This window comes from Flavitalea plasmicola, assembly GCF_030546645.1.
GTDB lineage: Bacteria > Bacteroidota > Bacteroidia > Chitinophagales > Chitinophagaceae > Puia.
This window is the reverse complement of the sequence record NZ_JAUOTO010000011.1, coordinates 171,103-211,895: the sequence shown is the minus strand read 5'-3', so window position 1 is coordinate 211,895 and position 40,793 is coordinate 171,103. Positions and strand designations below refer to the sequence as shown.

The 40,793-nt window shown below is 48.7% G+C and carries 23 protein-coding genes (1 of these 23 running past the window's edge); 15 read left to right on the top strand and 8 right to left on the bottom strand.

Going from position 1 to position 40,793, the window contains the following annotated elements; all coding sequences use genetic code 11:
• The 3 genes from Q4E93_RS32880 to Q4E93_RS32870 form a co-directional block, all read right to left on the bottom strand.
• The coding region (locus Q4E93_RS32880) for a non-ribosomal peptide synthetase (protein WP_303592198.1) at nucleotides 1-4,747 on the bottom strand (4,747 nt) is incomplete at its 3' end.
• A 34-nt stretch (nucleotides 4,748-4,781) separates the two neighbouring features.
• Nucleotides 4,782-13,715, bottom strand: coding sequence for a non-ribosomal peptide synthetase (locus tag Q4E93_RS32875; RefSeq protein WP_303592197.1), 8,934 nt, complete (start codon nucleotides 13,713-13,715; stop codon nucleotides 4,782-4,784).
• A 37-nt stretch (nucleotides 13,716-13,752) separates the two neighbouring features.
• Nucleotides 13,753-14,052, bottom strand: coding sequence for a hypothetical protein (locus tag Q4E93_RS32870; RefSeq protein WP_303592196.1), 300 nt, complete (start codon nucleotides 14,050-14,052; stop codon nucleotides 13,753-13,755).
• A gap of 424 nt (nucleotides 14,053-14,476) precedes the next feature.
• Here Q4E93_RS32870 and Q4E93_RS32865 point away from each other — a divergent pair, with 424 nt between their 5' ends.
• Nucleotides 14,477-15,643 carry a serine hydrolase domain-containing protein gene (locus Q4E93_RS32865; protein WP_303592195.1) on the top strand — a complete coding sequence of 389 codons (1,167 nt, stop codon included), beginning with the start codon at nucleotides 14,477-14,479 and terminating at the stop codon, nucleotides 15,641-15,643.
• Nucleotides 15,644-16,100: 457 nt separating this feature from the next.
• On the opposite strand, the gene groL is transcribed toward Q4E93_RS32865, so the two are convergent.
• Both groL and Q4E93_RS32855 read right to left on the bottom strand, forming a co-directional pair.
• On the bottom strand, nucleotides 16,101-17,729 hold the full coding sequence (groL, locus tag Q4E93_RS32860; RefSeq protein WP_303592194.1) for a chaperonin GroEL: 1,629 nt from the start codon (nucleotides 17,727-17,729) through the stop codon (nucleotides 16,101-16,103).
• 59 nt (nucleotides 17,730-17,788) lie between these two features.
• Nucleotides 17,789-18,070 carry a co-chaperone GroES gene (locus tag Q4E93_RS32855; RefSeq protein WP_303592193.1) on the bottom strand — a complete coding sequence of 94 codons (282 nt, stop codon included), beginning with the start codon at nucleotides 18,068-18,070 and terminating at the stop codon, nucleotides 17,789-17,791.
• 260 nt (nucleotides 18,071-18,330) lie between these two features.
• Between Q4E93_RS32855 and Q4E93_RS32850 the strand changes: the two genes are divergently transcribed.
• The gene (locus tag Q4E93_RS32850; protein WP_303592192.1) at nucleotides 18,331-18,627 is read left to right on the top strand and encodes a hypothetical protein; all 297 of its coding nucleotides are present in this window, start codon (nucleotides 18,331-18,333) and stop codon (nucleotides 18,625-18,627) included.
• A 105-nt stretch (nucleotides 18,628-18,732) separates the two neighbouring features.
• Entirely contained in the window at nucleotides 18,733-19,995 is a 1,263-nt protein-coding gene (locus tag Q4E93_RS32845; protein ID WP_303592191.1) for a thioredoxin family protein, read from the top strand.
• 326 nt (nucleotides 19,996-20,321) lie between these two features.
• Here Q4E93_RS32845 and Q4E93_RS32840 read toward each other — a convergent pair whose 3' ends face one another.
• From Q4E93_RS32840 to Q4E93_RS32830, 3 genes are all read right to left on the bottom strand, one after another.
• On the bottom strand, nucleotides 20,322-20,747 hold the full coding sequence (locus Q4E93_RS32840) for a GreA/GreB family elongation factor (RefSeq protein WP_303592190.1): 426 nt from the start codon (nucleotides 20,745-20,747) through the stop codon (nucleotides 20,322-20,324).
• A gap of 258 nt (nucleotides 20,748-21,005) precedes the next feature.
• Entirely contained in the window at nucleotides 21,006-21,515 is a 510-nt protein-coding gene (locus tag Q4E93_RS32835; RefSeq protein ID WP_303592189.1) for a hypothetical protein, read from the bottom strand.
• Between the two features lie 401 nt (nucleotides 21,516-21,916).
• On the bottom strand, nucleotides 21,917-22,840 hold the full coding sequence (locus Q4E93_RS32830) for a hypothetical protein (RefSeq protein WP_303592188.1): 924 nt from the start codon (nucleotides 22,838-22,840) through the stop codon (nucleotides 21,917-21,919).
• A 223-nt stretch (nucleotides 22,841-23,063) separates the two neighbouring features.
• On the opposite strand from Q4E93_RS32830, the gene Q4E93_RS32825 reads away from it, so the two are divergent.
• From Q4E93_RS32825 to Q4E93_RS32770, 12 genes are all read left to right on the top strand, one after another.
• The gene (locus tag Q4E93_RS32825; RefSeq protein WP_303592187.1) at nucleotides 23,064-23,489 is read left to right on the top strand and encodes a hypothetical protein; all 426 of its coding nucleotides are present in this window, start codon (nucleotides 23,064-23,066) and stop codon (nucleotides 23,487-23,489) included.
• Nucleotides 23,490-23,511: 22 nt separating this feature from the next.
• Nucleotides 23,512-28,560, top strand: coding sequence for a DUF4132 domain-containing protein (locus tag Q4E93_RS32820; protein WP_303592186.1), 5,049 nt, complete (start codon nucleotides 23,512-23,514; stop codon nucleotides 28,558-28,560).
• A gap of 545 nt (nucleotides 28,561-29,105) precedes the next feature.
• On the top strand, nucleotides 29,106-29,480 hold the full coding sequence (locus Q4E93_RS32815; protein ID WP_303592185.1) for an avidin/streptavidin family protein: 375 nt from the start codon (nucleotides 29,106-29,108) through the stop codon (nucleotides 29,478-29,480).
• 238 nt (nucleotides 29,481-29,718) lie between these two features.
• Nucleotides 29,719-31,752, top strand: coding sequence for a glycoside hydrolase family 127 protein (locus Q4E93_RS32810; protein WP_303592184.1), 2,034 nt, complete (start codon nucleotides 29,719-29,721; stop codon nucleotides 31,750-31,752).
• 129 nt (nucleotides 31,753-31,881) lie between these two features.
• Nucleotides 31,882-34,836, top strand: a complete 2,955-nt coding sequence (locus tag Q4E93_RS32805; protein WP_303592183.1) for a SusC/RagA family TonB-linked outer membrane protein — start codon at nucleotides 31,882-31,884, stop codon at nucleotides 34,834-34,836.
• A 10-nt stretch (nucleotides 34,837-34,846) separates the two neighbouring features.
• Nucleotides 34,847-36,457: a RagB/SusD family nutrient uptake outer membrane protein gene (locus Q4E93_RS32800; RefSeq protein WP_303592182.1), complete on the top strand. Its 1,611-nt coding sequence runs from the start codon at nucleotides 34,847-34,849 to the stop codon at nucleotides 36,455-36,457.
• Nucleotides 36,454-36,624, top strand: coding sequence for a hypothetical protein (locus Q4E93_RS32795; protein WP_303592181.1), 171 nt, complete (start codon nucleotides 36,454-36,456; stop codon nucleotides 36,622-36,624). The genes Q4E93_RS32800 and Q4E93_RS32795 overlap by 4 nt, the downstream gene beginning before the upstream one ends.
• 23 nt (nucleotides 36,625-36,647) lie before the next feature.
• Complete coding sequence (locus tag Q4E93_RS32790) at nucleotides 36,648-37,517, top strand: AraC family transcriptional regulator (protein ID WP_303592180.1); 870 nt, start codon at nucleotides 36,648-36,650, stop codon at nucleotides 37,515-37,517.
• Nucleotides 37,518-37,538: 21 nt separating this feature from the next.
• Entirely contained in the window at nucleotides 37,539-38,174 is a 636-nt protein-coding gene (locus Q4E93_RS32785; protein ID WP_303592179.1) for an HAD family hydrolase, read from the top strand.
• Nucleotides 38,175-38,269: 95 nt separating this feature from the next.
• Nucleotides 38,270-39,316, top strand: a complete 1,047-nt coding sequence (locus tag Q4E93_RS32780; RefSeq protein WP_303592178.1) for an alcohol dehydrogenase catalytic domain-containing protein — start codon at nucleotides 38,270-38,272, stop codon at nucleotides 39,314-39,316.
• A 23-nt stretch (nucleotides 39,317-39,339) separates the two neighbouring features.
• Nucleotides 39,340-40,326, top strand: coding sequence for a Gfo/Idh/MocA family protein (locus tag Q4E93_RS32775; protein ID WP_303592177.1), 987 nt, complete (start codon nucleotides 39,340-39,342; stop codon nucleotides 40,324-40,326).
• A 14-nt stretch (nucleotides 40,327-40,340) separates the two neighbouring features.
• A protein-coding gene (locus tag Q4E93_RS32770; protein ID WP_303592176.1) for a sugar-binding protein crosses the window boundary here: on the top strand, nucleotides 40,341-40,793 show its 5' portion. Its footprint extends 483 nt past the window's final position; the window shows 453 of its 936 coding nt (coding positions 1-453); its start codon is at nucleotides 40,341-40,343; its stop codon lies beyond the right edge, outside the window.

The following is a 40,793-nucleotide window of genomic DNA, read 5'->3' as shown; positions in this document are numbered from 1 at the left end:
GAGCCGACGTGAGCTGTTCCAGCAGATAAATATATTGCTCTGCCATCCTGCCGATGGTATCGCCATGGAACAGGCTCGTCGCATAGCTGAACTGACCTGTGATCTCCTGCTGACTATCGTTCACAACTATCGACAGATCGAACTTCTCCGGACAGTAAGCAGTTGATCCTTTAAAAGGTCTAAAATATTTCTCCCGTTCGCTGCGCGCGCTCTTATCTCCTTCAAAACTTTGCGCCACGAAAGTTACCTGAAAAATGGGGTGGCGGGAGCTATCCCGGTCGATCTCCAGTTCTTCCACCAGCTTCTCAAAAGGGATATCCTGATGCAATTGCGCAGCGATCTGCTCCTGATGCACCTGATGGATCAGCTCTTCAAAACTTTGCTCGTTGTTCAGTAGCGTGCGGTTCACCTGCATGTTCACAAAGAATCCGATCAATCCGGCTGTCTGCCGGTGATGCCGGTTAGCGGTCGGACTGCCGATCACAATATCCTGCTGGCCCGTATACTTACTCAGCAGAATGTTCACACTGCTCAATATTATAGTATGCAGAGTAGTTCCATAGTGGTTCATTAACGATCTTAGTCGCTGACTAAGATCGTTGTTGAGGATAAAAGGCTGATAATTTCCACTGTAACTTTTCTGCCCAGGCCTGGAATAATCCGTAGGCAGCTCCAGGGTTTGATAACCCGACAACTTGCTTTTCCAATAATTCAGTTGGTTCTCCATCACCCCCCCGGACAGATAGGATCTTTGCCACTGCGCATAGTCATTATATTGGATTTCTGGTTTTGGAAGACTGAACGTGAGATCACTTGTGATATACGCCTGATAATATGCCCATAACTCCTTCTGGAATATTTCCATCGACCAGCCATCGCTGGCTATATGATGAAGATTAAACAATACAATCACTTTTTCGGGCGGATCAACTGCAGCATGGCTCTCTGAAAAAATTTTATAAAATATTACCCTGATAGGATATTCTCTGCTTAGATCAAAGGGGCAACTGATCTCTTTATTGACAAGGGACTCTATATCGTCTTTATCAGTTAATCGTATTTCCTTGGGTCGCAGGGGTTCTTCGTGCACCATCTGCATCGACTGCTGTTGTCCACCATGTTCAATGGTGCTTCGCAATATTTCGTGTCTCAATACGACATGCTGAATAGCATATTTTACTGCTTCTATGCCTATGTCTGTATCAAGTTCAAACACCGCCGGCATATGGTAGCCAGTCGTTCTACCTTCATACTGCTCGATAAACCACAATCGCTCTTGCGCAAAAGAAAGCAGTGAGAGATTATCGTGTAATTCCGGGATATGGATCTGTGGCTGATTTTTACAGTTAGCCAACAATTGGACTATGGTCTTATATCTAAAAACATCTGCAACCATTATCTCACACTTAAATATCTTATTCATCCGGTGCGATACCTGGATTGCGAGGATGGAAGTACCCCCTATTCTAAAAAAATCATCCGTGACGCTCACTCTTTCCAGCCCAAGTAGTTCTTCCCAAATTTTGCAGACTGCTTTTTCACTATCCGTAACCGGCGCTACATATTCATCTGCGTTGCCCGGCTCCGCATTCGATAACGCCCGTCTGTCCAGCTTCCCGTTGACTGTCAGCGGGAAAGACTCCAGCCCCACCAGCGCAGCCGGCACCATGTACTCCGGCAGCTCCGCAGATATTTCCGCCGACAGTGCTTCGGCGGTCACTTTCCCGTCTGCTACATAATACCCCACCAGGTATTTTGTACTACCCGAAGGCGTCGCCCGCTCTTTGATCACCACACAGCTCTGTCGGACCCCTGCCACCCGGTTCATTGCCGCTTCGATCTCCCCAAGCTCGATCCGGTACCCACGCAGCTTCACCTGTTCGTCGTTGCGGCCCAGGTAAGCCAGTTCACCCCCCGGCAGCCATCGCACCAGATCGCCCGTTCTATATAATCTTGTATGCCCCTGTGCGGTATCTTTTTCCGTCGCAAACGGATTTTGAATAAACCGCTCGCTCGTCAAGAGGGCATTATTCAGGTACCCGCGGGCAAGTCCCGCTCCCCCGATGTACAATTCTCCCGTTACACCGATCGGTACAGGTTGCAGTTGCTTGTCCAATACATATACCTGTCTGTTATTGATCGGTTTACCTATCGGCACGCTGGAAGCCGTTACAGAAGTTTCCAGCCGATACGTACAGGTGAAGGTGGTGCTTTCCGTAGGACCATATCCGTTTAAAAAATGATGCGGCCTGCAATTACTCTCTATTAACTTATTGACCGTGGCTTTGTCCAGCGCCTCGCCACCTATAATCATGTAGTGTAAACTGCTGAAGATATTTGTATCCAGATGCAATAAACTATCAAACAGCGATTTCGTCAGCCATAGAATGGATACCTCGTTGACCGTTAAAAATTCCCTAAAGATATCGATGTCCGAAATCGTTTCGTGCAGATTCCCCGGTATGACCAATGAACTTCCATTCAGCAAAGGAGTCCACAGTTCAAATGTGGCAGCATCAAATACAGGAGAAGATAAAAAGGCAAAAACATCGTTCTCTGTTACCTCCACATAATCGTTATACACTAAACTTGCAACGGCCCGATGCTCCACCATTACTCCCTTCGGATGGCCGCTGGTGCCGGAAGTATACAGCACATAGGCGAGGTTGCAGCTGCTATCCCGTGATAAATTGGAAAGAGCTTCACCCTGGTACAACGCCTCATCCAGGTCGATGTATAATAATTTCTCTTCCGATGGCAATAAATTGACTTTTTTCTGCAAATCCCGCTGCGTCAAAACCAGGGCCGCTGCCGTGTCGTCCAGCATGTACCCGATCCGTTGCGCCGGATACGAAGGATCTATAGGCACATACGCCCCTCCCGCCTTGAGCACTGCCAGGATTCCTATTACCAGTTCCAGGCTCCGCTCCACACACAACGCGATCAACGTGTCGGCCTTCAGTTCTTGCATTGTTATTTCACGGTACCGCTTTCGGATGTGTCGGGCTAATTGATTAGCTTTTTCGTTAAGACCTCCATAGGTCAGTTGTCGGCCTTCAAATACCAGCGCCACCGCCCCCGGCGTTCGCATTACCTGCTCTTCAAACAATTCGGGGAGCGTTTCATTCCGCCTGTATGCTTTTTCTGTCCGATTCCACTCGTAGACGATCTGGTTATATTCCGTCGTATGAAGCAGACTCATTGCGCCGTAAGGCATTTGTGGAAAAACCATGAGCTGTTCCAACAAATAAACATAATGCTTCACCATGCTGTCGATGGTGTTCTTGTGAAACAGACTAGTGGCGTAGTTGAATTGGCCTGTCAGTTCTTCACCTGCATCATTTATGATTATAGATAAATCGAACTTCGCAATTTCATTAAAGGAAACTTCTTCACAAGACGTGAAATATTCATGTCGTTTAACATCAGCCACAGATTGACTTTCAAAACGCTGCAGTGAGAACAGCACCTGAAAAACAGGATGCCTGGACGGATCGCGCTCTACTCCCAGTTCTTCCACTAATCTCTCAAACGGAAGCTCCTGATACAACTGGGCATCGATCTGATCCTGGTACACCTGACGAATCAGCTCTTCATAGCTCTGTGTATCGTGCAATAAAGTTCTATTAATATGAGTGTTGGCAAAAAAACCGATCAGTCCTTCGGTTTGCCAATGATGCCGGTTGGCAATCGGACCGCCGGTTACAATATCCTGCTGACCGGTATATTTACTCAACAGGATATTTACGCTGCTAAGTAGTACACTGTGCAGCGTAACCCGATATTGCCGCGCCAGGAAACGCAGGCGTTCACTCATGCTTTTATTTAATGTAAATGTCACATTTCTGCCGGTGTAATCCATTTGATTCGGCCTCGCATAATCAGTAGGTAATTCCAGGATCGAATAGCCAGATAGCTTGTCCTTCCAATAATCCAATTGCTTTTGCAGCACCTCCCCGGTAAGATAAGACCGCTGCCATAACGCATAGTCCCTGTATTGGATTTCCGGCATAGGCAAATCGAATTCCGCATCATTGTTAGCATATGCTTCGTAATATCCAAACAATTCTTTAAGAAATATTTCACCAGACCATCCATCGAAAGCAATATGATGAACATTGACCAGCAATAGTCTTTTGCTTATTTGAAAAGCTGATGCCGGGCTATCAGATTGGATCTGGTACAGCACTACCCTGATTGGATATTTAGCGCTCAGATCAAAAGGGCAATTGATATCATTTCTTATAATAGATATATAATCATCCTTGTCTGTCAGGTATATTTCCTCAATAGTTAAAGGACCATAAAGCAACTCTTGTGTTGTTTCATGATCGCCCTGCAATATTCTACTTCTTAATATATGATGCCTGGATCCAATCTGCTGCAGCGCATATTTTACCCCAGCCAAATCCGTTTCACGGGAAAGTTCATACACAACGGGTGAGTGATAAGCATTGGTTCCTCTTTCGTACTGCTCGATAAACCATAAACGCTCCTGCGCCGAGGTCAGCCGATAACTGGTTATGCCACTATTTCTGAAAATTATTGTACTTATAAATTTCTCTTTTGAGAAAATACAGTTCTCGTTAAGAATAGAGACTATCTCCGTCTTATTATTCAAAATAAAAACCCTTACTTCCTCATGTTGAAGCGTTGAAGAGGCAAAAAGTTTAATACTGCCGTTTTGAAGCCAAATAGCTCCGGCATTGATCCTTATCTCGTTTAAGAAAGCCTGGATATTTTTCAACTTGACCCTACGCTTTAAATGTTTACACTACTATTTAAATTCCAAATTCCCATTCAACGCCAGCATCCGCCACTTGAGGCACCGCAATGATCTTTGTTAGCGTTTTAATATTTTTTAATTTGAAAATATCAGCAACCATTACATTACACCCCAAATCTCTGCTCATTTTATTTGAGACCTTCGTTGCAAGGATCGAGTTTCCCCCTATTTCAAAAAAATCGTCCGTCACACCTACCTTTTCCAAATTCAACATCTCCTGCCATATATTACATATTATCATTTCTGTTTCACTGGTCGGAGCCGCATAAACTTCTTTTACAATTGCAGCATCCGGTAGATTCTTATAATCCACTTTTCCGTTGGCAGTTAACGGCAGTTCATCTAATATTACGTATTGACTCGGTAACATATATTCCGGCAAATCCTGTCCGATAAACTGATTCAGGTACACTCGCAGGGAGGTCTGAGGCAACAAAATTTCAGGCAAAGATTTATGCCAACCCGAGATTTCTCCAATGGCAATACTATAGACTACACCCTCATACGGAATGAAGCCTAAAACACAGCTGCCAACATTTATTTCACAAAGTCGTTCGGTGAGGCTCTGCGCCTGGTACCCTGCTTTAAGAAGATCCGATGGATCATTTGAACCGTAAAAGACTATCAACCCCTGAGTATGCGTTAGGAGTTGATTAACTTCCGAGGCTTGGCCAAACACATTTTGAACCGAAATACTGTACTCATGACCCTCCGCATCCCGAAACTTCTGACGATCTCTGCATAGGTAATCAATCGATGGCCGTGCATTTTTTTCCTCGCTTATTAAGCATTTCGGCAGCTTCTCTTTTCCGTCAGCGTTTAGGTCAATTGAGATTTCGACCAGGTCGTGATACCTGCCTTTTTCATGGTCCATTATTTTAATTTCACCGTTAAGCCCGGCTTCGTGCATCTGCTGCTCGATCAGCTTAACGACATGGCCGGTCTCGATCCAAGCCAATTTCGTACACATATCACCATAAATAGGTTCAGACGCCGGTTTATATAATCTGAATCTGAGCACTATACGACTTTTTCCAATGCGATGTTCCTGAAGATCCATTGCAATATCTGCATTGAAACCACCTTCTTCAGCAGCTAAATAATGAGAAACAGGTTCATAATAGTAACAGCCTTTTTTTAGCCTCCCATTATCCATATCTTCGTCTAAACATACATAGCATTGTATGGCGTTTGTACTTCCGGCGGATGGATAAAGATATTTGGGTAACAACCTGTTTTCCAACTTGATTGCGCTGATGACACTCAATATCTTTTTAAGTACATCAATCTCATAGCGCTCACAATTATTGATTTCGCCGAAAGTCTCCCGCTCTTGTAAGAAACTACCAGAAAGCATCACATCTGAAGAAATGAGCCTTTCTATATCTTCTTTCACTAATCTCAGCTTACCGGGCAGGAACTGCCGGTAACTCTTTCTTAATCTGTATTTGTTTTCATCCAGACTTAACGGACCAAGTTTATACGAAGGCGATAAGTCTTTCCTTACTCCTATCTGTTCGAGGATAAATCCTTCTTTGGTTATTTTATCTTTCTTCTCGTCACCCCTTTCAAGAATCACATAAGCTGTTAATTGACCATTTCGAACTGTGATCAGCGCATTTTCAACGCCAGGTATTTTTATTAATTTGGAAGATATTTCAGTTAGCTCTACCCGATAGCCATTCAATTTAACCTGACTGTCTGTTCTGCCTTCAAATAGCATATAACCTCGCTCGTCCCATTTCCCCAGATCACCTGTCTTGTATAATCTTCCCAGACGCTTATGCCTGATAAACCTGGCATTAGTTTTATCGACGTCATTCCAGTAACCTAGTGCCACCCCGTCTCCGCCAATATGGACTTGCCCGGTTACACCGATAGGGCAGTGTTCCAGATATTCGTTTAACACATACATCTTTTGATTTGGCATTGCATACCCGTAAGGAATAGAATCCCATCCGGGATCAATCGATTTTATTTCGTACCATATAGACCAGATGCTTCCTTCTGTAGCCCCACCCAGGCTCATAATGACGACATCGGGAACGAATCTTCTTATTTGACCGGGAAGACGAAGAGGTATCCAATCACCACTTAACATCACTACTCTTATAGGTTTTAAATCCCCGGGATCAATAGCACAATCAACCAGTAATTGCATCAATTGAGGCACCGTATTCCATATTGTAATACCGTGTTGACTGATGAGTTCAAGCCAATGGTCTGGCTGCCTGCTTTTTTTCTGATCAGGAAATACGATAGTTCCCCCTGCCGCCAGGACGCCGAATATGTCATAGACTGACAAATCGAAGCTCAATTCTGATAAGGCCAGCACTTTATCGTTACCGTTCACATGAAATCTGTGGTTAACTGCAAGGATGGTATTAACCGCCGACCTGTGTGCTATTGTTACACCTTTAGGCTTACCTGTGCTGCCGGAAGTGAAAATAACATAAGCAACATCCTCCGGCTTTGGAACCGTTATTTCAGATTCGGAAGCCTCCAGGCGGTGATTAATAATATCCTCAATAACCAGCCATTCATAGTGTCGTTCAATTTCACTGTTTTTCACGCGACAATTGAATTCAGATTGCGATATCAATACTGTTTTGACCAGCCCTTCTTCCAGCACTTCATTTATTCTTCCAAGGGGCCATTCTATATTCAGTGGCAAGTATGCGGCACCCGAATGCATGATACCTAAACAAGAAACCACCTGCAGGAATCCTTTCTCACTTAACATGCCAATCAAATAGCCAGGTTTCGATAAGGCGCGGAAATTCAGATAACATGCTATCTTATACTCATAAGCACCTATCTCCTGATAGGTGTAGGTGCCGGTAGCATCGATTACTGCAGGACCATCAGTACCTTGTTTGATACTAGCTAAGCAAATACTGATCAGTGTATCTGACACTTGTTCTTGGTATTGACTGTTAGCGGCAGTAATCAGGGAATGATCACGTGGTCGCAATCCATTTTCGGGTAATCCATTGTTCCAGTCCGTTTGTGATACATACTCGATCAACTGGCAGTAGTCGGAATTCAATTTTTCTATGAACTCTCTGTCGAATAGTTGTTCTACGTACATCCACCGGCTGTGCAACTGATTGCCAGATTCAAGGGCCTGCAAATCGATCCATGCTTGTGAAGTTTGCGCCTGCCACGCTCTTGATTCTTTGTCCTCATATTTTGTCAGAAAGTACTGACCTGCATTCTTAGGCTGTTTTTCGGTGTTACCAATTCGGCTTGTGAATACAATTGGCGATACGGCCTGGCGGTGGTTTAGTTTGCGCAAATTTCGCAGTTCGCGTTGCACCTGCACTCCGTTAAATAATCCATGGCTTAAATCGTTCCAAAGATCTTGATGAGATAGTGATAAATTTTCTTTGATTGATCCTCTCAAACCCTTGTAACCAAATAAACTTGTAGAAGTAAAATCGCCGAATATGCTATTCACATCCGGGTGTACGCTATACCTGTTGAAAGTCGTAAGTGTGATCAGAAACTCATTACTTCCAGCGTATCTGGACAAAACATACCCGAACAATGAAACCAGTGCGGAAGAAATTGAAATATCATGCTGAATTGCTTTGGCTTTAAACTTCGTCCAGACCAGCTCTTCAATCACCCTGGCAGAAAAATCAAATCTGGGCGTGGAAATGGTTTCGGGATCCACTTTTAAAGACAGCTGAGGTCGCAGAGGGAGGCTGTCCAATTTATGATGCCAGTATTTTTTATCGTTAGCATACCATTGGGTAAACCTCAGAAATTCTACATAGTCTTGGTAATCTTTAAAATGAATCTTGGGGGGAGTTGGAGTGAAAAGATCATCTTCATATAATTTGGTAATTTCTGCAAAGAAGTTTTGCCTGCTTTCCACATCCAGTAAAATCAGATCGATACTCACATGTAAAATATCGCAGTCGGCAAAGCGGGATAATTGAAATGTATACAGTGGAAATTTGCCGGCATCATAAACATAATGAGATAATGACGCTCTGGTTGATATTAACAAATCATCGCTGTAGTCGCAATTATATTTATTGACTTCAATATTATACCTCGGCGTTTCCGCTACATGTAAATAACGTTGGGTTAACGATTCAATATCAAATACCGTTCTAAGTTCGGGATAATTTCGGACCAGCGAATTGATCACGTTTTCTAGCCTGGGAATATCTATAGCAGCTAAAAATTTAAATTCATGGTATATATGATTCGAAATACCACCTATCTCAAAAGTATTCAGACGTCCTAGTAAATAAGCTTTCTGAATGTCCGTCATGGCAAAAGGCTCATACATTTTCAAAGGATTCTTAATTATCGGAAGATTCGACAAGTCTCCTTCATTCAATGCGTGATAAAAATCGCTTGGCGTATAACTGCAGCCTTCCTGTTCCAGTTTTGCCATACAGTGCCCGATGATGGCCGTCAACTGCGTTTTAAAACCTTGGCTCAACTGAGCCGTAACCGCCTTGCCTAGCTGCGTCACAATGCTGAACGAAAGTTCCCCGCCACGCACCGCCCCGTTCATCTCTATGAGGTTAGCAGGGTCGTTAGCCCGACCTATACTCACCCCGCTGCTTTCGGCGCATAGCTGCCATTCGCCGGAACTTCCCCCATCCAGCTGACCCAGGTAATTAAAAATGATTGGCGGAAGGTCGTCATAACCGTATGGTGTACTTGCTTCTACCGCAAACACCCCGAAGCCTATTCCTTTATTCGGAATGCTTCGAAGCCTTTCCTTGACCCACCGGATGCTCTCCGGCAGGGTAGCCTGCAGTTCCAGCTTCATCGGAAACAGACTCGTGAACCACCCCACCGTGCGGCTGTGGTCAATCGAGGCATCGATCTCCTCCCGTCCGTGGCCTTCCAGGGTGATCACCTGGTGACTGCTGCCCGTGAGCGATTGTAGGGCATAGGCCAGTGCCGTTAATAGTAGTTCATGGGGCTGCGTATGATAAGCCGCCGGTGCCTGGTGTATTAATAGCTCTGTTTGCGCTTTCGTCCAGCCCACTTCAGCACACGCCGTCCCCGGAGCCCCCAGCAACGATCCGTATGCCGGCTGGCCTTCCAGCTGCTTTTGCCAGTAGTGCGCCTCTGTCCGATGCCGCTCCCTGTACGCCTGCACTGTCGCCACCCATTGACGGTAGCTGCTGCCCTTGAGCCCCAACGCCTTGCCCTCATATAGCCTGCGCAGGTCCTCGGCGAGGATGCGCCAGCTGACCACATCGCAGATCAGGTGGTGCAGTGACATAAAGAGCCGCGCACTTCCGTCCTCATACCCGTACAGGTAACCGACCTGGAATAAAGGACCCGCCCACAGATCAAAGCCGCTCTGCCACGCAGTTAACTGCGCCTCCACAGCTTCGTCTTTCATCCCACGGATATCCATCCTCCGCACAGCAGGCACGGACATCGAGGCCTGATACTGCTGCGTCCATTGCGCCCCCCGCACGTACCGCAGCCGCAGTGCATCGTGATAGCCGACCAGATCCTCCACCATTTCCTCCAGTTTATCCAGCTCCAACGACGGTACCCGGAGCAGAAAACTCTGGTTCCAGTGGTGCGCCGCCAACAGCCTGCCACTCTCCATCCTGCTCCGGAACCACTCCTGAACCGGCAACAAACCAAAGCTGCCGGTTAAATTTCCCTGCTCCGATTGGAGCAAGGGGTCACTCCCGGCTTTCGACAAATACTGCGTCAGCCGCTCTATCGTCTTATAGGAAAAAATATCTTTTACCTGGCACGACCAACCCGCCTGCCGCAACCGGCCCGCCAATTGAATCCCCAGGATCGAATCACCCCCGAGCTTAAAAAAATCTTCCGTGATCCCTACTCTCTCTACTCCCAGCAGCTCCGCCCAGATATGGCTTATACGTATTTCTGTTTCAGTTCCAGGGGCCACATATTCCTCCGCACTACGCAGCTCCGCATCCGGCAGCGCCCGCCTGTCCAGCTTCCCGTTGGCTGTCAGCGGGAAAGACTCCAGCCCCACCAGCGCAGCCGGCACCATGTACTCCGGCAGCTCCGCCGATAATTCCGCCGACAGTGCTTCGGCAGTCACTTTCCTGTCTGCTACATAGTACCCTACCAGGTATTTTGTACTACCCGAAGGAGTCGCCCGCTCTTTGATCACCACACAGCTCTGCCGGACCCCTGCCACCCGGTTCATTGCTGCTTCGATCTCCCCCGGCTCGATCCGGTACCCCCGCAGCTTCACCTGTTCGTCGTTGCGGCCCAGATAAGCCAGTTCGCCCCCCGGTAGCCATCGCACCAGATCGCCCGTTCTATATAATCTTGTATGCCCCTGCGCAGTATCTTTTTCCGTCGCAAACGGATTTTGAATAAATCGCTCGCTCGTTAAGAGGGCATTATTCAGGTACCCGCGGGCAAGTCCCGCTCCCCCGATGTACAATTCTCCCGTTACACCGATCGGTACAGGTTGCAGGTTGTTGTCCAGCACGAACGCCTGCGTATTCTGGATCGGCCGCCCGATGCATACTTTCCCATCCGGACGGGTCTCGAAAAAAGTGACATCGATCGACGCTTCCGTCGGACCATAGAGATTGTGCAGCTTCAAATCTTCATTCCCCGCCCGGGCGTACGCCTGACAGACTACCTGGCCGCTCAGCGCCTCTCCACTGCAGAACAGCCGCCGAAGGGTCGCAGAAAAACGATACCCATGGTCTTTCAGGTACTGCGTATACCCTTCCAGCATGCTGGGAACAAAATGAACCGTAGTAACCTCATGCTTTTCCATGAGCCGGTGTAAATACCCACTATCCTTGTGCCCTTCCGGTTGGGCCAGCACGATCTTGCCTCCATACCAGTTCGCCCACAGCAGTTCCCATACCGATACATCAAATACATAGGGCGTTTTTTGTAACACCACATCCTTATCACTTAAGGGATACATTGACTGCATCCATTCCAGCCGGTTCACGATGCCCGAATGAGTAAGCATAACACCTTTCGGATTGCCCGTCGTACCCGAGGTATACAGCACATATGCCAGGTTTTGGGCATTGCTATACCGTGGAAGGTTGGAGGCATCGGCATCCTGGTCGTTCGCTTTGGTTATGCCAGGCCAATAGTAATCCGAAAAAGCGGGTTGTTGATACACCGCTTCATTCAAATCGATGTAAACCGCCTTCTCCTGTGGGAGTAGTCTTTTCTTTTCCTGCAAATGTCGCTGGGTCATCACCAGCGCCGCGCCGGTATCGTCCAGTATATACCCGATCCGTTGCGCCGGATAGGACGGATCGATCGGCACGTACGCTCCGCCTGCCTTGAGCACCGCCAGGATCCCTACCACCATTTCCAGGCTCCGCTCCACACACAATGCGATTAAGGTATCGGCTTGCAGCTCCTGCTTTGTTCGGTGCCGGTACTGCTTTCGGATATAGCAGGCTAACTGGTTGCATTTTTCGTTCAGGTCTTTATATGTCAGTTGCTGGTCTTCGAATATCAGCGCTACGGCCTCCGGAGTCTTTACCACCTGCTCTTCAAACAATGTATGGAGTGTTTTATCCCGCGCGTATACCTTTTCAGTCCGGTTCCACTCGTAGACGAGCTGGTGATATTCTGCGGGACCCACAACGGAATAACTTCTAATTAAAATTTTACGCCCAACAACCAGTTCAGAAATGGCCCTTTGGAATGAGTCGATCAATTGTTGGATCAAATAAGTATCGAAGAGGGACTTCCTGAACTCCAGCATGAACTTAATCTCGGAAGAACGATCGTCGTAGAATAATCCAATTTCATGGAGACTGTTTTTACTCCATGAAATATCAACAGGCAAAGATTTTAATCCATGCAATTCAAAAGGGATAGCATTTAGATAAGTTTGGGAAAAACCAATATTGAAAACATTCCCTTGTTTACATTGATTGTATTTTCTTTGGTCCTGGATGATATCTAAAAAAGAATAACCTTGATAACGCTTAGCCCGCTTACGCTGCTGCTCCAGCGATTCAACGAGCTCATCGATTGTATCAACGGTGCTCAGATCAAATTTCATAGGGATGTTGTTGACAAAACATCCAGCTATTTCTTTAAAATCTGCAGCGCGGGTATTGACCGTGTAACTAAACAAAAACCTTTCCTGACAAATGAATCTTGATAAAACCAAACCATACAGTGCCGATAAAACGATGAAGACAGTGGTCTCCTTTTGCATCGCATACAGGCGCAGGGCAGATGTTTGCAGTGCACTTATCTGAAAGTAATTGAATTCCCCCGTTTTATCTGACAATATATCATCCAGGCTATGCCCATCAGGATTTGTTCGATAAGGCAGGTTTCCGGCTAAGGGAATATCCGCAATAAGCTCAAGCCAAAACTGCCGCGCATCTTTTTTATATTCCGCGTTCAATACCTTTCTTTCGGCCTCAACAGCCTGGGTAAAAGTCCTATGACATTCGGCCACAATTCCTTCCCCGGTTGACAATCTGTTATAAGCAGACTGCACCTGAAGAAAGAACTGCAATGCCCAATTAGCATCGCAAATAATATGATGAGCAACAAAAAAGAAATAGAATTCCGGATTGTTTTCATCTTCATTTCTCACCAGATGGATTCGCAACAAAGGTCCTTTTGTCAAATCAAAAGGTTCATACTGCAGTTGCCGGATCTGCGCCTGAACTGACATATCCTTCCGAAGAGTTGACCCATAAAAAAAGTCATCAATCGAGAATTCACCATAATAGCAACTTTCACCATCCTCGGAGTATTGGGCATGAACAACCTCATTTCGATTTACAAATAATTCGCAGGCGCGTTTTAAGAGTTTCTCATCGATATTTCCTGTCAGTTTATTTATGATGGAGATGTTATAAACGATTGCATCCGGCGCCAGAACCCACTCCAGGAAAAACATTTTCTGATATTCGGATATCGGTAGTCTTTTCTGTTTTTTCATGTTAGACTTACAATTCGTTTATGAGTTTTACATTTAATTAATTGGCCAATGCGGTTGTTTTCAGATTACTCTCTTTTTCTTCTTTGTTGAAAGTGACACGGTACTCCAACTGCGAAAGTTTTTTTTCGCTGTTCTCCCGGCAGCTGAAATTGTCATATTTGTCCAATTCGCCAAAAACGCGATCCAGCTTTGACGGATCGGCAGGAGTAAAGAAAAAGATAGCAGCGCTTCTCCTCGTCAGCAAATTTTCATACGGCAATTCCCAATTCTCAAGAATACCGTTCTGCTTGAGCACCTCAAAATGCTCTTTTACCTGGATGATCTCAGGGACATACATAACCTTTAAGTTTAATAATGAAGAAATGATTAGCAAAAAAAGAATTGACCCCACGCCATAAAAAGGATGTAGCTACGCTAAAGAAAGTTACAAAGAGGATGCTGTAACTTAACTACTAAAATGAAGAAGCGGATAAACAAATCCACTTACAAAACGCTGGAATCAGGCTAATTTATGTAGAAAATAAATAAGATCAAAAAAAATATCTCCGGCATTCTCCGTAATTTAAATGCTAAGGACACCTTATCATTTAAGATGAAAATTTCAGAAAGACAGCGACCTGTTCTACCATTCAAACGCAAAAAGATCATCGTCAACACCTACCTGCTCTACTTCCAGCAACTCCTCCCGTATTTTTGTCCAACGTCTTTTCTGTCCTTGCAAAAAGAGAATCCGTATATTTCAATTCCATACAATACTTATTATGAAAAAGATAACTTTTTTATCTCTTATTATCAGCTTGCTATTGCTTCCGTTCTGCCGTAGCGCGCAAAAATCCGAGCCTATTTCCCATTCGGATACCACTACCGTTCAAGGGGTTATTGACAGTTTTGACAAGCAGTTGGAGGAGGAACATCTGGGAGACACGGTCGGTAGCTTGTCCGCGATTGTTTTTATAGGAAATAAGATTGCCTGGTCCAGGGCTTTTGGGAAGGCAGACAATGAGAAAGGCATCGACGCCACTGTCAGCACTGTTTACCGGATCGGCTCCATCTCAAAGACGTTCACCGCCTATCTTATGATGTTGTTGGTCCAGGATGGAACCATCGGCCTGGATGAGCCCGTCGCTAAATATCTCCCGGAGATAAAACAGTTGAAATGGAAAAAGGGGATTGATACCAATGAAATTACGTTTCGTGAATTGGCTAGTCATACAGGAGGTCTCGCAATGGAGCCCGGGCTCTGGAATGCCGCGGCCGGGCCCATCGGGGAATGGGAAAATAAGATATTGAGCTCCATTCCTACCACCGATGTAACATTCTCTCCGGGCACGAAATTTTCCTATAGCAATATCGGTTATGGCATTCTTGGACTGGCGCTGTCCCGGGCTGCCCATAAGCCCTTCATGCAGATGGTGGAAAACAGGATTTTTAAGCCGCTGCACATGACCAGTAGTTTTTATATCATTCCGACCGGCTTTGAAGATAGCGTTGCTGTAGGTTACCATCGGAACAGTTTTGGCGCCAAGCCCGACGGTAAGGTGGCTAAAACCGAGTATGCCGGCAGAGGATACAAGGTTCCTAATGGAGGTATTTATACTACCACCGGTGACCTGGCTCGTTTTATCATGGCGCAATGCAGCGATTCCGACCAGTTGGCGAAAAAATACAGGGAGATGATGCAAACGATCCATACACCTGGAGATGGAAAGCATGGGTATGGATTTGGGTTGTTCGTCGTTAATGCTGACGATGGATCTAATTTCGCCGGACATGACGGATCTGTCGCGGGCTATACGGCCTTCATGCTATTCAATCCCCGATCTAAGGTTGGGGCAATCGTGATGAGAAATTGCGATTATGGCGTGCAGCAGATCGAGGGCGAAGTAGCAAAGGTGGTGAAAGGGTTGGCGAAGATAGTTGGTAAATGAAATTTTAAAGATCGATGACACTACGAGAAAGTCGGAGATATTGGGGCTATTAGTAGCGCTCACGGATTTTCCCCGGGAATTTCGATTGTAGATACATTTTCTTTGCGTATCTCGTGAAAACGATGGTTTTTTTCTTTACGTTGCTCTCATCTCTATTAAGCGATCTTCTCAAAAAAGGATCTCCTCATCCTAAATATCCTTATTATACATATAATTAAGAACCTCGGAAAGCGCCTCCCTTTCCACTCTACGATTACGCCACTGACGTTCCTGAGATGATGAGGAAGGAACTCGACGATCAGAGCAGATGGTTGACCCGGAAACGCCTGGATCAGGCCCATTACCAGATCTTTGAACAGGGGCATTAAAATAAGCATTGAACCAAATAGTGGAATCCCGTATACCCGAGGGCGCTGCCTGGGCAACGGGATTCGCATAATGAAGGGTAGGGTTTAAGCTAGTAGTCCATTCCCATGCCGGCGGGAGCAGGGACGGCTGCATTTTCCTTTTTGGGCTTATCTGATATGACACACTCCGTTGTCAGGAGCATGCTGGCGATCGAGGCCGCATTTTCAAGGGCGATCCGGGTTACCTTGGTCGGATCGATCACTCCGGCAGCCAATAGGGATTCATATTGCTCGGTACGTGCATTAAACCCATAGTCATTTTTGCCCTGGCGCACTGCCTGGACAATGATACTGCCTTCGAGGCCGCAGTTGCGGACAATTTGTCGCAGGGGTTCTTCTATCGCTCTTCGGACGATAGCAATGCCCGTGTTTTCATCGGCATTGGCGCCGGAAAGTTTGTCCAGGGCATCAACAGCGCGGATATAAGCCACGCCGCCGCCAGGCACGATCCCTTCTTCGATTGCTGCGCGTGTGGCATGAAGTGCATCATCCACACGGTCTTTCTTTTCCTTCATCTCTACTTCAGTCGCAGCCCCCACATACAGCACGGCAACACCGCCGCTTAATTTGGCCAGCCGCTCCTGCAATTTTTCCTTATCGTAATCAGACGTCGTTGTTTCGATCTGAGCCTTGATCTGATTGACGCGGGCCTGGATGGCGTCTTTCTTCCCATTGCCGCCGACAATGGTCGTATTTTCTTTGTCGATAGTTATTGCATCGGCTGTGCCGAGATAACTTATATCAGCGTTTTCCAGTTTATAGCCACGCTCCTCGCTGATCACAATGCCGCCGGTGAGTACAGCAATATCTTCGAGCATCTCCTTGCGCCGGTCGCCGAAGCCAGGAGCCTTCACCGCCGCTACCCGCAGCGTTCCCCTGATTTTATTCACCACCAGCGTAGCCAGCGCCTCTCCGTCCAGGTCCTCAGCGATGATCAACAGGGGGCGGCCACTTTGCGCGGTTTTTTCCAGCAAAGGCAGGATGTCCTTCATGACGCTGATCTTCTTGTCATAGATCAACACATACGGGTTCTGCAGTTCGGCTTCCATCTTCTCCGGGTTGGTTACGAAATAGGGTGAAATATACCCCCGGTCGAATTCCATCCCTTCTACTACTTCCACGGTGGTAGACGTTCCTTTAGCCTCTTCGACGGTGATGACCCCCTCCTTGCCTACTTTCGTAAAAGCTTCGGCGATCAACCGGCCGATATTGTCATCGTTATTAGCTGATACAGTAGCTACCTGGCGGATCTTGTCGTTGTTATTACCTACGGTCTGGGATTGCTGTTTCAAACTTCCCACTACCGTCTCCGTAGCCTTATCGATCCCCCTTTTCAGGTCCATGGGATTGGCACCGGCAGCGACATTCTTCAACCCTTCGGAAATAATAGCCTGTGCCAATACCGTAGCGGTGGTGGTACCGTCGCCAGCCGCGTCGGCTGTTTTAGAGGCCACTTCTTTCACCATCTGGGCGCCCATATTTTCGATGGGATCTTCGAGTTCAATCTCCTTGGCAACACTTACGCCGTCCTTGGTAATGGTCGATGCGCCAAATTTCTTTTCGAGGATCACATTACGTCCCTGCGGTCCGAGGGTGACTTTCACAGCGTTAGCCAGTGTATCGATGCCCTTTTTCATTTTATTTCTTGCATCTGTATCAAAGAAAAGTTGCTTTGCCATAGTAATATATTTACTAGTTAAACAATCAGGTTATTGAATCAAATAAAAATCGGTACGACCTACACGATGGCAAGGATATCACTTTCCCGTAAGATCAGCATATCTTGTCCGTCGATTCGGATTTCGGTTCCGGAATACTTGCCATAAAGAACTGTATCGCCTTTTTTTACGATGACAGGTTCATCTTTTTTACCTGGCCCGGCCGCGATGACTGTGCCGCGCTGGGGTTTTTCTTTTGCCGTATCCGGAATGATGATCCCGCCAGCAGTCTTTTCTTCGGCGGGGGCGGGTTTGATAATTACCCGATCATGTAATGGAGTAATTGGTGATTTACTGGACATAATTTATGATTTTGAATGAAGTATACAAAGCCACTAACTACGTTCAATATGACTGGTTGTAGGTTGTATTTTGGCTCAACAAGCGGCATGCCAGTCCAAAAAATGAAATTTTTTCAGTCAATTTTGTCACCCGGAAATGTCAAAAATTCCGCTCTCCGGGCCCGATGAAGCGCCATTCAGCGCCTTCAGACGGCGCCGCCTGCGGCCTAAATTTTGGCATAACCGTTGAGGCCAGTGGCATATCAAACTTGCCTTAGCATATGGAAAGTAAATTCTATATCGAACTGAATATGAAAACCATAGACGGTTTTGAGCGATTTGGATGTTTCGAATTAGGAAGCGATCGCGGATTTGCCCTCAGGCTTTTCGGTGGTCTGGCAGGCCGTCCGGTTGAGGGCGATACGGGAGTTTTGCACATAGACCTCGTCGAAAAGCGGGGAGGATTACCAATGAATATGCAGGTGATTAGCTGTACGGCGGAGGAGTTGGGCAAGAACATGAAATATTTAGCCCGGGAGCTTTTCAAGAAACTAAACCTGGATGACACCCTGCTCTAGATGCGCCTAATTTCTTGTATTTACAATATACGCGATCGTAAAAAGTTCCGATGCCGGAAGCCAATTATGTAAGTATATTTGAAATTTCCAAGAAAAAAGTAAATTATGAAGCATTGGATATGCTTTTGGTTAATTATTTTCTATACATCATCTGTAGTGGCACAGTCGGGCTCGCCGAAGGGTATGCACTTTTTTAAAGGCTCCTGGTCGGATTTACAGGCGGCAGCCCGGCACGATCATAAAATGATATTCATAGATGTGTACACGGACTGGTGCGGCCCCTGCAAATACATGGACAAGTTCATTTTTACCAACCCCAGCGTGGGCGGTAAGTACAATACACAATTTGTGAACTATAAGCTCAATGCCGAGAAAGGAGAAGGAGTGGAACTGGCGAAAAAATACAACGTGACTGCCTACCCCACCCTGCTTTTCCTGAACAGCAATGGGTACCTGGTGCATAAAGTAATAGGCGAGAAAGAAGTTGTACCTTTTATAGAATTGGCCGTAGAAGCGCTGAAGCAGGGAACTGATCCAGCCAACCTGGGTAATCTGGAGAAAGCATTTGATGAGGGAGCTCGTACGCAATTATTTCTACGTACGTACCTGGATCGTCTCACTGCGTTAAACCTGGATAACAGTGCGGTTTTGGATGAATATTTTAAGAGCCTGCCTGCTGAAGTACTGGAAAAGGACACTACCTTATTGTACCTGGCACGTTGTGTGACTGGCGCCCGAACGGCGAGTTTAATCTACCTCGTCAATCATTATGACCTGCTAAGTGACCCTGCAAAAGAGACCGTTACCAGCCCCCTGTTCGAGAAATTAGTGAGAATGGGTGCCGGGCAGGCATTGCGGGAAAAAAGACTGATAGAATATGAAGGATTGGTTGCCTTTGGTCGCCGTCTGTACGGACTTAAGCAGAACCAGCTATCATTCCTTAATCGTCTTAACCTGCTTTATAGCGTAATGATCCGGGATTATCTGCTGGTAAAACAAGCTGGTTATACGATGGCTACAGGCCCGTCCTCTGTTCCCGTTGATACAATCCGCGCTGAGGACGAAAGGCGTTATAACCAGATCATGCATCCATATCTCACCGGAGAAAAAGATAGCACCAAAGTGTTAGACTTTGCTGAAGAAAAAAAATATGTCAGCCATCTTTATGCAAGGGAGATTGCCGAGCAACTGTATACTGCGGCACAAGCGTTTGCACAATTGCCATCCACTGATACACAGGCCCTCCAGGACGCATGCCTATGGATTAAACGATGCATTGAGCTGATACCCGATCCCAACAGTACCTTTTCAAATCTGCTAGGTGTGCTGGAAAGTAAACTAAAAAATAGATCAATATTGATCTATTAACGATCCCATCCGCGACAAAGTTTTAAAGACTCGACATAACTTGAAGTGGGTCTTTAGATAATCACAAAAACGGGTGCTCATTATATACATCCAGGATCTCCAGTGTACCAGCCATTTTCAGCAATGGGCATCGAAAGCGCATGCCCTTTTTGAAACCGATCAGCATAGTCCCAATAGGTTCCAGAACGGAAATAATTTTGACCAAGGTTTATATTCCTTGTGATCTTCAAATAAGACTGAAGGAGTTTATAGTCTTCTCTAAGAAGCACTACTTCGTTCATGTTTGTATACATAATATATGTTAAATTAGATGGATTCAATTAGTGTCAGGTACGCCTTTCGGCTCTTTCAAGCGAAGGTGAATGATACACCTCCAATACGGAAAAGTTCTTTTTACGGGCCAGCCTTTCCCAGCTAAAATATAGTCCCTTTTTCAGACCAATAAGTGCGATGCCGATGGGTGACAATATGGACACCTTATTTTTTCTTCTATCCACCTCATCAGGCAATACAATCGTGTAGGCCATGGCGAGGTTGGTCTCAATATTCTTTACAATTACAGTCGAGTTCAATCTTGCCACATCCTTCGGAAAGCGTTTTTTTTCGACGATTATCGCATTGCGAAACTGCTCCCAAAGAAGCGAAATGGTCCTACCGTCAATAGACTTGATCTTCTTGAAAGCATTAATACACTTGGTGATCAAATTATGATCCTCCCGCGTGATAAGTAACTCCTTTTGTCCTTTCTGCATAATTAACTGATTTGGGGCATAGCCAGGGAATCAACGTTCTCTCAACATGCCTGATCAAACTTTGCCATGGTTATTTAGACATCGTCCTGCTATCATGGCAAGTAAAATCAACAGCAAAAGTGCGATCACACAATATCTACCACTGCCACTTATATACGCTTCTCGTACCGCAATAACAATGGCCACAATGACCACTACAGTGACTTGCTTCTTTGCTGCTGTTTGATTTCGATGAGTTGACATATCTAACCTCTCCTGTTAATTCGGATGAATAATGGACTTGACAAGGCGTTCCCAATCTGTAGTCTTTTGTTCCATCTCTGCCATTTCGAGCAAATGATTATTAACTGGATGGTAAAAGGTGATCATGACAGGAGGACGTTCATCAATAAATTCAAACTGTAAGGAAATATGCTCAACCTGTCTTTCATATCCTTCCTTATTTTCGCTGCCGGGGATCTTACTGCTGTATATTTTCTTCTTTAGACAATTATTGACTTCTGAAAGATCAACGAGATAGGATTTAAATTGACCAAGATGCTTTTGAAACGCGAATATTGTCTTTTTATCGACTTCTAATCCTATGATGAGCTTGCCTGCCAAATCCCATTTCGAGATCAACAAGTTATTTTCTTTCACTTCATTTTGGAAATGCGCAATAAGTTCGTTTGCCGCTTTTCTTCTATGCCGGCTATTGATAAAAACAAGCAAAAGACAGATTACCACGACAAACGTCACGATAATAAGCGCGATGATAACAGTGGACATATGGATGGAGATTAATATGATAACAAACGGTACGACTGTACCGACAATGCATCAACTTGCAACTAATCGCTGTTCGTAAAAGAACAACAGTGAGGTTGCAAAAGAAAAATGACCCAAGACCGGCGGTGCCTAATCTTGGGTAATCCTATTAAAGTCCTTAAAGTTGGAGAAATAATACAAATTAATGCAGAAAGGAATAAACTCTGTGAATGAACAGGTAAAACAATCCCTCATATCGAGCACAAGTGGAGTGCGAATGAAAAATGGGGGAATATATTTAACTAAACCTGTCATACTTTAAAATTAAGCAATAAATCATGAAGTATTATCTAAGAAAAGGTTAAATAAGAGGTTCAAAAAAATTGGGGAAGCAGATATCCCGTCAGGCGGGCGATGGCAACTCACACATTCGTGTAATCCGATTTCCTCAAACTGTTCGGCTTTAAATAAATATATTCTCTTTGCGCATCAATAATAATATTGAAGCGTTTCAGGATGTCACCGCCGATGATGCTCATTTTTTGACGGCCAAGGGCGCCGGAAAAAAATGCAACCGGTACCTGGGAAAGTGTGGTTTGGCCGATGGTGAATGCCGGTAAAATGGCCTTTTGGGATTTCATGATATTGCCATAGGAATCTTTCATCTCCCTTTCACCCACAATTTTTAATTTTTCTGCTATTTTATGGTCATGCACGAATTGATCATCCAGTAATACGGCGCCGGCATATCCCGAATGAATTAAAAATTTATTGGCAAATGTGCTGTCCCCCGTTTTACAAAGCGATTCAATAAACAAACAATCATTCCTGAACGTCATTTTCAGCTTTTCATATTTTTTAATTTTATGAGGCAGGCTGGTGTGCACGATGAGAACCTGTTTATCGAAATCTATTTCAACTACTTTGTTGGCAAAAAGATCGGTGCCGAATTTACCATCGGTGTATTGTCCAGAGTATTTATTTTCCCAGATATCCATATCATCCCATTGCAGCGATCCTATTTGCAGGAAATTGTGCTGACTAAACCTGGCGTTGCCACCCCCGCCCCAGCTTTTCAGCGTATCGGTCCTGTCGAAATGCAGGGTTTGAATTTTCTTCACCGCATCTTCGGTTAAAAAAACTGAGCCGGATGCCGTATGAAACATCAAATGAATGGTGTCTTTTTTATTCAGGATGGCCTGTACAGACAGGTTATTGTAAGCGGTTAACTGAAAAGGAATGATGGACGCCGTTTCGGATAAGGCAGCCGGTTGTTTGTCCTGGGCAATAATGGTTTCACTTAAAAAAATACATAATACGAATAAACAGAATTGAAATTTCCGCATAAAGGTGTTGGTTTTACCGGCAAAATAATCATTGTATTGGATCTTTTCTCACCAATGCTGGATGATCCGCTGTTATTAACCCACTATGACAGTGATATGGGATTGGGTGGAGGTATTACCTTAACTTACTAATTTAGCCAATAGGAAACAGCTTTACTGGGTGACCGGTGGGGCAATAAATGATATGGAAATTCCTTATCTTACCAGCACTTTTAACCGACGAATGCAACTTACCATTTCCGCAAAACAGCTTGGCCGAAAGCACGCTCTAATAGATAAGAGACAAATAGAGATCGAGGACATCGGGTCTAACCCCACTGTGCAGCGTCTCATCGAGGCGGTTGTCGAACAACAGGTTCGGGAATACAACGACAAGCCACTCGAAAAGTCTCTCTTGCCTTTCATGGATCAGGAGGCCGTCGACGATGCCGCCGTCAAAGGTAAGGTAGGATTTGGCAGTATCTACAATGAAGCAAAGGCCGATCCCGGGGCAGCAAAGCGAATAGCCCTTCAGGCTCATGCCGACGGCCTTTTTGCATTGTTTGCGGACGACCGGGAATTTACAGATAGTACAGAAACCATCTCTCTTAACCCAACCACCGTCATTACCTTCATCCGGCTTACCTTTCTGGCCGGCAGCTATTGGTAAGTATTGATTTTCAACTTATTTTATGGAACAAATCGCCAACCCTTTATTGGTAGCAAGAAAGATACCCGATCCGTTCATCCAATATAAGTCCGAACTGCTCAAGGCTTACCGGGGCGAAGCTGCCGGTGGCATCATCGGCCGGATCTTCTCCGGCAAGCGGGAGCCATCGCTGCTGACAAAAGAGAATGCCGAACTCGGTCTTCTGTTGATCAATCAGCACCCCGAGCACAAGGATACCGAGTCCAGTTGGTCAAATTTTGCGACCGCCCCTTTCGGCGGCGAAAGATACATCGGCATCATGAAGCTCACCGAAGATGACTGGAACTCGCCGGGCAATTTCAATTTGCTCGTCTATTTCTTCGGTGAGGAAAAGGCCCGGTATGTTCGCCACGCCTGGCAACAGATGCGATACCAGATGTACCAGTCCGGGTACTCCCGGCGTTCATTCCGATCTCCCGGCGAGCGGCATATCTATTTTCAGCGGCAAATCGAATTCATTATCCACATTCTCCGCAAGCCGTTTAGCCAAGTGTACGACAACGGCTACAAATACCAATATTTTGACCTCGATCTGATGGAGCAGATCCGGTACAACCACCTCACCGGGGACAATAACCCGGAAGTTTTCCGGGTCTGGTCGTCCGCCATCGACCTCGGCAATAAAGAGGTCTTACAACTCCTGGAGGATATAATCTACAATAAGGATCCTGAAGGAAAAGTCACCCGGAGTATCATCAAGGCCCTCCTCAACAGCGAACAACCTGCCGCCTGGACCACCGTGGAAAAGTTGCTGCTGGCCGCCCAGCGCCAGGAAGGGCTACGCCAGACCGTTCTCGAGGCGATGGATGAAACAAGCATCGGCGCGCTGAAGCATTTCATCCGGGTGATCCTCGATAACGACCTGCTCCGTTTTTCGTCGGTCGTCAGGTCGGTGGATGTCTGGGCCGGGATGGGATGGCATAGCGAAAAGGACACGACCGTTCGCAGCTTCCTCCAAAAAGCCGCCTTATACCTGGAGGACGTCGATGCTATTCCCGAGGGAGTCCACTCTGAAAACAACGCGGATGTCTATATGGCGCTTTGGGCGCAAGCCGTCTATGACGTGGAGAAGACCATGCCGTATTTGCAGGACCTGTGCAAAAATGGAACTGTAGAGAAACGTACCCTCGCCCTTTTCTTCGCCTCTCAAACGGCGCACTACAAGATAAAGATGCCGCTGTATTACCCCATATTGACGGATATTGAGCTCCAGCCGTTGGCCGTTGTGGCGCTGGAAATTGAGGCGATGGCCAACAACAACTTCGAGTATTACGATCAGCAGTTTCCTGACCTGTTCGACCGCCTGAATGCTCTATACCAGCGGGTGACCATAAAAGAAAAGACCTTTGAAAGCTATATATTCTCCTGGCTGAAGATACGGTTCGAACGCAAGGAGCTCCTTAAGGCGCTGTTGGCGCTTGTAGGGGAGTTCCCTCAACGACTGCAGGTACTCATAGGGTATTTGGAAGACATGGATAGCGAGATAAAGCGGAACCTGTGTAGAAAGATCTTGCCGGACTATGCTGGATGGGCTCCTCAGGATCAAAAGGTAAAAAAGAAGCCGTTGACGGAAAGCCAACGCAGCTTTGCGCTGCTGATGCTAAGAGACAGAAGCGAATTCGAAGTGGGATTCAAAGCCTTGCAAGACGAGGCGTTCTCGAAAGAAGAACTGGCTCCGTTCTCCGAGTGGTTAAAAAGAAAGGGCGCTGGATTTAGGGGCAACATCATCTCGATCCTGCTTCGCCAGGACACCGAAAAGCTAGTCCCTATCATTGAACAGCTGTTGAAAGGCGATGGCGAGCAGCGCCTGGCCGGCCTTGATATCCTACTTCAGCTTCATAAGGAAAAGCGGTCGCTGGCGCAGGCATCCGGGTGGATAGAAGCGTTCCGGCAACGAAAGGTCTCGCCGAAAGAAGAGATCCTTTTGTCCCAGTTGACCGATTCCGGCGAAACAAAGGACGTTTCTGCCGCGAATGGCTACGGTATTTATGATCCGTCGAAATGCGCCCCGGTGGTCAAGCCGGTGATCGATAAAAATAGCCTGTACGAACGACTGATGGCGCGGCGTCCGTACGGCCTATCGATGCCGATGGCGACGATAAAAGAAGCAATGCTTGATCTGGCCCACCTGATTGAGAAGCACGCGAACCATGAATACGAGGTCGAGAATTATATGAATGCAAGGGAAAAGGTGTTGTTGGGCAATATGTTCAGGCAGGAATTCCACAATAAAAACTACTCCACTAAGGAAGAAAGATACCGCTCCTATCCCCTGCCCGAGGTCTGGTTGGAATGGCATGCAAAATGGAAGTTCGAGCCGGGGGACATCTCGATCCTGCTTTTGGCTTGCAGCGCAGACGAAAGATATTATCGCGATCAGCTGCCGGCTAGACGGGAATTTGTGCCGGAGGGCTATTTGCCGCGGTTACACTACTATGGTAATCCCTTTTATGGCGTTCTGACTGCGCTGAATATCCTGCACCCCATGGATCACGCCGATGAGTTCTTGTTGGGCGCGGCCACGCGTCTCTTTGCCTCTCTGGGAGAAGACGAGTTGAAATCAAAGCCAGCAGAGGGCCGTTATATGAGTCATGGCGATGGCTGGCAGCACAATAGAAACCTCCAGCTTTTTTTAAATGATATCGATCTTTCGGCGGTTGAAGGGAAATTACTCCCCAAGCTTTGGGATCTGTACCACTGGCGTCAGTTTTCCGGCCGGGAGGAGAATATAATATACTCGATCCCGCCCCTGATGCTCTTTTGCCGCGCATACGAAGCAGGCATCATCAACGAACACGATATGCTTCGCGCCCTGCTGAATAAAGAAAATATCGGTATGCTCACCCGAAAAAAGAAATACGCCCATGATCAGGATTTTTTGGGGCGCTTTGGCTTTTTACGCGGCATGCTCGATTCCGTCCGGGACCATTTACTGGATATCGAGCTAAAGCGTGGAGATATGCCCACCTCCGTGTCGCCGTTGATGGGTTCGCTCATGAGTCTTTATGGTATCGGCAGGTTGACCCAGATTCTCGCCGGGCTGGGCAAGACCACCCTGCGGAAAGGGTGGTATACCTATGGAACATCCGCAACGGAAAAACAGGAGGTATTCAGCGTTCTTTTAAAGAATTGCGATCCGCTGGACACCGACACGCAGGAAGAATTCAACATGGCCGTGAAATCCATCAAGGTCTCCGAAGAACGGCTCGTCGAAGCAGCCATGTACGCGCCCCAATGGCAGCGATTCGTTAGCGCTTACCTCGGTTGGACCGGCCTGGATACTGCTATCTGGTGGATGCATGCACACACAAAGACCGATGGCTTCCATGCCCAGAATGCCGAAACGGAAAGTGAGGTCGCCCGGCATTCCTCCCTGGACGTACAGGAATTCAAGGACGGAGCCGTGGATAAGGACTGGTTCTGGCGAGCCTATAACGAGATCGGAAAGGAACGCTGGCCCCTTGTGTATGATGCCGCTAAATATATCACTGATGGCAATGGCCATCGCCGCGCCCGCATCTACGCCGATGTGCTGGTCGGCAACCTCAGCCTGAAAGACGTCACCGAGAAGATCAGCAGTAAGCGCGACCAGGACTACGTTCGAATTTATGGCCTTGCTCCCCTGAGCAGGACGGACGCGGAAAAGGACATCCTTGCACGGTACGAGTTCATTCAGGAATTCAAAAAGGGAAGCCGCCAGTTTGGGGCCCAGAAGCAGGCCAGCGAGGCCGCGGCCGTATCCGTGGCCCTGGATAACCTGGCCCGCAATGCGGGATACCCCGATCCCATCCGCCTCACCTGGGCGATGGAGACCCGGCAGGTGCAGGCCATCCTCGCCAAAGAGACCCAGGTGCAATATGACGATGTGATGATCGGGTTGGTGATCGATGAGGAAGGGCAGGCCGATGTTGTGGCGTTCAAAGAGGACAAGCCGCTCAAGGCAATCCCGGCAAAGTATAAGAAGGACGTAAAGGTGGAGGAGCTTAATGGCTTTAAGAAAACCCTGAGGGAACAGTTCAGGCGCAGCAGAAAGGGGTTGGAGGAAGCCATGGTCAGAGGCGATCGCTTCCAGCAGCCCGAGATCGTCAATCTATTCTCCCATCCGGTGATTGCCCGTCACCTCGAAAAACTTGTCTTCATTTTCGATAACCGGGAAGGTCACGGGTTTTATAAGGAGGGCGCCCTGGTCAGCGACCAGGGGGAAGCGATCGGTCTGACGAACGGGGATACGCTTCGCATTGCACACTGTACGGATCTGCACAGGACAAAATCCTGGGCCGGCTATCAACGGGTTGCCTTCGATCAGAAATTGGAGCAGCCTTTCAAACAGATCTTCCGGGAACTATACCTCCCCACACCGGACGAACAGCAGGAAGGTTCGGTGTCGCGCCGGTATGCAGGCCATCAGATCCAGCCGAAACAAACCGTGGCGCTGCTGCGAGGCCGGGGGTGGAAGGTGAATTATGAGGAGGGCCTCCAAAAAGTTTTCCACAAGGAGGGGTTTGCAGCCCAAATGCATGCCATGGCGGATTGGTTCTCGCCGGCGGATATTGAGAACCCCACGCTGGAGACTGTTAGCTTCACCGACCTGAAGACCTACAAGAACGTTTCCTTTTCGTCTATCCATCCCCGCATCTTCAGCGAGGTGATGCGGGATGTCGACCTTGTCGTAAGCGTCGCTCATGCCGGTGGCGTGGATCCGGAGGCCAGTCATTCCTCGATCGAGATGCGCGCTGCCCTGCTCCGCGAGACCGTCCGGTTGTTCAAGCTGAACAATGTTACAATAGAGGGCAGCCACGTACTCATCAAAGGCACGATGGGTGAGTACAGCGTTCACCTCGGCAGTGCCGTCGTACATCGGGTCCTTTCGGGCTATGTGTCGATCCTGCCCGTGCATTCACAACACCGTGGCCGGATTTTCCTTCCCTTCGTCGACGACGACCCTCGTTCGGCCGAATTACTGTCGAAGGTGCTGCTGCTGGCACGGGACAAGGAGATCAAAGACCCGGTGATTCTCGAGCAGTTGCGTTAGGATTGACGTCTGATGTTGTAGGACTATTTGACTTTTCCGTGGGCGGGTTGAGGGTTTCGAATGGTCCAGTGGTATTTGTCCATTCGCATTCGGTCTATTTTCCTTTTCGGATCTGCCCTGTGGGACTTTGAGTCGTCGACGTATACCTCTATATCGTCAAAATACGCTGTAATAACCGAATCTTGAAAGGTATTTCGAAGGGTGCCCAACAGCGATTGATTTGAATGCGTTTTGTTGAATCTGAGTTTACCAGATTGATTTCTGATGTTTCATTGAAGGCAGGTCGAATGGAGATATTCAGAAGCACCTTGTCGTTTTTCAGTGACCCTTGTTTTGGCGTATTGCTCTCCTGGCAGCTTCCGGCCACAAAAATCCCCAGAGCAATCAATAAATAATTTCGCTCGTACAGCGTGGCATCAATAATGGGTGATGGTTAATTTCGTTTTTCGGCTGCCTCGACCTACCCAGATCAATGGAACGTTTTTTGAAGCGGGTAACGGGTAAAAGGATAATGCGCTTATCATTTTAAAAAAAATGCTTTTTTTATGAGCTGGTTAGGAAAATGGAGAAACCAATACGGATCCATCATCGAGATCACTTGTGAATCGAACCACAAGATAGCGGGAAAATTTAGAACAGCATTGAAAGACAGTGCGTTTTACGGTCAGGAGGTTGATGTTTCAGGCATGTGTCAGGGAGATTGCATTGGGATTTCCGGAGGCAGTATGACACCCGCAGGTAACATGTTGGTTACATACACAGGTCTGTTGCGCGATGGCAAATTGGAAACGTTGTGGTACGTAGTGACTGATTCCGCCATACATCCCGGTGCCGAAGGGGAGCTGCCTCAGAAAACGAAACTTAGTTGGTGGCAGGCTATGAGTACGGGTGCCGATACCTTCGAGCAGATCGACAAATAGGGGTCCCAAATGGCATCATGGCCAAATGATAAGTTTCATATGATTGTAAGAATACCCAGAGAAAAACCATCCCAGCCGCCCTTGCACTATTTTTATCAAGAGAGTGTCAGAAAAGGGCAAGATCGTGCAAAAAGGCGTTGCAGTTTCGCCCCAACTTGCATACCAATGGCTGCCACTCCTACCTCCCTGTTAGATATTACCCTTATCCTCTATTGTTAACACAAACCAAGAACTACTTATGACCATTTGTAAACGTTGTATTGCCCTGTTGTGTGTTGTATCCCTTCTTTTTTCGTATTCGGGCCGGTCGCAAAGCCTCCGTCCACTGGATCTGCGACAGGTTCGCGTCGATGATGCCTTCTGGAGTCCCCGGCTGAAGACCTGGAGCACGGAGACGGTGTACGACGTCCTGGACAAGCTGGAAGGCAAGTATGAGCCGGACCGCCCGGACATCATCGCTGAAAAGGCCAGATGGGGCCGTACCCGCAATGCCTTCCTCAACTTCGACCTGGTAGCGCAGGGTAAAAAGGACATCGGCCAGCATGACGGGCCGCCCTGGTATGACGGGCTGGTATATGAGACGCTTCGCGGTGCTGCCGACCTGCTGATGGAAAATCCCGACTCCGCGCTGGCGCGCAGGATCGACGGCTATGTCGAAAGGATCGCCGCCGCCCAGGCCGCGGACCCCGACGGCTATATCAACACCTATACCACTCTCATGCGCAGCCGTCAACGCTGGGGCACCAATGGCGGGGACGACAAATGGCAGCACGATATCTACAACTCGGGCATGCTGATAGAAGCCGCCGTCCACTATTACAAGGCTACGGGTAAGACCCGCCTCCTGGAAGTTGCCGTCAGGCTCAGCAACTACATCTGTACGGTGATCGGACCGGCTCCGAAGCTCAATGTCATTCCGGGTCATGGCGGTCCGGAAGAGTGTATGCTGAAGCTTTACCAGCTTTTCAGGGATCAGCCGGCGTTGAAGAACAAGCTGGGCGTCGCCGTCCACGAACAGGACTATCTTGCTATGGCGAAATTCTGGGTCGAAGAACGAGGCAATTATGGAGAGGCCGATGGCAGCCATGCCCGGAAGAGCGACAGTTCCTACAACCAGGATCATATGCCCGTATTACAGCAACCCAGCATCGAAGGTCATGCGGTCCGCGCAACCCTGCTGGCCACCGGTGTGACGGCTACGGCTGTGGAGACGGGCGATCCGGCCTACCGCCAGACGGCCAATCGCTACTGGGACAATATGATCGGCAAGCGCATGTTCATCACAGGTGGTGAGGGCGCTATCGCCGATGGCGAACGTTTTGGTGCCGACTTCTTCCTGCCGGAATCTGCCTACCTGGAGACCTGCGCCTCCATCGGAGCGGGCTTTTTTAGCGAAAGGATGCTGGAGCTGGAAGCCGACGGCCGATACATGGACGAATTCGAAAGAGTGGCCTACAACAACTTTCTCTCCGGCGTTTCGCTGGATGGACACCGCTACTTCTATGAAAATCCCTTGATCGCCAACGACCATCGCCGCTGGCAATGGCACGACTGTCCTTGCTGCCCTCCCATGATCCTGAAGCTGGCCGGCGCCCTGCCCCAATTCATCTATGCCTATGATGACGACGGCGTGTATGTCAACCTGTTCATCGGCAGCGAAGCAGCCATCACCATGAAAGGTTCGGATCTCCAGCTCAGGCAATTCACGGAATATCCATGGAAAGGCCGCACAAAGATCGAGGTGGATCCGGCACGGGCTGGTGAGTTTGCGGTACACGTACGTATTCCAGGCTGGGCACAGGGAAAGGAAAACCCTTTTGGGTTGTATAAAGGGCGTGTAGAAGGCGCTGCCACTTTAAAAGTGAATGGCAAATCCATCGCAGTTGCGCCCGAAAAAGGATACGCCGTCATCCGCCGCACCTGGAAAAAAGGAGACATCATCGAGCTTAATCTTCCTGTCCAGCCCCGGCTGATCAGTCCTTCCGACTCCATCGCAACGCTGAAAGGCAAGATGGCGATCGCCGCGGGCCCGGTGATATACGGGTTGGAAGCCATCGACAATCCGGCACTGGCGCGTCTGCACATCCGTCCCGGCACCCAATTGAAGGTACAGTATAAGGCGCAGCTGCTCAACGGCGTCAACGTGGTCAGCGGTGTGGGCGTCGATGATGCAGGTCAGTCTAAAAGTTTTACAGCTATTCCCTTTTATGCGCTGGGCAACCGCCAGGCGGGCGCTGCGTACCAGGTCTGGCTTCCGGAGAAACCAAGATAGATATTCATGATGTATGGAAGCCTTCTTCGAAGGCTTCGGGTGTTGTGTAAGACTCGCCCCGGGCAATCTATTGCCCTATTCCACCGGCTAACATTGTAAACGATTGCATCAGTTAAACAACCAAAATGTATGAAAATTTTGACATGCTTTTTATCAATCCTCCTTTTCCTGCAGGCATCTGCTGCTACAGCAGATCCCGTAACCATCACCGGTAAGGTGTCGGATAGCAGGAACAATCCGCTGGCCGGCGTCAGCATCATGCTGAAAGGCAGCTCCATCGGTGCCACCACGGACGTCAACGGTCATTACACTGTAAAATCTCCGCAAAGCAGCGGCACGCTGATCTTTACCAATCTCGGGTATGCATCGCAGGAAGTCAGCTTTACGGAAGGCAAGACAGCCATCGATGTGACCATGACCGAAATAGCCAAGGGGCTGAATGAGGTCATCGTAGTGGGTTACGGCACCCAGCGGCAAGGAGAGATCACGAGTGCCGTGGCCAGCGTAAAATCCGAGAATTTTGTGAAAGGCGCCGCAGGTGACGCCGCCCAGCTGATCCGCGGGAAGGTCGCGGGCCTCTCCGTAGTCACCACCGACGGCAATCCCACCGGGACCGCCCAGGTCAATCTCCGCGGTATCGCCACCCTGAATGCGAGCACCACTCCCCTTGTCATCATCGACGGTGTCCCCGGCACGCTGACATCCGTCGCGCCGGAAGACATCGAATCCATTGACGTGCTGAAAGACGGGTCCGCCGCCGCCATCTACGGTACCAGGGGCACCAACGGGGTCATCCTCATCACTACCCGCAAATCCAAAGGCTCCGCAGCTCCCAAAATGGATCTTAATACCTACTTCACTACCCAACGCATCACCAAGCGTCTTGACTTCCTTTCCGCCAGCGAATACCGTCAATACGTACAACAAGGCAAGCCCGGCGCCACTGACTACGGCGGCAGCACGGACTGGCTAAAAGAAGTCATGCAAAAGCCCTTGTCACAGGTATACAATCTCGACCTGCGCGGCTCATCCGAGAATACCAACTACATCGTCAATATCAATTACAGGAATCTCAACGGCATCATGCAGCGGAGCAACAACAAGATCATCTATCCGCGACTGGAGGTCAACCATAGCATGTTCAACGGGATGCTGAAGCTGAATGCCAATATCAATGGCTATGAGCAGAACTATTTCGGGTTTGACGGCGGCGGCTTCAGAGGTGATGTCTACCGCAATGCGATCTATCTCAATCCCACCCAACCCGTCCGTAATCCTGACGGGACTTTTACCGAGCATACGGACAAGACGGATTATGCGAATCCCGTGTCCCTGCTATACACCTCGGATGGGATGCAGCAGAACACCGATCTGCGCACTTCCGGTACTGCCGTGCTGACGCCCATCAGGGACCTGGACATCAGGCTGCTGGTGTCACGTGACCTGCTGAATAACCTGGCCGGCTACTCCGAGACCAGGCAGAATTACTCTACGCTTCATGACGGCAAGAATGGCTATGCCGCCAGAGGCGCTCAACGCAGCGTGGAAGACCTGCTGGAAGCGACCGTCAACTATAAAAGAAGTATCGGCGATCATACGGTCACTGGTCTGGCCGGCTACAGCTGGCGGCAAAACGACGTCCAAAGCTTCTATGCGCAGAACTATGACTTCCCAACGGATGACTATTCTTATAACTCATTGCAGTCCGGCCGGGCATTGAGCCGCGGCCAGGGTGTGGAGAACTCTTATCGCAGCCAGAACAAGCTGGTGGGTTACTTCTTCAGATTAAACTATAGCTTCCAGGATAAATACCTGCTGGCGACCAGTATCCGGCGGGAAGGCTCTTCCAAATTCGGTAGCAACCACAAATACGGCAACTTTCCCGCCGCCTCCATTGGCTGGAATGCCAAGCAGGAATCTTTTCTTATAGACATTAAGACTATCAGCTCCCTGAAATTCCGCGCAGGCTATGGCATTACGGGGACGGAGCCGTCTACTCCCTATCTCTCCCTTGACAGGATCAACTTCAATACCTATACGCTGATCAACGGTCAATGGATCCAGGTCATCAACCCGTCCAGCAATGCCAATCCCGATCTTCGCTGGGAGAAGAAAAAGGAACTGAATATCGGCGTAGACATCGGCTTTATGAACAACAGGCTCACGGCAACGGTGGATTATTACAAACGGACCACCAGCGACCTTCTCTTCAACTATCCTGTATCCACGCCTCCCTATCTGTATAACAACATCACGGCCAATGCCGCCTCCATGCAGAACAAGGGTGTAGAGGTTCAGCTGAACTTTGCCGTCATCCAGGGCAAGGACCTTACCTGGAATACCCAGGTGAACTATTCCACCAACAGCAACAAGATCCTCTCCCTCTCCGACAAGCATTTCCAGCTGGCCAGTGGCTATTTCGACGCGGGCTTCCTGGCTGAGCCCATCCAGACGCCCACCAGCCGGGTACAGATCGGCCTGCCCGTCGGCAATTTTTACGGCTTCAAAAGCGTGGATATCGATGACCAGGGCCATTGGATCATCCTGGGAAAGGATGGCAAACCCAAACCCATCGTGCAGGCGCAGGCGGATGATAAGATGATCATCGGCAACGGGCTACCCAAGCATTATCTCAGCTGGAACAATAGCCTGTCGTACAAAAATTTCGATCTGAACATCACCATGCGCGGTGCGTTTGATTTCCAGATCCTGAACACGCCCCGAATCTGGTACGACGCACCCGTCATGATGACCCGCGGTAACCTCCTGAAGACCGCTTATGACAAGGTTTATGGCAAGCGTCCCCTGGCCGATGATCAATCCGTCAGCTATGTCAGCTATTATATCGAGAACGGCAGCTACTGGAAGATCGATAATGTCACCCTGGGGTACAACCTGCGTCTTCAGACTAAATATATAAAGACCGTGCGTGTATATGCGTCGGCGTCGAACCTGAAGACCTTCACCGGCTATAAAGGCATCGATCCCGAAGTGTCCATCCTGGGTCTTGCGCCGGGTGTGGACAACAGGAACCGATATCCCGCCATCACAAGCTATACACTGGGTGGATTCTTTACTTTCTAAACTGTATAATATGTCTACGATAAAAAATATATGTCTTGTTCTTCTGCTGGCCTCGGTGACCCTGCCCGGCTGTAAGGGCGATCTCAAAGAGATCACCTATTCCGACCTGTCCGCACAAACCTATAAATACACGGATGCTTATGCGGCCATGGGTATCGCCTATGCCAATCTGCGCGGACTCTTCTCCCATTCGAACTGGTATATGTTGCAGGAGACGAGCTCGGACGAATTAGTGATGCCAGCCAATTCATCGGGCTGGGAAGATGCGGGCATCTATAAACGGATCCATCTGCACACCTGGAACTCCGAGAATCCGCAGATGATCAATATGTGGCTGCAGCTGTATGCCGGTGTCACCAATTGTAACAGGGTATTGGATCAGCTGGACAAAGACGTCATCCCGCCGGCTGCCGGAACGACAAAGGAAGGTCTTATCGGCGAGATGAAAGTGCTTCGTGCTTTCTATTACTGGCAGATCTGCGACAATTTTGGCAATGCCCCCCTGGTCAATTCGACTGCTACGGAACTTCCTTCCACCGCCAAGCGGCAGGAGATCTATGACTTTATTGTAAAGGATATCAATGATGCGCTGCCCAGTCTGAGCGAGAACACGGATAAGCTCATGTACGGCAGATTCAACAAATGGGCGGCCAAGGCCTTGCTCGCCAATATCTATCTAAACGCGGAGGTTTATACGGGTCAGGCCAAATGGCAGGAATGTCTCGCGCAATGTAATGACATACTGGGCTCTCCGGGTTATCACCTGGAAGGCGCCTATAAGGATATCTTCAAGACCCAGAATGAGAATTCCAGCGAGATCATTTTTGCCGTCCCCTTCGATGAGAACCAGGGGCAGGGCTTCTTTGTGGAGATGTACTCGTGGCATGGCGCGATGAAAGATAAATATAATATGCAGGCCACGCCGTGGGGTTCCGGCTCCGCGCAGGGTATTCCCCAGTTCATCGACACTTATAGCAGTGACGACCATCGACTGGGCGATACCTGGCTGATGGGCCCGCAGTTCAAGTCTGACGGCGTGACGCCGTTGAAGGGTTCTTATGACAAAAACGGGCAACCGCTGAACTTTGTGAATCACCTGCCCGACGGCCTCTTCACCAGCGAGACGGAAGGTTACCGGATGAATAAGTTCGAGGTAAAGACCGGCGCGCTAGCCGATCTGAGCAACGACTTTCCTTTTTTCCGTCTTGCCCAGGTGATGATGATGAAGGCAGAGTGTTTGCTACGCACGGGGCATGCAGACGATGCCGCGGCGATCGTGACGAATGTGCGTAACAGGGCTTTTGCCGATCCAGCAAAGGCAACGGTGACGGGAGCGCAGCTCCAGGGCAACAGCAAGTATCACTACGGGTATGTCGAGAATTATAACATCGTCGATCCGGGCGATCAGTCGGCTGTCCAATTCGGCGGCATGCTGGACGAGCTGGGCTATGAGTTCCCCTGGGAGGCCCAACGCAGAAGGGATGACATCCGATTTGGCGTGTTCACCAAAAAAAGCTGGCTGTCGCATAAGCCCAATGGCGACTATCGCACGATCTTCCCCATCCCGCAGGCGGCGTTGAATTCCAACCCGAACCTGGATCAAAATGACGGCTATAAATGACCCGTCCACCTCGTATATGCAGCAGCAGGATGCGTCTCTTCAAAGGGCTGGCCATCCTGCTGCCTTTTCTGGATCCTACGTTTTACAGTATAGAGGGGAAACTGGCGGCTGCATTGGTTCAGCAAGAGAAAGCCAATAACTACCTGGGAAGGGCTGCGCATTTATAGAATTTGCTTAATTTAGTGCCAGTATGAGAATTTTCCGTGAAAACATCGTAAGCCCCGACAATCTACTGGTGGTCAAGGAAGAAAGCTTTGAGCACAATGATTTTCCCTTTCATTTCCACCCGGAATATGAGATCATCCTCATCCTCGAGAGCAGCGGCCAGCGATTTGTCGGCGACAGCATCACCAATTTCAATGCGGTGGATCTATGTATGTTCGGCTCGAACCTGCCTCATAAATTTCATTCAAAAGGTCTTCTTAGCAGCAAGGACGCCGTCAGCCAGGTCGTGATCCAGTTCCATGAGAATTTCCTAGGCATGAGTTTTTTCGACAGGAAGCCCTTTCAGAAGATCAGAGAGCTACTGGATAAATCCACCCGCGGCATCTGCTTTACGGGAGAGACAAGAGAGATGCTGATGAAGAAGATCATCGATCTGCCCTCCATGACGCCGGCGGAGACGATCATCGAGGTGTTGCAGATCCTGCATACCCTGTCCATGTCACACGACTATTTTCTTTTGTCCAGTCCCGGCTTTACCAATACGTCTGTCTCCGATGAGGAAAGCTCCCGGATGAACAAAGTATATGACTATATCGTGCAAAATTTTAAAAGAGATCTTACTTTAGATGAAGTGGCGGCTATCGCCTATCTCTCTCCTTCCGCCTTCTGCCGATACTTTAAAAAATTCACCCGCAAGACCCTGTCGGAATTTCTCATCGACTTCCGCATCGGCTATGCGTGCAAGCTGCTGCAAGGTAATAATATGGGCATCTCGCAGATCAGCGGGGAAGCGGGTTTCAACAATGTCTCCTATTTCAATCGTAAGTTCAAGGCTATCAAAGGCAAAACGCCGATGGAGTATCAGCGACATTTTTTGGTGAGCAAGGTTCATTAAATTCAGCAAGGCGCACCAAGCATGCAAACATTAAAAGCTATACTTTTCGACCTGGACGGCACCCTCATCGACTCCGAGATAAGCCATTACAATTGCTGGAATGCGCTGATCGGGCATTATGGGCAGCACCTGGATCACGACACGTATATGAAGCAATACGCGGGTGTGGCCCTGGCGACGAATGCGCAGAAACTGATAGATGTCTTTCGGCTGGATGTTTCGCTGGAAGAAATGGTGGCTAAAAGAGAGGCCATGATGTTGCAGACCTTTCGGGATGAAGAGATCAGGCTGATGCCTTATGCGCTGGAGACGCTTGACTTTTTTGCAGGTCTGCCTATGGTGCTGGTGACGTCCAGCTCAAAAGGTGAGGTACGTGTGATATTGTCGCGGATAGGGTTGGAAGAGAGGTTTAAGCATATTGTTACAAGAGATGATGTCAGGCATGTCAAACCGCACCCTGAGCCCTATCAGCGGGCGGTGGAACTGCTGTATGTCGATAAATCGTATTGTATTGCTATAGAAGACACGCCCAGCGGTATGCGATCAGCTACAGCTGCCGGCCTGACCTGTTTTGGCGTCCATCTGCCCGGTGAACATTTCAGTGATCTTTCAGCGCTGACGCAGTATATCTCCCGCCACTATCAAATATCAAGATAGTTCAATTACTGGCCAACGCCGTATCATCGGCCACCTCCTTTAATCTTTACTTTTGGCTTGATCAATCTCATCGAACACTCAAGCAACCAACATCTATGTCAACGTCTTACACGCCTGCCATCCCCAAAGAAGCAAGCTTTGCCCGATTTTTAGGAAAAGGAAAAATTGCATTCATTAACAAGTCGGTGGGTTCGCCCGGTCCGGGTCAGCTCCTGCTGCAGAATAAAGCTAATTCCCTCTGCGGTTCGGATTTCGCGTATCTTTTCAATGGTAATGACACTGTCTCACCCGGTCACGAGATTGCCGGCGTTGTCGCCGCGGCGGGTCCGGATACCCGTATAAAACCGGGTACGAGAGGTGTGGTGTTCCTGATGGATTACTGCGGAAAATGCAGGAATTGTCAGCAAGGCGCGACCAATCAATGTCTGCACAAGCGTGCCGACTATGGCTTTACTCACGACGGCGGATACGGCTCCTATATCGTCATCAACGAGAACGTCTTCTTCCCCATTCCCGACAGTATGTCCTACGCACAGGGCACGCTGCTGCTGGATATTATGGGTACCGGCGGTCATGCTATCAAACGCGCAAGGCTGGTACATCCCTCGCCCGCCTCTATGATCGTGCTGGGCGCGGGCCCCATCGGACTGGGCATTCTCGCTATGGCGAAGATCATGTACGGCAAGGACTTTCCCGTGCTCATCAGCGACGTGGTCGAGTACAGGCTCGATCTCGCCGAAAAACTGGGTGGTCTTCCAATCAACCTCAATAAAGGCAGCCTGGCTGAAGGCGCCGCCAGTCAGGGTTTCAAGGAGATCGATGTCGCCATCGACTCCAGCGGTAAAGAGTCCGCAAGACGTGCAGCCCTGGATGTCCTCTCCCAACGCGGCGTCCTGATCTTTGTCGGTCATGGTGAAAAGCTGCAGCTACAGATCTCTCCTGATATGATCGCCACCGAAAGGGCGTTGCTCGGCAGCGAATATTTCTGCTACAATGAGCTGCAGGGTAACCTGGACCTGTATCTGCAAAACAGGGATTACCTGGATCAGATCATCACGCACACCTACCCCATTGCGGAACTGGAAGAGGCGTATCGCGTGTTTGTAGGACGAGATACCGGCAAGGTCATCGCCGAATATTAACCCTCCCCAAATAGTAATAACAAATGAAGACAAAGATCGCATTAGCAGGCACCGGCGAGTGGTGGGGCTGGCATCATGCCCGCATCCTCTCGGAGCACCCGGATGTGGAGTTCTGCGCCATCGTGGGCAGAAATCCTGAAAGAACAAAAGCGAGAGCTGCCGAATTCGGGGTCAACGATTATACGGATATACAAAAGATGATCGAAATGGAACGGCCTGACCTCATCTGCGTCTGCCTTGGGAATAAGGAGCACTATCTTCCTACCCTGCAGATCATCCGGGCCGGCATCCCTCTCTTCGTCGAGAAGCCGCTGGTATTCGATATGGGTGAGGCGGATTCGCTCATCGCCGAGGCAGAAAGCAGGAACCTCTTCTTTGCCCTGAACTTCAATCATCGATGGGCCCTGCCCGTCGAAAAAGCCGGGCAGGCAATACAGGATGGAAGATTGGGTGACATTGTCTATGCCACCTGGCGTTTTGGCGGCGAAGGTCCTTCCTGCTATGCATGGGAGAATCTCATCGAGACCCAGTGCCATGGTTTCGACATGCTAGAACATCTCTGCGGACCTGTCGACTCCATCGCCATGCAGGCTTCTGATGTGTCCGGCAAAGGTTACAGCTCCTATGCCATCGCTCTGCATTTTGCCAAAGGCGCCGTGGGGAATGTCACGGGCAGCTATGACACCTCCTATGCGTATCCTTCCACCCATTACCTGGAGATCAACGGTACAAAGGGCCGGGTTGTGGTAGAGGATACAACAAAGAAGTATAGTTTCCAGGAAGTGGGCAATGAGACCGCGGAAGTATGGCAGGCCGGCTATTTTAATGACAAGGACCGGATGTTTCACTACGCCTTCGACAAACATTTCCGTGATATGCTGACGGCCTTCAGGGCCAAGGCAGCGCCGCCGGTGCATGCCCGGATGGGGCGGCGGGCTTTGCGGATCGCGAAGGCGGCCATCGAGTCTTTCGAGTCCGGAAGGATCGTAAAGATACCTACAGTGTACTAGATAAATATTGACATATGAAACGATTGCCTTTCGTGATTGCCTTATTATCGTTGGTGTCGTGCAACAGGAGCCACCGACCGACCATCGCATTCGTAGCCGGCGCGGCCACTGACTTCTGGACTTTCGCGGAGGCGGGGTGTAAAAAGGCGCGCGCTGAGATAAAAGAATATGATGTTGTCTTCCGCTATACGACCGATGGCGCCACTGAGGAGCAGAAAAGGATCGTGGACGACCTGCTGGCCAACGGGCTCAACGGCGTGATCGTCGCGCCCCTCGACCCTGTCAATCAAGGTCCCTTTATCGATGCCACCAGCGAAAAAATTCCCGTCATGGTTACCGACAGCGATATTCCTAACAGCAAACGACTGTGCTATGTCGGCACCAGCAATGTGGAGGCGGGTCATTATGCGGGTAAGCTTATTAAAGAGGCGTTGCCCGCCGGCGGGAAGATCCTGCTGTTCGTCGGT

Bases quoted from the DNA above. Each gene is read 5' to 3' on its own strand.
- Q4E93_RS32800 (WP_303592182.1), top strand. From the start codon at position 34,847: ATGTCTACGATAAAAAATATATGTCTTGTTCTTCTGCTGGCCTCGGTG.
- Q4E93_RS32830 (WP_303592188.1), bottom strand. From the start codon at position 22,840: ATGCGGAAATTTCAATTCTGTTTATTCGTATTATGTATTTTTTTAAGT.
- Q4E93_RS32840 (WP_303592190.1), bottom strand. From the start codon at position 20,747: ATGCAGAAAGGACAAAAGGAGTTACTTATCACGCGGGAGGATCATAAT.
- Q4E93_RS32810 (WP_303592184.1), top strand. From the start codon at position 29,719: ATGACCATTTGTAAACGTTGTATTGCCCTGTTGTGTGTTGTATCCCTT.
- Q4E93_RS32775 (WP_303592177.1), top strand. From the start codon at position 39,340: ATGAAGACAAAGATCGCATTAGCAGGCACCGGCGAGTGGTGGGGCTGG.
- Q4E93_RS32805 (WP_303592183.1), top strand. From the start codon at position 31,882: ATGAAAATTTTGACATGCTTTTTATCAATCCTCCTTTTCCTGCAGGCA.
- Q4E93_RS32835 (WP_303592189.1), bottom strand. From the start codon at position 21,515: ATGTCCACTGTTATCATCGCGCTTATTATCGTGACGTTTGTCGTGGTA.
- Q4E93_RS32780 (WP_303592178.1), top strand. From the start codon at position 38,270: ATGTCAACGTCTTACACGCCTGCCATCCCCAAAGAAGCAAGCTTTGCC.
- Q4E93_RS32815 (WP_303592185.1), top strand. From the start codon at position 29,106: ATGAGCTGGTTAGGAAAATGGAGAAACCAATACGGATCCATCATCGAG.
- Q4E93_RS32790 (WP_303592180.1), top strand. From the start codon at position 36,648: ATGAGAATTTTCCGTGAAAACATCGTAAGCCCCGACAATCTACTGGTG.
- Q4E93_RS32795 (WP_303592181.1), top strand. From the start codon at position 36,454: ATGACCCGTCCACCTCGTATATGCAGCAGCAGGATGCGTCTCTTCAAA.
- Q4E93_RS32875 (WP_303592197.1), bottom strand. From the start codon at position 13,715: ATGAAAAAACAGAAAAGACTACCGATATCCGAATATCAGAAAATGTTT.
- Q4E93_RS32870 (WP_303592196.1), bottom strand. From the start codon at position 14,052: ATGTATGTCCCTGAGATCATCCAGGTAAAAGAGCATTTTGAGGTGCTC.
- Q4E93_RS32855 (WP_303592193.1), bottom strand. From the start codon at position 18,070: ATGTCCAGTAAATCACCAATTACTCCATTACATGATCGGGTAATTATC.
- Q4E93_RS32850 (WP_303592192.1), top strand. From the start codon at position 18,331: ATGGAAAGTAAATTCTATATCGAACTGAATATGAAAACCATAGACGGT.
- groL (WP_303592194.1), bottom strand. From the start codon at position 17,729: ATGGCAAAGCAACTTTTCTTTGATACAGATGCAAGAAATAAAATGAAA.
- Q4E93_RS32820 (WP_303592186.1), top strand. From the start codon at position 23,512: ATGGAACAAATCGCCAACCCTTTATTGGTAGCAAGAAAGATACCCGAT.
- Q4E93_RS32845 (WP_303592191.1), top strand. From the start codon at position 18,733: ATGAAGCATTGGATATGCTTTTGGTTAATTATTTTCTATACATCATCT.
- Q4E93_RS32825 (WP_303592187.1), top strand. From the start codon at position 23,064: ATGCAACTTACCATTTCCGCAAAACAGCTTGGCCGAAAGCACGCTCTA.
- Q4E93_RS32785 (WP_303592179.1), top strand. From the start codon at position 37,539: ATGCAAACATTAAAAGCTATACTTTTCGACCTGGACGGCACCCTCATC.
- Q4E93_RS32865 (WP_303592195.1), top strand. From the start codon at position 14,477: ATGAAAAAGATAACTTTTTTATCTCTTATTATCAGCTTGCTATTGCTT.